The organism is Plantactinospora mayteni (assembly GCF_016862935.1).
Lineage (GTDB): Bacteria > Actinomycetota > Actinomycetes > Mycobacteriales > Micromonosporaceae > Plantactinospora > Plantactinospora mayteni.
Map to the genome: position 1 here is coordinate 57,522 of NZ_BONX01000049.1, position 55,760 is coordinate 113,281.

54 protein-coding genes and 1 riboswitch (2 of these 55 cut by a window edge) are annotated in these 55,760 nt (G+C 71.7%); of the genes, 9 read left to right on the top strand and 45 right to left on the bottom strand.

Annotated features, from left to right (window positions below):
- Positions 1–156, bottom strand: partial view of a helix-turn-helix transcriptional regulator gene (locus Pma05_RS32550; protein ID WP_107271281.1) — the 5' portion only. Its footprint begins 75 nt before the window's first position; the window shows 156 of its 231 coding nt (coding positions 1–156); its start codon is at positions 154–156; its stop codon lies off the left edge, out of view.
- 234 nt (positions 157–390) lie between these two features.
- Here Pma05_RS32550 and Pma05_RS32555 point away from each other — a divergent pair, with 234 nt between their 5' ends.
- Positions 391–672: a hypothetical protein gene (locus Pma05_RS32555; protein ID WP_203861332.1), complete on the top strand. Its 282-nt coding sequence runs from the start codon at positions 391–393 to the stop codon at positions 670–672.
- Positions 673–758: 86 nt separating this feature from the next.
- On the opposite strand, the gene Pma05_RS32560 is transcribed toward Pma05_RS32555, so the two are convergent.
- The 10 genes from Pma05_RS32560 to Pma05_RS32605 form a co-directional block, all read right to left on the bottom strand.
- Positions 759–1,172 carry an SMI1/KNR4 family protein gene (locus tag Pma05_RS32560; protein WP_203861333.1) on the bottom strand — a complete coding sequence of 138 codons (414 nt, stop codon included), beginning with the start codon at positions 1,170–1,172 and terminating at the stop codon, positions 759–761.
- Positions 1,173–1,303: 131 nt separating this feature from the next.
- Positions 1,304–2,284: a phosphotriesterase family protein gene (locus tag Pma05_RS32565; protein WP_203861334.1), complete on the bottom strand. Its 981-nt coding sequence runs from the start codon at positions 2,282–2,284 to the stop codon at positions 1,304–1,306.
- A gap of 13 nt (positions 2,285–2,297) precedes the next feature.
- The gene (locus tag Pma05_RS32570) at positions 2,298–3,269 is read right to left on the bottom strand and encodes a shikimate dehydrogenase family protein (protein WP_203861335.1); all 972 of its coding nucleotides are present in this window, start codon (positions 3,267–3,269) and stop codon (positions 2,298–2,300) included.
- A 62-nt stretch (positions 3,270–3,331) separates the two neighbouring features.
- Positions 3,332–4,312 carry a phosphoglycerate dehydrogenase gene (locus tag Pma05_RS32575; protein WP_203861336.1) on the bottom strand — a complete coding sequence of 327 codons (981 nt, stop codon included), beginning with the start codon at positions 4,310–4,312 and terminating at the stop codon, positions 3,332–3,334.
- Positions 4,309–5,904 carry a xylulokinase gene (gene xylB, locus Pma05_RS32580; RefSeq protein WP_203861337.1) on the bottom strand — a complete coding sequence of 532 codons (1,596 nt, stop codon included), beginning with the start codon at positions 5,902–5,904 and terminating at the stop codon, positions 4,309–4,311. Before xylB ends, Pma05_RS32575 begins: the two co-directional genes overlap by 4 nt.
- A 7-nt stretch (positions 5,905–5,911) precedes the next feature.
- Positions 5,912–6,958, bottom strand: a complete 1,047-nt coding sequence (locus tag Pma05_RS32585; protein ID WP_203861338.1) for an ABC transporter permease — start codon at positions 6,956–6,958, stop codon at positions 5,912–5,914.
- Positions 6,958–8,526, bottom strand: a complete 1,569-nt coding sequence (locus Pma05_RS32590; RefSeq protein ID WP_203861339.1) for a sugar ABC transporter ATP-binding protein — start codon at positions 8,524–8,526, stop codon at positions 6,958–6,960. The genes Pma05_RS32585 and Pma05_RS32590 overlap by 1 nt, the downstream gene beginning before the upstream one ends.
- A 22-nt stretch (positions 8,527–8,548) precedes the next feature.
- Positions 8,549–9,586, bottom strand: a complete 1,038-nt coding sequence (locus Pma05_RS32595) for an ABC transporter substrate-binding protein (protein WP_203861340.1) — start codon at positions 9,584–9,586, stop codon at positions 8,549–8,551.
- 63 nt (positions 9,587–9,649) lie between these two features.
- Positions 9,650–10,297: a glucose-6-phosphate isomerase family protein gene (locus tag Pma05_RS32600; protein WP_203861341.1), complete on the bottom strand. Its 648-nt coding sequence runs from the start codon at positions 10,295–10,297 to the stop codon at positions 9,650–9,652.
- A 245-nt stretch (positions 10,298–10,542) separates the two neighbouring features.
- Positions 10,543–11,334, bottom strand: coding sequence for a GntR family transcriptional regulator (locus tag Pma05_RS32605; protein ID WP_203861342.1), 792 nt, complete (start codon positions 11,332–11,334; stop codon positions 10,543–10,545).
- A gap of 100 nt (positions 11,335–11,434) precedes the next feature.
- On the opposite strand from Pma05_RS32605, the gene Pma05_RS32610 reads away from it, so the two are divergent.
- Positions 11,435–11,806, top strand: coding sequence for a VOC family protein (locus Pma05_RS32610; protein ID WP_203861343.1), 372 nt, complete (start codon positions 11,435–11,437; stop codon positions 11,804–11,806).
- 46 nt (positions 11,807–11,852) lie between these two features.
- Here Pma05_RS32610 and Pma05_RS32615 read toward each other — a convergent pair whose 3' ends face one another.
- The 17 genes from Pma05_RS32615 to Pma05_RS32695 all read right to left on the bottom strand — a co-directional run bounded on the left by Pma05_RS32615 (position 11,853) and on the right by Pma05_RS32695 (position 31,687).
- Positions 11,853–14,102 (bottom strand): glycoside hydrolase family 127 protein, encoded by a 2,250-nt coding sequence (locus tag Pma05_RS32615; RefSeq protein WP_203861344.1) that lies wholly within the window; start codon positions 14,100–14,102, stop codon positions 11,853–11,855.
- Positions 14,103–14,655: 553 nt separating this feature from the next.
- The gene (locus Pma05_RS32620; protein ID WP_203861345.1) at positions 14,656–15,399 is read right to left on the bottom strand and encodes a mycothiol-dependent nitroreductase Rv2466c family protein; all 744 of its coding nucleotides are present in this window, start codon (positions 15,397–15,399) and stop codon (positions 14,656–14,658) included.
- Positions 15,400–15,463: 64 nt separating this feature from the next.
- Complete coding sequence (locus Pma05_RS32625) at positions 15,464–17,017, bottom strand: ABC transporter substrate-binding protein (protein WP_203861346.1); 1,554 nt, start codon at positions 17,015–17,017, stop codon at positions 15,464–15,466.
- Between the two features lie 9 nt (positions 17,018–17,026).
- Positions 17,027–17,893, bottom strand: coding sequence for an enoyl-CoA hydratase/isomerase family protein (locus Pma05_RS32630; RefSeq protein WP_203861347.1), 867 nt, complete (start codon positions 17,891–17,893; stop codon positions 17,027–17,029).
- Entirely contained in the window at positions 17,886–18,677 is a 792-nt protein-coding gene (locus Pma05_RS32635) for an SDR family NAD(P)-dependent oxidoreductase (RefSeq protein WP_203861348.1), read from the bottom strand. Before Pma05_RS32635 ends, Pma05_RS32630 begins: the two co-directional genes overlap by 8 nt.
- 283 nt (positions 18,678–18,960) lie before the next feature.
- On the bottom strand, positions 18,961–19,761 hold the full coding sequence (locus tag Pma05_RS32640) for an SDR family NAD(P)-dependent oxidoreductase (protein WP_203861349.1): 801 nt from the start codon (positions 19,759–19,761) through the stop codon (positions 18,961–18,963).
- The gene (locus Pma05_RS32645) at positions 19,758–21,254 is read right to left on the bottom strand and encodes an NAD-dependent succinate-semialdehyde dehydrogenase (protein ID WP_275414788.1); all 1,497 of its coding nucleotides are present in this window, start codon (positions 21,252–21,254) and stop codon (positions 19,758–19,760) included. Before Pma05_RS32645 ends, Pma05_RS32640 begins: the two co-directional genes overlap by 4 nt.
- Before the next feature lie 28 nt (positions 21,255–21,282).
- The gene (locus tag Pma05_RS32650; RefSeq protein ID WP_203861350.1) at positions 21,283–22,779 is read right to left on the bottom strand and encodes a CoA-binding protein; all 1,497 of its coding nucleotides are present in this window, start codon (positions 22,777–22,779) and stop codon (positions 21,283–21,285) included.
- Positions 22,776–23,660: a fumarylacetoacetate hydrolase family protein gene (locus tag Pma05_RS32655; protein WP_203861351.1), complete on the bottom strand. Its 885-nt coding sequence runs from the start codon at positions 23,658–23,660 to the stop codon at positions 22,776–22,778. Before Pma05_RS32655 ends, Pma05_RS32650 begins: the two co-directional genes overlap by 4 nt.
- The gene (locus Pma05_RS32660) at positions 23,657–24,868 is read right to left on the bottom strand and encodes a cupin domain-containing protein (RefSeq protein ID WP_203861352.1); all 1,212 of its coding nucleotides are present in this window, start codon (positions 24,866–24,868) and stop codon (positions 23,657–23,659) included. The genes Pma05_RS32655 and Pma05_RS32660 overlap by 4 nt, the downstream gene beginning before the upstream one ends.
- 67 nt (positions 24,869–24,935) lie before the next feature.
- Entirely contained in the window at positions 24,936–26,282 is a 1,347-nt protein-coding gene (locus Pma05_RS32665) for an FAD-dependent monooxygenase (protein ID WP_203861353.1), read from the bottom strand.
- Positions 26,283–26,455: 173 nt separating this feature from the next.
- Positions 26,456–27,214, bottom strand: coding sequence for a 4-carboxy-4-hydroxy-2-oxoadipate aldolase/oxaloacetate decarboxylase (locus tag Pma05_RS32670; RefSeq protein ID WP_239313585.1), 759 nt, complete (start codon positions 27,212–27,214; stop codon positions 26,456–26,458).
- On the bottom strand, positions 27,214–27,903 hold the full coding sequence (locus Pma05_RS32675) for an RraA family protein (RefSeq protein ID WP_239313588.1): 690 nt from the start codon (positions 27,901–27,903) through the stop codon (positions 27,214–27,216). Before Pma05_RS32675 ends, Pma05_RS32670 begins: the two co-directional genes overlap by 1 nt.
- A gap of 2 nt (positions 27,904–27,905) precedes the next feature.
- Entirely contained in the window at positions 27,906–28,610 is a 705-nt protein-coding gene (locus Pma05_RS32680) for an RraA family protein (RefSeq protein WP_239313591.1), read from the bottom strand.
- The gene (locus tag Pma05_RS32685) at positions 28,607–29,638 is read right to left on the bottom strand and encodes a DODA-type extradiol aromatic ring-opening family dioxygenase (RefSeq protein ID WP_203861354.1); all 1,032 of its coding nucleotides are present in this window, start codon (positions 29,636–29,638) and stop codon (positions 28,607–28,609) included. The genes Pma05_RS32680 and Pma05_RS32685 overlap by 4 nt, the downstream gene beginning before the upstream one ends.
- A 30-nt stretch (positions 29,639–29,668) precedes the next feature.
- Positions 29,669–30,670 carry an amidohydrolase family protein gene (locus tag Pma05_RS32690; RefSeq protein WP_203861355.1) on the bottom strand — a complete coding sequence of 334 codons (1,002 nt, stop codon included), beginning with the start codon at positions 30,668–30,670 and terminating at the stop codon, positions 29,669–29,671.
- Between the two features lie 243 nt (positions 30,671–30,913).
- Positions 30,914–31,687: an IclR family transcriptional regulator gene (locus Pma05_RS32695; RefSeq protein ID WP_203861356.1), complete on the bottom strand. Its 774-nt coding sequence runs from the start codon at positions 31,685–31,687 to the stop codon at positions 30,914–30,916.
- 191 nt (positions 31,688–31,878) lie between these two features.
- Between Pma05_RS32695 and Pma05_RS32700 the strand changes: the two genes are divergently transcribed.
- The 4 genes from Pma05_RS32700 to Pma05_RS43610 all read left to right on the top strand — a co-directional run bounded on the left by Pma05_RS32700 (position 31,879) and on the right by Pma05_RS43610 (position 35,665).
- The gene (locus Pma05_RS32700) at positions 31,879–33,090 is read left to right on the top strand and encodes a cytochrome P450 (RefSeq protein WP_203861357.1); all 1,212 of its coding nucleotides are present in this window, start codon (positions 31,879–31,881) and stop codon (positions 33,088–33,090) included.
- Entirely contained in the window at positions 33,087–33,284 is a 198-nt protein-coding gene (locus Pma05_RS32705; protein ID WP_203861358.1) for a ferredoxin, read from the top strand. Before Pma05_RS32700 ends, Pma05_RS32705 begins: the two co-directional genes overlap by 4 nt.
- Positions 33,281–34,561, top strand: a complete 1,281-nt coding sequence (locus Pma05_RS32710; protein WP_203861359.1) for an NAD(P)/FAD-dependent oxidoreductase — start codon at positions 33,281–33,283, stop codon at positions 34,559–34,561. Before Pma05_RS32705 ends, Pma05_RS32710 begins: the two co-directional genes overlap by 4 nt.
- Before the next feature lie 93 nt (positions 34,562–34,654).
- Positions 34,655–35,665: a M20/M25/M40 family metallo-hydrolase gene (locus tag Pma05_RS43610; RefSeq protein ID WP_203861360.1), complete on the top strand. Its 1,011-nt coding sequence runs from the start codon at positions 34,655–34,657 to the stop codon at positions 35,663–35,665.
- Here Pma05_RS43610 and Pma05_RS32720 read toward each other — a convergent pair.
- A complete protein-coding gene (locus Pma05_RS32720; RefSeq protein ID WP_203861361.1) occupies positions 35,658–36,473 on the bottom strand; it encodes a hypothetical protein in 816 nt (271 codons plus the stop codon). The genes Pma05_RS43610 and Pma05_RS32720 overlap by 8 nt on opposite strands.
- Before the next feature lie 114 nt (positions 36,474–36,587).
- Between Pma05_RS32720 and Pma05_RS32725 the strand changes: the two genes are divergently transcribed.
- Both Pma05_RS32725 and Pma05_RS32730 read left to right on the top strand, forming a co-directional pair.
- Positions 36,588–37,319, top strand: coding sequence for an ImmA/IrrE family metallo-endopeptidase (locus tag Pma05_RS32725; RefSeq protein ID WP_203861362.1), 732 nt, complete (start codon positions 36,588–36,590; stop codon positions 37,317–37,319).
- Positions 37,312–38,364, top strand: coding sequence for a TrmH family RNA methyltransferase (locus Pma05_RS32730; protein ID WP_203861363.1), 1,053 nt, complete (start codon positions 37,312–37,314; stop codon positions 38,362–38,364). Before Pma05_RS32725 ends, Pma05_RS32730 begins: the two co-directional genes overlap by 8 nt.
- A gap of 3 nt (positions 38,365–38,367) precedes the next feature.
- Here the strand turns inward: Pma05_RS32730 and Pma05_RS32735 are convergent, their stop codons facing one another.
- The 14 genes from Pma05_RS32735 to Pma05_RS32800 all read right to left on the bottom strand — a co-directional run bounded on the left by Pma05_RS32735 (position 38,368) and on the right by Pma05_RS32800 (position 53,376).
- Positions 38,368–39,141 (bottom strand): mycothiol-dependent nitroreductase Rv2466c family protein, encoded by a 774-nt coding sequence (locus Pma05_RS32735; RefSeq protein ID WP_203861364.1) that lies wholly within the window; start codon positions 39,139–39,141, stop codon positions 38,368–38,370.
- Between the two features lie 17 nt (positions 39,142–39,158).
- Entirely contained in the window at positions 39,159–40,208 is a 1,050-nt protein-coding gene (locus Pma05_RS32740) for an ABC transporter ATP-binding protein (protein ID WP_203861365.1), read from the bottom strand.
- Entirely contained in the window at positions 40,205–41,248 is a 1,044-nt protein-coding gene (locus Pma05_RS32745; protein WP_203861366.1) for an ABC transporter ATP-binding protein, read from the bottom strand. The genes Pma05_RS32740 and Pma05_RS32745 overlap by 4 nt, the downstream gene beginning before the upstream one ends.
- Complete coding sequence (locus Pma05_RS32750; protein ID WP_203861367.1) at positions 41,245–42,156, bottom strand: ABC transporter permease; 912 nt, start codon at positions 42,154–42,156, stop codon at positions 41,245–41,247. The genes Pma05_RS32745 and Pma05_RS32750 overlap by 4 nt, the downstream gene beginning before the upstream one ends.
- The gene (locus Pma05_RS43615; protein ID WP_203861368.1) at positions 42,137–43,207 is read right to left on the bottom strand and encodes an ABC transporter permease; all 1,071 of its coding nucleotides are present in this window, start codon (positions 43,205–43,207) and stop codon (positions 42,137–42,139) included. Before Pma05_RS43615 ends, Pma05_RS32750 begins: the two co-directional genes overlap by 20 nt.
- Positions 43,208–43,337: 130 nt before the next feature.
- Positions 43,338–43,886, bottom strand: a complete 549-nt coding sequence (locus tag Pma05_RS32760; RefSeq protein ID WP_203861369.1) for a TIGR03086 family metal-binding protein — start codon at positions 43,884–43,886, stop codon at positions 43,338–43,340.
- Between the two features lie 45 nt (positions 43,887–43,931).
- On the bottom strand, positions 43,932–45,506 hold the full coding sequence (locus Pma05_RS32765; RefSeq protein WP_203861370.1) for an ABC transporter substrate-binding protein: 1,575 nt from the start codon (positions 45,504–45,506) through the stop codon (positions 43,932–43,934).
- The gene (locus Pma05_RS32770; protein ID WP_203861371.1) at positions 45,503–46,327 is read right to left on the bottom strand and encodes a mycothiol-dependent nitroreductase Rv2466c family protein; all 825 of its coding nucleotides are present in this window, start codon (positions 46,325–46,327) and stop codon (positions 45,503–45,505) included. The genes Pma05_RS32765 and Pma05_RS32770 overlap by 4 nt, the downstream gene beginning before the upstream one ends.
- Positions 46,328–46,332: 5 nt before the next feature.
- Positions 46,333–47,472, bottom strand: coding sequence for an oligopeptide/dipeptide ABC transporter ATP-binding protein (locus Pma05_RS32775; protein ID WP_203861372.1), 1,140 nt, complete (start codon positions 47,470–47,472; stop codon positions 46,333–46,335).
- Entirely contained in the window at positions 47,469–48,560 is a 1,092-nt protein-coding gene (locus Pma05_RS32780) for an ABC transporter ATP-binding protein (RefSeq protein WP_203861373.1), read from the bottom strand. The genes Pma05_RS32775 and Pma05_RS32780 overlap by 4 nt, the downstream gene beginning before the upstream one ends.
- On the bottom strand, positions 48,560–49,507 hold the full coding sequence (locus Pma05_RS32785) for an ABC transporter permease (RefSeq protein WP_203861374.1): 948 nt from the start codon (positions 49,505–49,507) through the stop codon (positions 48,560–48,562). Before Pma05_RS32785 ends, Pma05_RS32780 begins: the two co-directional genes overlap by 1 nt.
- 89 nt (positions 49,508–49,596) lie before the next feature.
- Positions 49,597–50,565 (bottom strand): ABC transporter permease, encoded by a 969-nt coding sequence (locus Pma05_RS32790; RefSeq protein ID WP_203861375.1) that lies wholly within the window; start codon positions 50,563–50,565, stop codon positions 49,597–49,599.
- A gap of 368 nt (positions 50,566–50,933) precedes the next feature.
- Positions 50,934–51,956, bottom strand: coding sequence for a coiled-coil domain-containing protein (locus Pma05_RS32795; RefSeq protein ID WP_203861376.1), 1,023 nt, complete (start codon positions 51,954–51,956; stop codon positions 50,934–50,936).
- A gap of 3 nt (positions 51,957–51,959) precedes the next feature.
- Positions 51,960–52,093: riboswitch (cyclic di-AMP (ydaO/yuaA leader) on the bottom strand.
- 254 nt (positions 52,094–52,347) lie between these two features.
- A complete protein-coding gene (locus Pma05_RS32800) occupies positions 52,348–53,376 on the bottom strand; it encodes an SDR family oxidoreductase (RefSeq protein WP_203861377.1) in 1,029 nt (342 codons plus the stop codon).
- A 305-nt stretch (positions 53,377–53,681) separates the two neighbouring features.
- Here Pma05_RS32800 and Pma05_RS32805 point away from each other — a divergent pair, with 305 nt between their 5' ends.
- Positions 53,682–54,392, top strand: a complete 711-nt coding sequence (locus tag Pma05_RS32805) for a polysaccharide deacetylase family protein (protein WP_203861378.1) — start codon at positions 53,682–53,684, stop codon at positions 54,390–54,392.
- A 45-nt stretch (positions 54,393–54,437) separates the two neighbouring features.
- On the opposite strand, the gene Pma05_RS32810 is transcribed toward Pma05_RS32805, so the two are convergent.
- Together Pma05_RS32810 and Pma05_RS32815 are read right to left on the bottom strand one after the other, a co-directional pair.
- Entirely contained in the window at positions 54,438–55,556 is a 1,119-nt protein-coding gene (locus Pma05_RS32810) for a glycosyltransferase family 2 protein (RefSeq protein WP_203861379.1), read from the bottom strand.
- A 193-nt stretch (positions 55,557–55,749) separates the two neighbouring features.
- Positions 55,750–55,760, bottom strand: partial view of a hypothetical protein gene (locus Pma05_RS32815; RefSeq protein ID WP_203861380.1) — the 3' portion only. It continues 535 nt past the right edge of the window; the window shows 11 of its 546 coding nt (coding positions 536–546); its start codon lies off the right edge, out of view; the stop codon is at positions 55,750–55,752.

The window sequence follows — 55,760 nt, forward strand, 5'->3', positions numbered from 1 at the left end:
GCTACGCAGCCACACCGAGCCAGCGATCAGGGTCTGGAACGGCGCCGGGAACCGGCGATCGGCGGTGATCTGCCGCAACCGCGAGCGGCCGACGCCAAGCATTTGAAGAATCTCGGCCGGTCCGACCAGAGGTCCCGGAGGAGGGTCCTGTCCCATCCACACGACGGTAGGCACACACTGGTCTACCCATCTTTGCGCGCATGATGTAGCGCGCATATGTTGACAGGGCAGCAGAGACCAGGAGAGGATCCGGCCAAGCCCTTGTCCGGGTGGCCATCGCAGGCGGTCGGGCAGGGTGCTGAACACGGGGGCTGCCGCCGGTCCTCTTCTCAAGTCCTCCGGCGCCCGACGGCAGCCCCCACTCGCCTACCTGCCGAGGAGGGCAAGCCCGTGCGAGGGGACGCGTACAGCTCCGACCCGCCACCACGTATGACCCTGGAACAACAGAACGAGCGACTGAAAGCCGAACTCGCCTCCTGCCAGCAGGCCCTGTGCCACCTTCAGTCCCGGCTGACCGAGGCCAAGGTCCGGCTCGGCATGATCAGCCGGATCGTCCGAGACGTCGAACGAACCAGACGCGCGCCCGGCGTGTCCTTCGCTGCCGTCCGGGCAGCGCTGTACGTCCAGCCGGATCGACTCCGCGATCTCGGAGCCGACCTACCCATCTTGTAGGTCAGGCAAGGTTATGAGCCGGATCAGGGCCCCGCCTCCTCGCTGTTCGCCTACGAGTCCCCAGCCTCCGGCTACGGAGGTGTGTGCTACAGCCCGAGCTCAGCGATAAGCGCCTCGATGGTTGGTGCGACTTCGACCCACCGCATCTTGCTGTCGAGGTACACCACCGACGGCGCGTCCATCGAACGGCGGAAGTCCAGCGCGAACGGCTGGTCCGCACCGAGGTCACCGAGCAGCAGCGACATTTGTGGATCGATGTCACCTGGTGGGTTGGCGGGATCTGGTGTGCCGATATAGAGCTGCCGGAACTCGTCGTCGTAGTCGATGTCGTCGATCCACCGGGCGTTCCGCCTCATCTGTTCGACAGCCAGGAAGACGGGTCCGTATGCGGGCTCGCCGAACATCCTGACGTAGATGTCGCTGCCGGCAGGCGCGGTCCATCTGCCCTGTTGCGCCACATCGACCAGCGCGGGCGGGAGGGGGAGGCCGTCGGCGTGCACCGGCCAATGCTAGTAACCGAGGCAGGCCGTGACGATTGCTCGGGTGGTTCCCACGTCGCGGAACTGAGCCCGTTCCGGCTGCCGTTTCGCGGAGCTTGACCCGATTGACCGTAGCCCGGCGTGTGGACGAGTCAGCCGATGATGCTCCAGGCGAGTACCCGGGCTGGCGCGCCGACCATGATCTGGCGTACGACATCCGAGCCGAGTCGCGTACGCAGCCGGGGTAGGAAGCGGTTCGGCAGGTACGCCAGTCCTGGCATGCCGCCGTACGCGACGTAGCGGGTGCGGCGGGCGACGTCGCCGCCGAGTAGCAGGTGTCCGGCCATTCCCTCCCCGCACACCGCCTCGATCAACTCGATCAGGGCGCTGTCCGGCCGGTACCGGTGTCGGGCCATTCCGTCGTAGCCGAGGTACGCGCCCCGCTGGGCGAGTTCCACGTGCAGCCCCGGGTCCGGGTTACGGTCCGCGTGCGCCAACACCACCCGCCCCGGCTCGACGCCATCGACCCCCAGCAGGTCGAGCACCTCGTGACCAGCACTCCCGTGCTCCAAGTGAACCATCACCGCAGCACCGGTCGAGCGGTGCGCAGCAGCCACCGCCCCGAGCACCCGCCGCTCGAACGGACTGATCGACCAGTACCCGATCCCCGCCTTGAGCAGCCCGGCCCGCACCGGCCGCCCGTCCGGAGCGAGCGCGACCGCCGTACCGCCAGGGGTTTCCGGGGTTGATCCGGCGTCGCGGGCCGGGCAGCCATCCACGAGGTCGGCGTGGAACCGGGCGGCGAGGTCCGCCTCGGTGGCGGTGACCAGCGGATGGTCCGGACCATAGTGCGCCTCCCGGTGCGCGCCCGTCGTCGCCACCACCCGCATCCCGGTGGCGGCGCTGATCCTGGCGACCGCCGCCGGATCGCGGCCCAGCCCGACCGGGGTCGCCTCGACCATCGCGGTGATGCCGGCGGCGAACAGCAGCCCGGCCTCAGTGTGGCTGGCCGGCTCGTCGTCCAGTTCGTCGCCGGGCAGCAGCGGAGTGACCTGGAACAGGTGCTCGTGGTAGTCGGTCGGGCCGAGCAGCTCCGGCGGCACGTCGCCGAGCACGGTCCGGACGAAGCTCACGAGCTAACCCCGCTCACCGCACCGCCTCGGCCGCCGCCGAGAGCCGCCGCACCGTCGGCGGATCCACGGGTACGTCGAATATCTCGGCGATCGCCTGGCTCCAGCCGTGGATGAAGTATCGCCAACCGTCGACCACGGTCAGCCCGCGCTCGTCCTGCTGCTCCCGAGCCTGGTGCAGGAACTCCAGGCTGCCCCGGTAGTTGAAGTCCCAGGCGTAGCCGTCCCGGGGCAGCCGGACCCCGGACGGCAGCGGCGTCCCAGGCCGATCTTTGCCGAGGCCGGTCGCGTTGACCACCAGGCTGCCGTCCGGGAGCGCGTCGAGCAGCGCCACGATCTCGGCGGGATCGGTGACCGGCAGGTATCGGACGAGGTCGGCCGGCAGGCCACCCCGCTCCACGACGCCGCGCAGGTGGGCCAGCCGGCTCGGGTCGGTGTCGGTGCAGACGATCCGGCGCGGCCGGTCGGCCCGCTGGCCGAGGTACCAGACCAGCGCCGTCCCGGCGCCGCCCGCGCCCAGGCAAACCACCTCGGCACCGATCGCCCCAAAATGATTGTCCGGCAGAAAGTCCCGCACGGCGAGGCCAGCGGTCAGCGGGTCCTTGGCACCCCCGACCAGCCGGCCGTCCCGCTTCGCGATGCTGGAGATCTCGCCGCAGAGCTGGGCGAACTCGTCCACCTCGTCGAAGAGGTCGTGCGCCGCCTGATAGAGCCGGAGCTTGTGGGTGGTCACCAGCGCGCCCCGGTGCGCCGGGTCGTCCCGGATCCGCTTGACGAGGTCCCGATATTGCGCGTCGTCGGCGTCCAGCGGCAGGTCGTAGCCGACCAACCGGTCGATCGGCAGGCCGAGGATCTCCGCCCACCTCGGAAAGACCCGGTTGATCGACGAGCCGCCGGTGGTCACCCCGACGAAACCCATGTAGCCGGCGCCGTCCGACCCCCCGCCGACCGATCCGGTACGGCCACTTTCGCCAATCCGCGCGTCCACCGCTGATCCCCCTCGTGCCCTTGCTGTCCTCGCCCGCGCCCGGTCACCGCCGCGCCGGCCGCTCACCCCGTACCCGGCCCGCCGGTAGTCCGGACGGGATGCTTTGGTACGCCACCGCCGAGCACCGCCAACAGATCGGCCACGGCGAGCGAGCCCATCCGGTCGATCGCCTCCACGGTCTGCGCCCCGACGTGCGGAGTCAGTACAACCCGGTCAGCCAAAGCGTCGGCGAGCAGCGGCGAACCGGCACCGGTCGACTCCGTGGCCAGCGTATCGGCGGCGTACCCGGCGACCCGGCCGGTACGCAGCGCTGCGGCGAGGGCCGGCTCGTCGACCAGGTCGGCGCGGGCGCTGTTGACCAGGATCAGCCCGTCCCGGGCCCCGGCCAGCCACTCGGCGTCGACCAGTGGCCGGCCGCCGCCGGGGGCGTGCAGCGAGACCACGGTACAGCGGCTGGGCAGTTCGGCCAGGTCCGCCGGTTCGGCACCCGCCGCCCGGATCGCCTCCGCGTCCAACATCGGGTCGTACGCGAGCAGCGTGGCACCGAACCCGCGCAGCCGCTCCCCCACCGCCCGGCCGATCCGGCCATACCCGACGATCCCTACCGTCAGCGAGCCGAGTTCCCGGCCCCGGGACACGCTCCACTCGCCGGCCCGGACCCGGCGGTCCCCGGTCGGGATGCCGCGCAGCACGGCGAGCAGCAGTCCGACGGTCAGGTCGGCGACCGCCTCGGTGTTCGCCCCCGGAGTATTGGTCACCACGACGCCGTGCGCCGCCGCCGAGGTCAGGTCCACCGCGTCGACCCCGACGCCGTACCGGGCAAGTATCGCCAGGCGGGGGGCGGCGGCGAGGTGTTCCTCGGTCACCGGCGCGGTGCCGGCGATCCAGCCGACGGCTCCGACCAGCAGTGGACGCAGCGCGTCGAGCCGATGGTCGGCGGGGCCGCGTACCACCATCAGGCCGGCGGCGCGCAGCTCACCGAGCAGGTCCCGGGAGCCGGACGAGAACGACCGGGAGGTGACCAGCACACTCCGCTCGCTCATGCCGACCCGCCGCCCGCCGACCCGCCGCCCGCCGACCCGCCGCCCGCCGACCCGCCGCCTGTCGACCCGCTGCCTGTCGACCCGCTGCCTGTCGGCTCACCGCCCCGGGCCGCGTTCCACGGCTCCAACCGCCGGTACGCGTCGAGGAAGATCGCGTGCCGCCGCCGGTAGTCGGCGTGCCGAGCCGGATCGGGGCTGAACTCGGCGGTGACCTCGGAGAGTTTCCGGGCGGCGCCGAAGTCGTCGACCAGCCCGAGCCCGACCGCCGCCGTCACCGCCGCACCCAGGCTGTTCGCCTCCTCCACTATGGAACGTCGCCGGACCGTGGCGCCCCAGACGTCGGCGAGGATCCGCAGCCAGGCGTCACTGGCCGCACCGCCGCCGATCGCGTCCACCCGGTCCACCGGCAACCCGTGCTCGCGGAACGCGTCGACGCAGGTGAGCAGGTTGAACGCCACCCCTTCCAGTACCGCCCGGACCAGGTGCGCCCGGTCGTGGTGCCGGCGGAGCCCGACGAACGCCCCGGCCGCCTCCGGATCCCAGTACGGCGAGCGTTCGCCGAGCAGGTGTGGCAGGAAGTAGAGCCCGTCTCCGGCCGCCGTAGCCGTCTCGGCCGCCTCGACCAGCCGGTCGAACCGATCCCGGTCACCGGCCGGCTCCAGCACGTCGGCGATCCACTCCAACGATGCCCCGCCGGCCTGCATGGTGGCGGTCGGCACGTAGTGCCCGGGTACCACGTGGTCGAAGGTCATCGTCCGCATCGCCGGGTCGTGCAGCGGGCGCGGCGCGGCCAGCGACACCCAGGACGACGAGCCGAGATAGCAGTACGCGCCGTCGGCCGGCGAGACGACTCCGGCACCGACCGCCGCCAGTGGCCCATCCCCGCCGCCCATCAGCACCGGAGTGCCGACCCGCAGCCCGGTCGCCTCGGCCGCTTCCGAGGTCACCGTGCCGACCACGGCGGTGGCGGGGACGATCTCCGGCAGCAGCGCCGGATCGAGCCCGGCCGCGCCGAGCACCACGTCCGACCAGGTCCCCCGCTCCTGGTCGTACGCGTTCGTGGACGACGCGTCGGACGGGTCGGTGGCGAGCCGCCCGGTCAGCCGGTATACGGCGTAGTCCTTGGCGAGGCAGACGTGCCGCACCCGCCCGAACACCTCCGGCTCGTGGTCACGTACCCACATCACCTTGGTTATCGAATACGTCGGGTTCAGCCGGTGCCCCAGCAGCTTGTACGCCCGCTCCGCCCCGATCCGCTCCACCAGTTCGGCACACTGCGCCCCGCTGCGGGTGTCCGCCCAGATGATCGACGGCCGGACCGGCTCGTACGCCGCGTCCAGCAGCACCGCGCCCATCATCTGCCCGGAGATCGCCAGCCCCCGGACCTCGGCGGGGTGCACGTCGTGCCGGGCCATCAGTTGCCGGGTGGCGTCGGCGAGCGCCGTCCACCAGTGCGCCGGGTCCTGTTCGGCGATCCCGCCGGGGGCGTACCGGGTCGGATAGGTCACGGTGACCGCGCCGACCAGGGCGCCGGTGTCGGTGTGCAGCGATGCCTTGTCGCCGGTCGTGCCGAGATCGTGTGCGATCAGCATCGCTCGCTCACGCCCCCCGCCGGACGCGCCGACGCCCCTGCAACTGGTCGACCCCCACCGCTACCAGGATCAACGCTCCGATCGCCACCTGCAACCAGAACGGGTCGATCCCGAGCAGCGTGCCACCGTTGTTGAGCAGCCCGACGATCAGCGCCCCGACCAGGGCACCGAGCGCGGAACCCCGGGCACCGAACAGGCTCGCCCCGCCGATCACGCATGCGGCGATGGCCTGGAGTTCATAGCCGGTGCCGGCGGTCGGCACCCCGTTGCCGAGCCGGGAGGCGAGCAGGATGCCGCCGAGCGCGGCCAGCGTACCGGCCAGTGCATAGACGCTGAGCAGCACCGACCGGACCGGTACCCCGGTCAGCCGGGCCGACTCCGGGTTGGAGCCGACCGCGTAGACGTAGCGGCCCCAGACGGTACGCCGCAGCCCGAAGCCGACCAGCAGCGCGATGAGTACGGTCAGCCAGATCAGGTTGGCGATGCCGAGGAACTCGCCCCCGGCGATCGAGGTGAACGACCTCGGCAGCGGCTGGATGGTCCGGCCGTCGGTGTAGAGCAGGGTGAGCCCCCGGGCCATGCCCAGGGTGCCGAGCGTGACGATGAACGGCGGCATCTTCAGGATCGCCACCAGTACGCCGTTGACCAGCCCGATCGCCGCCCCGGCGAGCAGCGCCAGCAGCACGGCGAGCAGCACCGATCCGCTGCCGGCGGTGTCGAAGACCGCCTTCGCGGCGATCACTCCGGAGAGCCCCACCACCGAGCCGACCGAGAGGTCGATCCCGGCGGTGAGGATCACCAGGAGCTGCCCGATCGCGATGATCGCGTAGATCGAGACCTGGCGTCCGAGGTTGTCCAGGTTGGTGCCGGTCAGGAAGGTGTCGGTGGCCAGGCTCAACCCCAGCACCAGGAGTACGAGTACCGGCAGCCCGCCGAAGCCCCGGCCGAGCAGGCTACCCAGCCCGAGTACCTCCGGCTCGGCCGTCTTGCCCTGCCCGGTCGGGGACTCCGGTCCGACGGCAGCCTCGGTCACTTCTCTGTCGCGGGTCGTCATCAGGACTCCAGAGGGGCTTGCGGGGTCATCGGGGCCGTCGAAGCCTTCGGGGCCGACAGGTCGGCTGCGGAGGTGGCCGGGCTGGTGAGCCGGAGGATGCCCTCCTCGGTCGCCTCGGCCGCCGGCAGCTCGCCGACGATCCGGCGCTCGCGTACCACGACGATGCGGTCGCAGAGCCCGAGCAGCTCCGGAAGGTACGACGAGACCACCAGTACGGCGATGCCGTCCCGGGCCATCTCAGCGATCGCCTGGTAGATGTCGGCCTTGGCGCCGACGTCGACGCCCTTGGTCGGCTCGTCCAGCAGCAGCACCTTGGCACCGGTGGCGAGCCAGCGGGCCAGCAGTACCTTCTGCTGGTTGCCGCCGGAGAGCGAGGTGACCGGGTCGTCGAAGGAGCCGTACTTGACCCGCAGCCCCTCGACGGCCTGCCGGACGTGCCGGCGCTCCCGGCCACCACGCAGTACCGGCCCGCTGGCGACCCGGCCGAGGCTGGCGATCGACACGTTCGCCTCGATGGAGAGTTCCAGCAGCAGCCCGGACTCCTTGCGGTCCTCGGTGAGCAGTGCGACGCCGTGCCGGGCCGCCGCCCGGGGCGAGCCGGCCGGGATCGGTGTCCCGTCGACCCGGACCTGCCCGCCGTGCACGGGATCGGCGCCGAAGACCGCCCGGACGATCTCGGATCGGCCGGCGCCGAGCAGCCCGGCCAGCCCGACGATCTCGCCCCGGTGCACGGTCAGCTCGACGGGTGCGGCGAAGCCGGGGATCCGCAGCCCGCGTACCTCCAGTCGGGGCGGCCCGATCCCGTGCCGCTCACCGGGATAGAGGTTCTGCACCGGGCGGCCGACCATCGCCTGGATCAGCGAGTCGTGGTCGTACTCCCCGATCGGCCGGGTCGCCACCAGCCGGCCGTCGCGCAGCACGGTGACCCTGTCCCCGACCTCGAACATCTCTTCCAGGCGGTGGGTCACGTAGAGCACGGTCTGCCCGGCGTCGCGCAGCGCGGCGACCCGCTCCAGCAGCGCCGCCGCCTCCCGTTCCGAGAGTGCGGTGGTCGGCTCGTCGAAGATCACCAGCTTGGCCCGGGTACCGAGCACCCGGGCGATCTCGACGAGCTGACGGGTGGCGGTCGGCAGGGCGCGTACCGGCTGGTCGAGATCGAGATCGGCCAGGCCGACCCGGTCCAGGTGGGCCAGCGCGGTACGCCGCTGCGCGGCCCGGTCCACGATGCCGAAGAACCGGCGCGGAAAGCGGCCCATGGTCAGGTTGTCCAGCACGCTGAGGTCGGGCAGCAGGCTCAGCTCCTGGTAGACCACCCCGATCCCGGCGTCCCGGGTCTCCACCGGGGACGGGCGCGGCCCGAGCGGCACCCCGGCGACCGAATAGTCGCCCCGATCTCGGGCAACCGCGCCGGTCAGCACCTTGATCAGGGTGGACTTGCCGGCCCCGTTCTCCCCGGCGAGGCAGTGCACCTCGCCGGGGAGCAGGTCCAGGTCGACGTCGCCGAGCGCCGTCACCGGCCCGTACGTCTTGGTGACCCCGCGCAGCCGTACCACCGGCTCGTCGCTCATCACACCCCCTCCGGGTCAGCCCTCAGCCCTTGGTCTTGGGCGGGTTCAGCAGGGACCGGAGTTCCTCGGCGTCCACGTTGGACTTGTCCACGAGTACGGCGCCCGGGTCCAGCCGCTGCGGCGCGTTGCTCCCGGCGACCGCCATCGCCGCCTCCACCACACCCTGATACCCGAAGAAGAACGGATTCTGTACGACGATCGCGTCGATCCCGCCGGACCGTACCGCCTCCACCTCGGCCGGGTCGGAGTCGAACGCCACCACCGCGACCCGGTCGGCGGCACCCTTCTCCTGCACCGCCTTGGCCGTACCGACCCCCGAGGTGTTGTTGTCGGCGAAGATCCCGGCCAGGTCCGGTACCCGGGTCAACGCGTCGTTGACCTGCCCGACCGCCTTGTTCAGGTCGTTGTCGTTGACCAGGGTCTGCACGATCGTCGCCTGCGGGCACTTCTCCGCCAGCCCCTGCTTGAAGCCCTCGAACCGGTCGATCAGCACCTGGATGCCGGAGACCGCGGACTCGTGCAACACCTTGCCGTTCGGCTTGCCGGCCTGGGTGATCAGCTCACAGAGCCGCTGCCCAGCCTGGGCGCCCGCCTTCACGTTGTCGGTACCGATGAAGCCGTCGCTCTTGGTCCGCACGGCGTTGTCGACGACGATCACCTTGATCCCGCCGGACCGGGCCCGGTCGATCACCCCGTTCAGCGCGGTGGAGGAGTTCGGCGCCAGCACGATCGCCTTGGCGCCGCGCGAGATGGCATCCTCGACCAGGCGTACCTGCGGTTCGATGTCCGCCTCCGAGGTGGGGCCGAACAGGTCGAGTTCGACCCCGAGGTCGGTACCGGCCTTCTTGGCGCCGGCCAGCATCGACTGCCAGAACTCGGACTCGGTGGCCTTGACGATGACGTCGATCTTCGTACCGGCGATCGCCGCCGTACCGGCGTTCCCGCCGCCGCCGTCGTCGTCCGAGCCGCCGCCGAAGGCCCGGCCGGCGACGACGCCGACGGCCAGGGTGACGACCGCGGCGAGCCCGGCCGCGCCGAGTGAGACGCTCTTCGTTGCCATGGGGTCTCCTATCCGTGTGAGCTGGCGGTGGTTCAGGACTTGCCGGTCCAGGGCTTTGCCTGTTCAGGGCTTGCCGGTTCGGGGCTTGCCGGTTCGGGGCTCGCCGGTCGGGGCGCCGAACGGGACGAGGTCGACGTGGGTGGTGTCCCCGTTTCCGGTTCGCGGCGCCGAGGCCCGGCGGGCGCGCAGGCCCATGCCGTGCGCGACCACCCAGCCGTAGTCGTGGCCGGCGCTGCCCGGATAGACGGCGAGGAACCGGTACGGCTCGTCGCCGACGTTGATGCTGCGGTGCGCCCAGCTCGGCGGGATGTAGCCGATGGTCCCCGGCCGCATCTCCAGCCACTCGGCCCGCTCGCCGTCGAAGAGCAGCAGGCCACCGTGACCGTCCAGGCCGAGGTAGATCTCGCCCTGTGGGTCGGGGTGCTGGTGTCCCTTGGTCATCCAGAACTCGCCACCGGTCTCGCCGGGATAGATCGTCGTGATCGACTGCGGCAGTTCCCGGGGCACCTCGGGCACGGGTGAGGAGACGACCGTGTAGACCACCGGATCGCCGTCGGCGACCGCCCGCGCCCAGGCATCGCCGTCGGCGAAGAGCCCTTCGAGGTCGGACATCCGCCGGGTCAGGACCTGGCCCTGCGGTTCCAACGTGGCGTTGTCGGCACCGAAGCTGATCGAGAAGGGCTGGATCGGCGGGGTGGCGCTGGTATTCACGTCGTCTCCCGTTTCGGTCGCGTTTCGGGATACTGTCGTCCTGTCATTACAGGATGTCAAGGGCTCCGACAAAACCGCTCCCGCCTTCACCCACCCCCACCGCCCGCCACCACCCGCCACCACCACCGCCGCCGGTGGCGTCGGTGGGGTCCAAGATTCTTGGCGAATAAGGGCGTCGGGCGAACCAAAATTCGCCAAGGATCTTGCAATTCCGAAACGCGCCGACTCTGCGGAGCGGGGATGCGTCAGGGCTTGACGAGTACCAGTGGGGTGCCGGCCCGGCCACTGGCCGCGCCCCGGGTCAGCTCGACCTGGAATCGGCTGCGATCTCCCCGGTGCAGTGCGAGGAAGCTCTCCACCGGGCGGCCGGACTCGCCGAGGCTGATGCTGCGCAGTGCGAGCACGGGATCACCGCGCCGGATGCCGAGCAGTCTCGCCTGGGCAGCGCTGGCCACCGCCGCCTCGACCGAGCGCACCCCTCGGACCAGCCGCACCCCGTACGACGCTTCGAGCACCTGATAGAGGGAGCGGTCGGTGAGGTCCTCGTCGACGAGTCCCGGGGCGAGACCGGCCGGCAGGTGGGTGACGGTCCAGACCCACGGCTCGTCGTCGACGAAGCGCAGCCGTTCCAGGTGGATCACGGGCTCGCCCGGGTCGATCTCCAGGTCGGCGGCGACGGCGGCGTCCGCCGGCAGCACCTCGGCCCGGCGTACCTCGCTGCGCAGGTGGCCGCCCCGGGCGGCGACGTCCTCGAAGAGCCCGGTGAGCGACTGCACCAGACCCTCGGCGGTCTTGGCGTGCGCGACGAAGGTGCCCCGGCCCTTCACCCGCTCGATGACGCCCTCGTTCTCCAGGTCGGTCAGCGCCTGCCGTACGACCGTACGGGAGACGTCGTATTTGTTGCACAGCTCGTGGTCGCCGAGCAGGCGGTCGCCCGGTTGGCGACGACTGCGCTCGATGTCCTGGACGATCAGCTGCTTGAGCTGGTAATACATCGGCAGCGGCGAGCCGCGGTCGATCCGGTCCCCTGCCTGCATGTCATGAGAGGATAACAGGCAACGGCAGACGGCAATGCCGCCCGGAGGCGCAACCGCGAACGGCACGGGAGATGTCGGACCCGCGCTCTACGCTGGCACGATGGATTGGAAGATCGAACTTATCCCCGTCCCGGTGACCCACGTCGACCGGGCGAAGACCTTCTACGAGAAGGTGGGGTTCAACGCCGACCACGACCACAGAGTGCACGAGGGCCTGCGGTTCGTACAGTTGACCCCGCCCGGCTCGGCCTGCTCGATCGTGATCGGCGACGGCATCACCGACAAGACTCCCGGCACCCAGGAGATCCAGGTCGTGGTGGCCGACGCCGAGGCGGCGCGCCGGCAGTTGCGCGAGGCGGGCGTCGAGGCGAGCGAGGTCGACGCCCAACCGTGGGGCAACTTCGTCTACTTCCGCGATCCCGACGGCAACCGCTGGTCGTTGCAGGCGATCGAGTCGCGCCCGAACGGCTAGACCTGGCGCCACGCCTCCGGCATGGCGCCAGGTCGTCGGAAACCGGTCAGGACTCCAGTTCCTCCTCCGCGTTGCCGGCGGCGGTGATGATGTCCCAGCGCTCGTCCCGGGTGAGCAGGCCGGCCTGCACCCACTCGTTCGAGGTCCGGGAGACCTTCGTCATGAACTGGCTGTGGTTCTTGAACGGTGCCGCCGCCCAGACCTCATCGAGGAACGAGGTGCCGTCCGGCCGCTCCCGGTTCGGCACCCCGGAGTCGTGCGAGCCGAACACGATCGCCGGTTCGCTGCGCCGGAAGTAGACGTGGTGCGCCTGGGTGTCGCCGACGTAGAGCGGCCGTAGCGTGTGCTCGTTGGTGGTGAAGGTGCCGTTGTCGGCCGGTACGACCGCTCGGGACAGGTCACCGGCGAGGGTGTAGTGCCGGTAGAACGAGAACTGCCGGAAGGCGTTTCCGGTGCCGAGCGCGGGCAGCAGCACCGGGCCGTTGAAGATCGCCTGTACGTCCGGGTCGTCGAGCGCCTTCTCCAGCCGGAGTACGAACGGGATCGTCACCTCGATGGTGTCGCCGGGCTTCCAGTTCCGCTGGATGCTCAGGTAGCTGCCCGGGGTGACCTTGCCCTTCCGGGCCACTCCATTGATCTTGACCGAGAAGTCCTTCGCCCAGCCCGGCACCCGGAGCCGGATGTCGAGCCGGCCCCGGCCCTGCACCATCAGCTTGCTCTGCTCGCTACGCGGGTAGTCGGTCTCCTGCCGGATGATGAACCCGTTCGCCTCCCAGGTCAGCACGGACGCGACGTAGAGGTTGACATACAGCGTGGAGTTGTCGGCCGACCGGAAGTAGACGGACTCCTGGTATTTGGTGTGGTTCTCCAGGCCGGAGCCGCCGCAGCAGGTGCCGGTGTTGCCGTAGCCCCGGGTGCTGCCCGGGGTCAGCGGCAGGAAGTAGGTGACGTTCGGGGTGCTGGTGGACTCGTTGTCCCGCTTGGAGCCGAGGATGTGGTTGAGCAGGGTCCGCTCGTAGTACTCCATGTAGACCGGGTCCGGGTCGTGGAAGAACAGGTTCCGGGCCACCTTGAGCAGGTTGTACGACGTACACGTCTCGGCGCCGTTCCCGGCGATCGAGTTGGCGATGTTCCCGCGCGGCTGGAACAGTTCGGCGTTGGTGTTCGCCGGCAGGTCCGGGGTCGCCGGCCAGGTGCCGCTGGTGCCACCGTGCGCGTACATCCGGTGCGGCACCACCATGTGCCAGAAGTTCTCCGTCGCCGCGTGGTACGTCTCCTCCGCCCCCTGGTCGAAGACCCGCAGGTAGCCGACGAACTGCGGTACGTGGGTGTTGGCGTGCAGCCGGGTGATGATGTCCCGGTCCTCGACGGTCGCGTCGAAGAGCGACTGCCGGTTGTCGAAGCACTTCGCCGTGGCGAGATACTTCGGATCGCCGGTGAGAGCGTGCAGGTCGGCCATCACCTCGTTCATCCCGCCGTACTCGCCGGCGATGTAGATCGCCCACATCCGGTTCAGGGTCTCCCGGGGCAGTACCGAGAGCCGACTGTGCACCCAGTCGCCCATCGCGGTGACCACGGTCAGCGCCTGCGCGTTGCCGGCCAGCAGGTACGCGTCGAGCAACCCCCGCATGATCTTGTGACAGGTGTAGTACGGCGCCCAGATCGTCGGGTACGTGGCGAAGGACTCCAGCCGGACGAACTGGTCCTCCGGATAGGCGGCCAGGAAGCCGGGGTGGCTGAACCGGCCGCTCGCCGCCATCGCCGCCTGGCAGGCTGCCAACTCGGCGACGATGTAGTCCACCTTGTCCCCGTACACCGAGTCGTCGGTGGAGGCGTACGCCTGGGCGAAGGCGGTGATCAGGTGTCCGCTGTAGTGGCCGCGCAGGTTGCCGGTGGCGTCGTCCCAGCCACCGGGCGGGCTGGAGCCCTCCGGCAGCGGCAGCCCGGCGGTGACCCGGAAGTTGTGCAGCACCCGATCGGCCGGGTACGCGGCGAGCAGGTTCAGCACCCGGTCCCGCTTCTCGGCGAAGAGCGTACCGTCGAGCAACTCGACCTGGTCCAGCCCGAACGGCTTCACCACCCAGCGCGGGTTGCGGTCGTAGAAGTTTCCCTGGGAGAGCGTCGCGGCGGTCACCGCGGCCCCGTCCGGTACGGCGGCGCGGGCCGGCGCCGCTTCGACGGGCGCGGCCGACGCCGCTCCGACGGGCAGTTGGGTAGCGGCGACGGTGCCGGCGGTCACCGCGCCGACGGTCCGCAGGAAACGGCGACGGTCAAGTGCGTGCTGGTCTGCGACCACTGTCAACCTCCTCGGTGGTGGCTCTGGTGTCTCGGGCACCCGCTGACGCCGATCGCGCGCGGCAGGCACCGACGTGCTGGCTGACTTTCGATCCGTTGCGGCAGCTGACTTCCCGGGGCGCTCGGCGACGCCTCGTCACCCCTCGGCAGGTCGGTGCCGATGTGATCGCTAACATTCAACCAGAGACATGGCCAACCATGATTGCGACAGTTGTCGAAATTCCCAGCCCGATCAACCGCCGACAGTTCGGCGATGATCAGGACCGGCAGAGCGCCCGCTCCGCCGCCAGGCCGGCCTGACCCCTGGCCCCGGCATCGACCTGGGCCAGCACGATGCCAAGCCGAGGGGCCAGCACAATGCCAGGTCGGGGGGCCAACACGATGCAAGCCGAGGGGCCAGCACACCGTGCCGAGCCGAGGTCGGTCAGGGCTTGCGGGCCATCAGGAATGCCTGCGGGGTGCCCTCCCGCGCGTCGGCCGCCCGGACCAGCCGGGCCACCTCCACCAAGCCGGCCCGGCCGCGACCCCGGAGGCCGAGCGGGCCGGGCGGGTGGTCAGAGCGGCGTCGCGGAGCCCGACGGAGCCGGGGCCGGCGCCGGCTCGGCCGACGGTGCCGGCCGATCGGGTACGGGTGGCAGCCACGGCCGCGACCCGAAGGTGAGTTTGGACGGCTGTACCCGCCAGCCCGGCAGGTTCGGCTGTTCGGTGCGGTGCCGCTTCAACTCGAAGAAGTTGTCGTACCGGGCGAGCCACGACAGGTGTCGCCAGATCTTGACCGCGTCCTCGTCGTTCGGGAGTTGACTGAGTACCGGTCCGAAGATGGCCGGTCCGGCGCCGCCGTCCAGTACCAGGGTGGGCAGGCCGATCCCGCCCTTCTCGGTGACCAGGTGCCGGTGCTGGTCGAGTACGTCCCGCCAGGTCTCCGGGTCGGCGAGCGCCTCGGCGAAGAGCGACCGGTCGAAGCCGGCCTCCTCGACCGACTCGGCCACCGCGAGGTCCCGGTCCTTCGCCGGCTCGCCTGTCTCCCAGACCCGGTTGCCGAGCGCCTGGTAGAACCGCCCGATCGCCCTGGAGTTCTCCTTCCGGCCGATCGCGGCGGCGGCCCGCAGCGCGGTCGCGGACCGAGCGGTCTCGCCCAGCGGCACCGGGTCGGCGCCCTCGGCGAGGTTCGCCACCTCCAGGCAGTACAGCGCCCAGTCGAGTTCGATCTCGCCGAGCGCTTCCAGCCGGCGGGCCCACCGGCTGGCCTGGTAGCACCAGGGGCAGCGCGGGTCGAAGTAGAACGTGACCTTCTCCATCTGGCTTCTTCTCCTCCGTCGACGGTCGCGCCGGACCTGGTCGGTCCGGCGCGACCGCGCGCCGCTAGCTGCTGCGGGAGACCTTCTCCCAGGCCACCCAGGGCACGCCCTGGTCGAGCCCCTGGACCGTCTTCGCCGCCACGTTGAACGTCTGCCGGGTGAAGAGGATCTTGTTGTACGCCTTGTCGTTAATGATCTTGAATGCTTCCTGGTACGCCGTGGCGCGCGCCGCCTCGTCCTTCCCCTGCCGGCCCCGCTCCAGTACGGCGTCCAGCGCCGGGTCCTTCACCCCGGTGTTCAGCCCGTCCGACCCGAAGTACCGGTCGATGCTCAGCCCCAGCGCCGGGTCGTAGTTGCCGACGAAGGCGAAGTCCAGTACCCAGTTGTTCGAGGCGAAGTTGTCGTTGCGGGTCTGCAACGGCTCCTGGTTGATCGCCTTCACGGTGATCCCCGCCTCGCCCCACATCGTCTTGATCGCCTCGGCGACCTGCATCTCCTCCTGGGCACCGCCGAGCATGATCTCGACTTCCAGGCCGCCGAGCTGCTGCACCAGCTCCTTCGCCTTGGCCTGGTCGTAGCCCCGGTAGCCGTCGATGCTGGCCTGGTAGAAGAGCCCACCCGGTGCAGTCGGCGTCTCCGCCTTCTCGTTCAACCCGCCGAACAGCACCTTGTTGATGGTGTCGGCGTCGGTCGCGTACGACAGCGCCTCCCGGGCCCGCTGGTCGTTCAGCGGCGCCTTCAGGGTGTTGTACTGCAACTGCCACACCGAGACCGCCGCCACCGGGGCCAGGGTGAACTGCTGCTTCGCCTGGGTCAGCAGCGGGACGGTGGTGATCCCCTCCAGCACGTCCGCCGAGCCGGACTGCAACGCCGCGTACGCCGTCTGGTCCGAGCCGATGGTCTTGAAGGTCAGCTTGTCGAGGTACGGCGCTGAGGTGTCGTAGTAGTTCTCGTTGCGCTTGAGCACGAGTTCCTGGTTGGCCACGTTGCTGACCACCGCGAACGGCCCGGCACCGACCGGCTTCTGCCCGAACGCGTCCGCGCCCATCGACTGCAACGCGGCCGGCGAGGGTACCCAGTTCGGGGCCTCGTTCACGAACGAGGCGATCACCAGCGGGAACGGCCGGGAGAACGTGAGGACGACCTTGGTGTCGCCATCGGTCTCCACCGAGGTGACCGGCTTGAACAGCGGTACGCAGCGGCAGGCGTTCTTCGGGTCGAGCGAGCGGTCCAGGTTGGCCTTCACGGCGGCGGCGTTGAACGGCGTACCGTCGGAGAACTTGACGCCCTCGCGGAGGGTGATGGTCACCGAGAGCTGGTCGGAGGCGAAGGTGTAACCGGTGGCCAGGGACGGTTCGATCTTGTTGTCCGGCCCCTGCGTGAAGAGCTGGCCGAAGATCGCGTTCCGGTATTCGTGGTTGGCGACACCGGAGGCGACCGGGTCGAGCGTCGGCCAGCGGGCGAGCCCGCCCTCCGACACCAGGACGGTCAGCTCGCCGCCCCGCTTCGGTGCGCCGGTCGCGGCGGCGCCGGGCGCGTCGCCCGAGCCACAGGCGGCCGACGCCAGCGCCAACGTGGCGACGAGCGCGGCGACGACGCCTTTCCTACGCCTATTCATGGTGGTTCCTCATTCTCTGGGTGGTACTGGCGGTGGATCTGTCGAGCCCGTCCGGGCCCCGCCGGCAGCCGCTCCGCCCCGCTGGTCGAGGAAGGAGCGCACAGAGTTCCGATGTTCATCCGTGGTGTAACAGATGGCCTGGGCCTGGCTGCCGAGGCTGGCGATCTGGTCGAGCGAGGACTCGAAGCTGCGGTTGATGATCGACTTGGCCAGCATCAGGGCCGGTCGGGAGCGGCCGGTGAACCGGGCCGCGTACGCGACGGCGTGCCCGAGCACGGCACCCGGCGCGGCGAGCAGGTCCACCAGGCCGATCTCCAGCGCCTCGGCGGCCTGCACCCGGCGGCCGGAGAGCAGCAGTTCCTTTGCCCGCTGCGGGCCGACCCGGCGGGGCAGGTGGTACATGCTGCCGCCGTCCGGGATCAGGCCGCGCAGCACGAAGCTGGCCACGAAGGACGCCGCCGGGTCGGCGACGATGAAGTCGCAGGCCAGCGCGAGGTCCATGCCGAGCCCGGCGGCCGGCCCGTTCACCGCCGCGATGGTCACCTGGTCCAGCCGGTGCAGCCCGGCGGTCAGCGCGTACGTGCCGTGCTGGCGCTGCCAGCCCCGGATCGCCACCTCGCCGGGCGGGGCGGCCAGCCGCTGTTCCATCGCCCGGATGTCGCCACCGGCGCAGAACGCCGTACCGGCACCGGTCAGGATCACCACCCGGACCTCGGTGTCCCGGCCGACCTCGGCCAGCGCCTCGATCAGGGCGGCCCGGGTGGCGTCGTCGATCGCGTTGCGTACCGCCGGGCGGTTGAGCGTGACCGTGGCGATCGGCCCGTCGATCGCCACCAGTACCGGAGCGGCCGGGGCAGGGGTTTGCGGGTCAGCCATGGACGGCTCGATCCACGCCGCCGGTCAGCGCGACCACCTCGCCGGTCATCGCCACCGAGAGCGGCGAGGCGAGGAAGGCGACGAACGCGGCGATCTCCTCGGCGGTGACCAGCCGGCCCAGCGAGGTACGCCCGGCGACGTGCGCCAGGTGCTCGTCCAGGGTCACCCCGCGCCGCTTCGCCACCTCCGCCATCCGGGACTCCAGCGTCTCGGTGACCGTGGTGAACGGGTGTACGGCGTTGACCGTGATGCCGTCCCGGCCCAACTCCAGGGCGAGCGAGCGGGTCAGGTGCACGATCGCGGCGTTGCGGGCGCCGGCCGAGATGGCGCCGCCCTCCCGCGCCTTGTGCCCGGCGATGTTGATGATCCGGCCGAAGCCCCGGGCCCGCATCCCCGGCACCACCGCCCGGCAGCAGCGCATCGTGCCGAGGAACTTCTCCTCGAACGAGGTCAGGATCAGTTCGTCGCTGACGTGGTCGAAGTCCTCGGCCTGGTTGCCGCTGACCACCGCGCCGTTGTTGACCAGGATGTCGACCCCGCCGAACTCCTCGGTGACCTGCTCGACCATGGCCTCGACCGAGTCGGCGTCCCGGAGTTCGGCCCGTACCGGCAGGGCCCGGCCGGGGCCGGACAGTTCGGCCGTGGCGGCGCGGGCCCGGTCGAGGCTGCGGCTGGAGACGGCGCAGTGCACGCCCTCGGCCACCAGTGCCCGGGCGATCGCCTTGCCGATGCCCGCACTGCCGCCGGTGACGATGGCTCTCTTGTCCGCCAGGCCCAGATCCATGAGTTCGGTCTTCTTTCCTGTTCCATCGGTGGTCCACCGCCGCCGTCGCAGCGGGCGGCCGGGTTGGCCAAGCCATCTAGCTGCGGAAACGTTGCGTCCGGTGCCGGGTCATAGGATGGGTTCCGGGAGAGGATCTTTCCCTCTCAGTTGCTCGTACATTACGAACGGATTTCTCGTGGCGCTAGATCTGCTCGTCTAGTTCTGTATTGCAGAACGATTGCGGGTTCTGCTGGTGCCCGGATCGGCCCGGACCCTGGGATTCGATGCGGCCCGGACCCCGGGTTCAGTGGAAGAAAGCGCCGCCGTCGACCACGACGGTCTGGCCGGTGACGAAGCTCGACATCGGGCCGGCCAGGAACCGCACCGCCCCGACCACGTCCCGGGGGCGCTGCTCGCGGGCCAGTACCCGCTTGCCCGGCGCGGCCCGGCGCAACCCGGCCAGCTCGGCGCCGCCGTCCAGGATGCCGTCGCTGACCGTGAAACCGGGCGCCACGGCGTTGACCAGGATGTTGTCCGCACCCAGTTCCCGGGCGGTGGCCCGGGTCATCGCGATCACCGCACCCTTGCTGGCGACGTAGTGCAGCAGGTGCGAGACGCCCTTGAACGCGGTGGTGGAGGCGATGTTGACGATCCGGCCGCCGCCGCGGTCCCGCATCGGCCCGACCACAGCCCGGATGCAGAGGTACGACCCCAGCACGTTGACGTCCATCACCCGCTGCCACTCGGCGACGTCGATCTCCTCCAGTGGCCCCGGCCGGAGCGTGGTGAAGATGCCGGCGTTGTTGACCAGTATGTCGATCCCGCCGTACGCGCTGACCACCTTGGCGGCCAGTTCCCGGGTCGCCGACTCCGACGAGACGTCCACCGGCACCCCGAGCGCGTCGAGTCCGGCGTCCCGCAGTTCGGCGGCGGTCTCCGCCGCGCCGGCCCGGTCGGCGACCACCACTCGGGCACCGGCACAGCCGAGGTCCTCGGCGATGGCCCGGCCGATCCCGATCGCCCCGCCGGTGACGATCGCGACCTGACCGGTCAGCTCGGTCGCCCCGGCCAGCAGGTTCACCGGCCGGTCCCGGGCGGTACTCATCGGTCCAGCCCGGCCAGGTTGACGTACTTGAGTTCCAGCCACTCGTCGAGGCCGTACTTCGAGCCCTCCCGGCCGATGCCGGACTGCTTGATCCCGCCGAACGGCGCCTGCTCGCCGGAGACCCGTCCGGTGTTGACCGCCACCATGCCGGTCTCGATCGCCTCCGCCGTCCGCCAGATCTGCCCGAGGTTGTGCCCGTAGAGATAGGCGACCAACCCGTACTCGGAGTCGTTGGCCAGCGCGACCGCCTCCTCCTCGGTGCCGAAGCTCCGGATCGCCGCCACCGGGCCGAAGGTCTCCTCCCGCCAGGCCAGCGACTCCGCGGAGAGCCCGTTGACCACGGTCGGCTGGAAGAAGGTGCCACCCAGCTCGTGCGGAGCACCGCCGGTCAGTACCCGGCCGCCCCGGTCGACCAGGTCTGCGACGTGCCGGCGTACCTTCGCCAGGCCCTGCGCGTCGATCAGCGGGCCCATCTCGACGCCCTCGGTGAAGCCGGTGCCGACCCGCACCGCCTCGGTACGCCGCAGCAGCGCCTCGGTGAACCGCTCCCGGATCCCCTCCTGCACCAGGATCCGGTTGGCCGCCGTGCAGATCTGCCCGGCGTTGCGATATTTGGCGGAGAAGATCCCCTCGACCGCCAGCTCCGGGTCGGCGTCGTCGAAGACCACGAACGCGGCGTTGCCGCCGAGTTCCAGGGAGACCTTCTTGATCCCGTCCGCGCACTGCCGCATCAGCAGCCGGCCCACCTCGGTCGAGCCGGTGAAGCTGAGCTTGCGGACCACCGGGTTGCCGGTCAGCTCGCGGCCGATCTCCGGCGCATCCTGCGCCGACCCGGTGACGATGTTCAGTACCCCCGGCGGCACCCCGGCCCGCCGGCCCAGCTCGGCCAGGGCGAGTGCGGTCAGCGGGGTCTGCTCGGCCGGTTTCAGCACCAGCGCGCAGCCGGCGGCCAGCGCGGGCGCCGCCTTCCGGGTGATCATCGCGGCCGGCAGGTTCCACGGGGTGATCCCGGCGACCACCCCGACCGACTGCTTCCACACCAGGATCCGTTCGGTCGGCGAGTGCGACGGGATCACGTCGCCGTAGACCCGCCGCCCCTCCTCGGCGAACCAGTCCAGGAACGCGGCACTGTAGAGCACCTCGCCGCGCGCCTCCGGGAACGGTTTGCCCTGCTCGGCGGTGAGCACCGTGGCGACATCGTCCACATGGGAGCGGATCAGCTCGGCCCAGCGGCGCAGGATCCCCGACCGGTCGATCGCGGTACGCCGCCGCCAGTCCGGCAGCGCCCGCCGAGCCGCCTCGATCGCCCGGGCCGTCTCCGCCCGGCCGAACCGGGGTACCTCGGCGAGCAGTTCGCCGGTCCCCGGATCATGCACCGGGAACCGGGCACCGTTCTCCGCGCCGACCCACTCGCCGTCGACGTACGCGTCGGTGCGCAGCAGGGTGCGGTCGGCGATCCTGGAGGTGATCACATCACCGATTGCCGTGGTCAACGTTCCTCCCGCCGGATGTGCATCGGCGTCACTCCGGACGTCGAGTCCGTGTCCCGACCGGGGTGGCCGGGGTTGGGGCGACGGCGGCGAGGCCCCGGGCCACCCCCGTCGAGCTGGTGTACCAGGCCAGGCCGAGCCCTTCGAGGATGCGTACACAGGACTCGGCCGGGTGGGTGTAGGTGTAGACGACCAGCGGTGGCAGGTCGCGGCGGAGCAGTTCGGCCAGCGCCTCCCGGTCCTGCTCCAGCCGGCCCGCCGAGGCGAGCGAGGTGGCCAGTACCACCGCGTCGACCTCGCCGGAACCGGCCAGCGCCTCGATCGCCGGCGCGAACGAGCCGGCGGCGATGAACTGCGCGGTCAGGTCGACCGGGTTGACCGGTGAGCCGTACTCCGGCATGAAGCCGGCGAGCCGTTGTCGCAGCTCCGGCGAGAGTTCCGGTACCTCAAGTCCGGCGTCCCGGCAGGCGTCGGCCAGCCACACCCCGGCCCCGCCGGAGGTGGCCAGAATGCCGACCCGGCGCCCGCCCAATGTCGGCACCTTGTCCAACGCCTGGAGTACGTCGATCAGCTCCCGCTCGCCGCCGGCCTGGGTGATCCCCTCGGTGGCGCAGAGCGCGGTCAGCCCGTCCAGGCTGGTCGCGTCGTGCCGGGTGTGTGCCAGGCTGCCCCGGGCACCCGCATCGGAGCGCCCGAGCCGGGCCACCAGCAGCCGCTTGCCGAGCTGCCGGGCCTGCCGGGCCAGCGCGGCTAGCCGCTCCGGCTCGGCCACCCCCTCCAGCACCAGTACCGCCAGGGTGGTGTCGGTCTCGACCAGCAGCCGGTCGGCCAGCTCCAGTACGTCGAGGTCGCCCTCGTTGCCGGTGCTGATCAGGTAGTTGAAGCCGATCCCGGCCCGGGAGCCCCACTGCGCCACCGCGAAGCCGAGCCCGCCACTGTGCGACAGCACCGCCACCCGGCCGGGCAACACCACCTGGCCGGTACGGGCCGCGTCGAGCACCGGGCTGAAGGTGAGCGGTGCCGAGGCCGGCAGGCTGGCCAGGCCCTCGCAGTTCGGGCCGAGGATCCGCATCGAGGTGGTCGGCACGATCGCGGCGATCTCGTCGCGCAGTTCGGCACCGTGCCCCATGCCCTCGCCGAAACCGGAGCTGAGCACGATGGCGACCCGTACCCCGGCCGCCGCGCAGTCCCGCAGCACCGCCGGGACCAGCTTGGCCTTGACCATCACCATCGCCACCTCGACCGGCTCGGGCAGCTCCCGCACCGACGGGTACGCCGGGTGGCCCTGCACGGTGGCCCGGGTCGGGTTGACCGGATAGACCCGGCCGGCGTAGCCGGCGGCGGCGAGCAGGCCGAGCGGCCGGCCGCCCAGGCTCACCGGATTGTCCGAGGCCCCGATGATCGCCAGGCTCTCCGGATGCAGCAGTACGTCCAGCAGCGAACGCTCCCCGACCGGTGAACGCTCCCCGACCGGCGCTGTCCCCAGCCCGTCCACCCCCGGCCCGACCACGCGATCGACGCTGGTCATCGGGGCTCGCTTCCGGCGGTCACGCTGGTCCGCAGGTCGCCGAGACCGCTGATCGTGGCCACCAGTTCGTCGCCGGGCTCGATCGGCCCAACTCCCGGCGGTGCACCGGTGAAGATCAGGTCACCGGGCCGGAGCGTCATCACCCGGGAGGCGTACGCGACGATCTCCGGCACCGCCACCAGCATGTCGGCGGTGTTCACCCGCTGCCGCCGCTCGCCACCGACCAGCAGCTCGATCTCGAACTCGCCGGGCGGGCCAGCCTCGTCGGCGGTGGTCAGCCACGGGCCGAGCGGGCTGAACGTGTCGTAGCTCTTGCGCCGCGACCGGTCACCCGGGCTGCGTACCGTGATGTCCAGCCCGATGCTGTAGCCGACGACGTGCTCCAGTGCCCGGTCGGCCGGGATGTCCCGACCGCCCCGGCCGAGCACCACCACCAGCTCCGACTCGTGGTGCACCTCGTGTCCGGCGGCGAGGATCTCGGCCGGCAGCACGATCGGCTCCCCGGGACCGGCCAGCGAGGAGGGTGCCTTGAGGAAGACATCGAACGACATCATCCACTCCTCGACCTTGCCGAGGGTGCGCTCCTGCACCGCGTGCATCTCGTGCACGTGCTCGGCATAGTTGCTGGCCGCAGCGATGATCTTCGAGGGGTTCAGCGCGGGCGCACGCAGCCGTACCTGGTCCAGCGGGACGACCGGGCCGGTGGCGGCGGCCTTGGTCAGCCGGTCCGCCAGCTCGGCGTAGTCCCGGCAGAGCCGGCGCCAGCCGCCCGCCGTCTCCGGGTCGGGATCGTGTGGCCAGGGCAGCGCGCCGGTCAGGTCGACCACGCCACCGTCGAGGACCGCACCGATCCGGTAGTCGTCGAAGATGCAGAGTTTCACAGCGACTCCCCCGAGGCGGAGGCGGAGGCGGAGGCGGTGGCGGAGGCGGTGGCGGAGGCGGTGGCGGAGGCGGAGGCGGTCGCGGGGATCGGGGCGGACTCGACGGTTCGGGCGGTGAAGGTGGTGGTGACCGGCTGCGGGTCGTCGAGCGCGCGTTCCCGGTAGATGCCGAGCGCCCGCAACACCGGGGCGTCGGTCAGCCGGAACAGGTCGGCCGGGGTGGCCGCGTGGTGCTCGACCGGTATCCAGGACGGCACCACGAACATGTCGCCGGGCGCCCAGTCGAAACGCTGGCCGCCGATCACGCTGTGCCCCTCGCCCCGGAAGACCACCCAGATCGCGTTGCCGGTCTGCTGCCGGGCCTCGGTCGGCCGGCCCGCCGGCAGCCGGTGCATGCTGCAACTCAGCGTCGGCAGCACGCTCGCCCCCGACTCCGGGTTGGTGAATTCGAGGCTCACCGGCGCCTGGTCGGCCTCGGCGGCCAGCCGGGTCAACTCGGCGTCGGTCTCCGTCCAGCGGTAGACCAGCAGCCGGGACGACCGGGGGTCCAGCTCGTCGGTGACCGCGCCGGCCCGGAACCGGCCCGGATGCCCGGCGTGGTCGACCTCGGAGACGTTGCGGGTCGCCGGCTGCGGCTGGGCGAACTCCGGGTACTCCTCGAAGAACACCCCGTCCAGCGCCTCGATCATCGGCAGGTCGAGTCCGTCGAACCAGACCATCGACTCGGTACCGCCGTTGGTGTGGTCGTGCCAGTGCATGCTCGGGGTCAGGATCAGGTCGCCGGGGTGCATGTCGCAGGCGTCGCCGTCCACTGTGGTCCACACTCCGCTGCCGGCGAGTACGAACCGGATCGCGCCGGGCGAGTGCCGGTGCGCGGGTGCGGTCTCGTGCGGGCCGAGGCACTGGATCGCCCCCCAGAGGGTGCCGACCGCGTACGGCCGGCCGGCCAGGCCCGGGTTGCCGAGGCTGAGTACCCGGCGCTCGCCGCCGCGCTCGACCGGTACGAGGTCGATCGCCCGCTCGCCGAGCGCCCGGAGCTGGGCGCCGTTCCAGAGCCACGGTACCGCCTTCGGGCGCGGCGTCTCGGTCAGCAGCTCGCCGGTGATGTTCCAGAGTGGATGCAGGTCGAGCGCGTCGAGGTCGCGGTAGAGCCGCTCCAGCTCCTCGCCGGTGGCGTCCTGCACGCCAGCGGAGTTGTCAGAGATCATGATGGCCCCCTCGTCCCCTTCCCCGGGGACTTCCGAACGGCACCGGGGTCGGTGTGGTCGATGTGCGTCATGCGGCGCCGGCCGGCGCGGGACGGTCGGACGCGGCGCCGCCCGTGGAGCCGGTCGCATCCGGAGAACCGGTCGCCTCGGGGGAACCGGTCGCATCCGGGGAACCGGCGGTCGCGGTCGGCTCCGGGAGGCGGGCGATGCCGAACCGCCGTACGCTCTCCAGCAGCGACGCCCGGCGTACCCAGTTCCGGTGCCGGTCCGGGTCGGCGGTGATGGCCCGCAACTCGTCCTGGTTGGCCCGGCGACGGGCCGGATCGGTCTCCTTGAGCCGCTCGGTGTTGCGGTGCGTGTCCGCCTGGACGTAGTCGAGCGCGACCCTGCGGCGTAGCGTCGCGAACGCGGTCAGTTCGGCCTCGGCGTCCGCGCCGGCCCGGATCCGGACCAGCCGGCGCACCACGTCCATCGCGTCGTGGATGCCGCTGTTCAGGCCGACCCCGCCGACCGGGCTGTTGATGTGCGCGGCGTCCCCGACGATCACCACGTTGCCCAGCCGGAACGTGCTGGCCACCCGCTGGTGCACGTTGTAGATCTGCCGGTCGACGATCGGATAGTCCTCGGACCGGGGCGCGATCTTCTGGAGCTGCGTCTGGAGGGTGGCCGGGTCGAGCGCCACCTCGCGCGGCTGGTCGACCGGTACCGGATAGACGGCTCGCCAGGATTCCCTGGTGTGCAACAGGAACAGCCACTCCCGGGGATCGGCCACGTAGTTCACGTCGGCCAGCCCGGGGATCAGCTCCCGCAGGTCGACCGAGGTGCTGACGATCAGGAACCGCTCCGGATAGGTGTGCCCCGCGAAGCCGATGCCGAGGGTCTGCCGGACGGTGCTGTTCGCGCCGTCCGCGCCGATCAGGTGTGATCCGTGGATCTCGGTCTCGCCGTCGCCGGTCCGGACCGTGACCGCCACCCCGCCGTCGACCTCGCGTACCCCGAGCACCCGGGCGCCGAAGACGAGCCGGGCCGATTCCGCCGCGCGCAGCCGCTCAACCAGCATCCGGACCAGGTGCTGCTGGTTGAGCTGCAACCGGTACGGATAGGCGGTCTCGTCGCGGAGCAGCCCGAAGTCGAACTCGGCGACCAGCCCGGCGTCCCGGTCCCGGTGCTGGAACCGGGGCACCACCAGGCCCTCGGCGATCATCTGGTCGGCGATGCCGAGTTCGCCGAGGAGTTCGAGGGTCGGCGGGTGGAAGGTCGAGGCCCGCCAGTCGGTCTTCGGCTCGGGTTCGGCCTCGATCAGCACGACCGGCACACCGTGGCGGACCAACTCCGCGGCGGCGGTCACGCCGACCGGACCGGCCCCGACGACGAGCACCGGCGCCGTGACGTCGGTCGGAATCGTCATGGACATGCTTTTCATCGTAGCCACGATTCCAATTACCGGAAGAGATGGATCAGAGATTCTGCAACCCGGAACACTTGCCCTACCAGGGGTCGGCGACCACTGGCCACTGTGCTCGGTCCGGCTGAACCGGCACCGCCCGGACGACCGATGGTCGACCGGGTGGGGCGCGCGGGTACGGGTCAGCCGGCGGCGTACCGGTCGCGCAGCCGGTAGATGTCGAGGGTCAGTTCGCCGTGACGGATCCGGTCGAGATAGCGCCGCTCGTCGGCCTGGCGCTGCCGGGCGGCGGCGAGTACCGCGTCGACCCGGTCGGCCGGCAGCACGAGTACGCCGTCCTCGTCGGCGAGTACCAGGTCGCCGTCGTGCACGGTGACCCCGCCGAGCACGATCGGGGCGCCGACCGTACCCGGATCGCTCTTGATGGTGCCGCGGACCGCGACCGAACTGCTGAAGGTCGGGAAGTCGCGGGCGGCGAGCGCGGCGGTGTCCCGGACCCCGCCGTCGATCACGAGCCCTCCGATGCCGCGCTGCTGGGCGGCGACGGTGAGCACCTCGCCCCAGTAGCCGCACGGTTCGCCCTGCGCGGCCACCACCAGCACCTGGCCGGACCGGGCCGCCTCGACGGCGATGTGCAGCGGCAGGTTGTCGGCCGGCGCGGTCCGCACCGGCAGGGCCGGACCGGCCAGCCGGGCTCCGGGCCAGGCCGGCCGCAGGGTGTACGGCAGGAAGCACTCCTGCCGGGACGCCTCGTAGACGGTGGCGGTGCCGAGCCCGAGCAGTTCCGCCGCCACCTCGTCGAAGGCGGCATACCCGGTGCCTGTCATCGGCTCGACCGGCCTCGGCTGCTCGGCTGGCGCCAGCGGCGTGCCCAGCGTCGGCGGCGTGCCGGGGTCGGGAGCGGGCCGCCCGGCGGCACCCACCGGCTCGACCGGCGGCATCAGGCTTCCGCTCGGCGTTGTAGCTGGTGGTAGCCGTGCCGGCGGCGGGCCTCGGCGAGGCTGCTCCCGGCCAGGATCTCGGCCACGATCGCCTCCTCGCTGGCGTGGATCCGGCCGGCCAGCGCCAGCACCTCGTCCTCGACGTCCGGCGGCACCGCCAGTACGCCGTCGGCGTCGCCGAGCAGCAGTTGCCCGGCGGCCACCTGGACCCCGCCGACCGTCACCGGCCGGCCGACGTCGGAGACCTCGACCCGGTCCTTGCCGGTACGCATGAACCGGCCCCGGGAGTAGAGCGGATAGCCCAGGTCCAGCGCCCGGGCGACATCCCGGCAGACCCCGTCGATGACCGTGCCGGCCACGCCCCGGTGGTGCGCCATGGCGGTGAGGATGTCGCCCCAGACGGTGCAGTCGGTACGCCCGGCGTTGTCCAGTACCACCACCTGGCCGGGCGGCACGTCGTCGAGATAGTCGCCGACGCTGCCGGCCGGATGACCGGCGGTGACGTAGCGGACCGTGAAGGCGCGCCCGCAGAGCCGGGCACCGTCGGCGAGCGGTGCGATCCCGAGCAGGCTGCCGGGGCGGCCCAGCCGGTCGAGTGCGTCGGAGACGGTCGCGGTCGAGTACGCCGCCAGCGGGTGGCTCATGCCGGAGTCGGCTACCGCCCGCCCGAGCCGATCTGTGCTGCCCACCATCACTCCTCCACCGAGGGGAACTTGCTGTCGTGCATCACCTGGTCGACCGGCTGACCGGAGCGGACCGCCTCGGCCATGCCCTCCTCGCGCCGGACGATGCGCTCGGCGAGCCCGACGACCCGCTCCGCCTCGGCGGCGGGGACGAAGACCACCCCGTTGCGGTCCGCGACGACCCAGTCCCCGGTCTGCACCGGTACGCCCGCCACCTCGATCCGCTCGTCCATCCCGAGCTGCACGATCCGGCCCCGGGCGCTGACCGGCACCACCGCCCGGCCGAAGACCGGGAAGTCGAGTTCCTCGCTCTCGGCGATGTCCCGGCAGGCCCCGTCGATCACCACGCCGCCGATGCCGCGCCGGGTGGCGGCCAGTGCCAGGATGCCGCCCCAGCAGGAGACGTCGAGCCGGCCGTCGTTGGCGATCACGAGTACCTGGCCGGGGCCGGCGGAGTCGACCGCCGCCGCCGCGATGTGCGCCGCCGGCTGCCCGTGCTGGCGGGGTCCGGCCCGTACGGTGCGGACCGTACCCACCACCGCCTCCCCGACCGGCCAGAGTGGACGGATCCCGGTGGTCGCCCCGGCCAGCCCGAGGGTGTCCAGCGCGTCGGAGAGCGCGCAGGTGTCCAACCGCGCGATCCGGTCCCGCAGCGGCACCCCGTCCGGTCCGGTCCTGCCCGCGCCGGTCGTACCCACGGTGGCGCCGGTCATGCCGCACCGGCCGGGGCGGCGGACTCCCAGGCCACGAAGCCCATCGCGTTGCCGGTACCGGCCGACGAGCGGTAACAGGGCTGGTAGTCGACCACCCGAGGGGTCAGCCCGCTGCCCCGCAGCGCTCCGGCGACCACGATCCAGTTGCGCAGCTCGGAGGTGCCGGACCGGAGCAGCGACGCCGGCAGCGCGCCGAGATATTCGCCGTCGTCCCGGAGCAGCGCGTCCAGGAAGGCCCGGTCCAGCTCCTCGTCCACCACGAAGTGGCTCAGCCCGCCGGAGGCGGCCAGCCCGACCCGGAGGTCGCCGGGGAAGGACGCGATGGCCCGGCCCAGCGCCAGGCCGAACTGCCAGCACCGGGCCGCGCTCGGCGGGTTCGGCTCCCAGAACGTGTTGACGAAGAGCGGTACGAACGGGATGTCGCCGGAGCCGCCGAGGATGTTCTGGTAGACGAAACCCCAGCCGTGCGGGATGCCATGGTCGCCGTACTTGCCGGCCGGCAGTTCCTTGGAGGCGCTCGGGTCGAAGCCCTGCTCGCTGGTGGACCGGATCAGGTGCAGGGCCAGCTCGGGGTGGCAGCGCCGGATGGTGCTCTCGGCCGGTACGTTCGCCACCTCGGCGATGGCCAGGCCGGGCGGCATCGCGGCCAGGTGCTCCGGGGTGAACGGCTCGTGCCGCATCGTGGCGCCGTGGTAGAAGGCGAACTGCGGCAACAGCTCGTCGGTGAAGGTCTCCTTGTGGTCGCTGCTGACCACCACCAGTACGTCCGGCTCGGCGGCCCGGACCACGTCGCCGAGCGCGTCGATCGCCTCCCGGCAGCGCTTGTGCCGCTGCCGGCGTTCCTTCGGGGTGTTCTCGGCGGTGAAGTCCTCGCGCAGCTCGGCGAGCTGCTCGAAGGTGTGGTCCGAACCCCGGAAGGCCAGCGCCGGGTTGCGCCGGTCGGCGGCGGCCCGCTGCCCCCACTGGTCCGGCGGGGTGTTCAGCAGTGGCCCGTGCGAGGTGCCGATCCCCACCACGATCTCTGCCATGGCTGCTCCTCTCCGTGCGCCCGTCCGGACCTAGAGCCGGAACAGTTCGCGGGCGTTGGTCTCGAAGAGCTGGGTCCGCTGCTTGTCGTCCAGCCACTCGATGTCGTTGATCAGCAGGTGGATGTCGTCGATCCAGCGTCCGGTCTCCGGGTCGCGCATCGAACCGGTGCCCGGCTTCTCGGTACCGAACAGGCACCTGTCCACCCCGACCGCCTTGAGCAGCAGCTCGATCGAGTCGCGGGTGTAGAGGCAGGTGTCGTACCAGAGCTTGCGCAGGTTGTCCTCGAAGCGCTGGCCCTTGCGCAGCGCGCCCGGGGCGAACCGGCCCCGCTGGTAGGGGATGGCCCCGCCGCCGTGCGAGACGATGATCTTCAGGTCGGGGAAGTCGGTGAGCACGTTGGACTGCAGCAGGCCGATGACGGCGAGCGTCTCCTCCTGGATGAAGTGCAGCGAGTAGCTCTCCCGGGCCGGGGCGCGGCAGCCGGCCGAGTGGATCAGCGCCGGCACGTCGAGTTCGCAGAGCGCCTCCCAGACCGGGTACCAGAACCGGTCGCCGAGCCCGGGCGGCTGGCGGGTCCCCTCGTACGGGTCGGGGTTGAGCATCGCGCCGACGAAGCCGAGTTCCTGGACGCAGCGGCGCAGCTCGCGGGTCCAGGCGGCGGGGTCGGTCTCCATGCTCTGCGGCAGCCCGGCGACGCCCCGGAACAGCCCGGGTTCCAGTTCGCAGACCCGGTGGATGACGTCGTTGGTCTCGGCGGTGAACCAGTCGACCAGGAAGGCCGGCGACTCGCTGTGCATCGACTGGTACGGCCGGGGCGAGATGAGCTGGAGGTCGATCCCGGCCGCGGCCAGGTGGGCGAGGTGCGACTCGCCGCCGAAGCTCGGGTTCGGCTCGTGCAGCGCGGCGCGGAGCCGGTTGTCGCTGATCCCCGCACCGCCCCGGCCGTGCGCGCCGCGGTGCGACAGCAGGCCGGCCTTGTACGCGTACAGCTCGCTCGGCGCGCTGACGTGGCCGTGGACGTCGATGAACATGTGCCTCTCCCCGGGGTGGTGGGAACCACGGTGGCCTGCCGGTACGCCTCCGGTGTCGTCGGCAGCGCGCCCGGGTGCCGGCCCGGGCACGGCGGCGACGACGCCGGGTGCGACCACGCAGTGCCCACACGCTAGCCCCGATGCATCGCCCTAGGGAATAGCAGGCAAAGTTATTCTGATCAGCGGAACAGCCTTGGCTCGGTTGGCAGAACAGCCTTGGCTCGGTCGACGCAACAGCCCTGGTCAGCGGTAGAGGCTCTCGCTCAGCTCCTTCGCCGCCTCCCGGAGCGCCTCGACGGCCCGGTTCACCCCTTCCGGCCCCATCCGGGCGGTCGGACCGGCGATGGTCAGCGAGGCGACCGGGATGCCGGTGCGATCCGGCAACGGTACGCCCACCGCCACCAGCCCCGGCTCGCTCTCGCCGTGGTTGACCGAGTAGCCCAGTGCCCTGGCCTCAGCCAACTCCTCGAACAGCGTGGACCGGTCGGTGTTGGTCGCCTCGGTCACCTGCTCCAGCTTCTCGTGCGGATAGAGCCGCTGCACCGCCTCCAGCGACATCCCGGCGAGCAGCACCTTGCCGCCGGACGAGGCGTGCGCCGGCAGGCTGACCCCGGCCCGGGAGGCGACCCGGACGGCGTTCGCCGACTCGACCGAGTCCACGAAACGTACGTGGTTGCCCTCCAGGATCTGGAGGCTGGCGGTCTCGCCGGTCGTCGCCACCAGGCGCTCCAGGTACGGCCGGGCCTTCCGCCGGACGTCGAGCTTGGACAGCGCGCCCATCCCGACCTCGATCAGTACCGGCCCCGGGTGGTATGCCCGGGTGGTCGGATTCTGCGCCGCGAAACCGCGGTAGACGAGCATGGCCAGCAGCCGGTGCGCGGTCGAGCGCGCGACGTCCAGCTCGTCGGCCGCCTCGGCGACCCGGATGCTCGGCTTGGTCTTCAGCAGCAGCAGGAGCCGCAGCGCGTGGTCGACCGAAGCGATGTGATACGGCGGAACGGCCGGCTCATTCTTCATGGCGGAATCATAGCCAGGGTCTTGCTACTGTGCAGACTCGCGACGTAGGTTTCTGCCGGAGAGCACCGGCCACCCGCGCTACCCCACGACCGGGCGTCGCGACGCGTTCGAGCGCCAGCACCGGGGGTGCTCCGCAACTCCGGCGCGGATTCCGTGAAGCATCGCGCCGTTGGTCGATGGGAGATTGTTCCATGTCACTGGCCGACCTGGTAGGACTCGCCCCGGACGCACTCCGCGACCCGGGTTCCGTCTACGACGAGCTACGGGCGAAAGGCGTGCACTTCGCCCCCGAGGTGAACGCGTACGTGGTCGCCGGCCACGACGACGTCAGCCGGGTACTCCGGGACGCGAAGCGGTTCTCCTCGACCATCACTGTCGGGAATCCGCCACCGTCGGCGACCGACGACCCCAACCGGCTCCGCCCGCTGCTGCTGCTCTCCGACGACCCGGTACACGCCACCCGGCGCTCCATCGTCAACCGCGCCTTCACCCCGTCCCAGGTACGGAGCTGGGAGCCGGTGGTCCGGCGGATCGCCGAACAGCACGTCGACGCGCTACGCGACGCCGACACCGTCGACCTGGTCGAACGGATCGCCGCCCCGCTGCCGGTACGGGTGATCAGCGCCCTGCTCGGGGTACCCGCCGACGACGTGGACAAGTTCCGGGCCTGGTCCGAGGAGATCACCGGGTCGCTCGGCGGGCACGCCGCCGACCCGGAGAAGCGGGACCGGGTGCAGCGGGAGTTCACCGGGTACATGGACGAGCTGATGAACCGGCACGACGGCCGGGCCGGCGACGACGTCCTCTCCACCATCGTCGCGGCGGACCGGGCCGGCGAACTGACCCGGCGCGAGGCGGTCAGCTTCACCATCGAGCTGCTGATCGCCGGCAACATCACCACCACCCACCACCTGGCCAGCAGCATGAAGCTGCTCGCCGAGACCGACGGGCTCGCCGACCGGCTCCGGGCCGAACCGGCGCTGATCCCCCGGTTCGTCGAGGAGTCGCTGCGACTCGAATCGCCGATCCAGGGCTTCTACCGGCTCGCGCTGGAAGATTCGGTGGTCGGCGGCACCGAGATCCCGGCCGGCTCCCGGCTGCTGGTGCTCTACCAGGCCGCCAACCGCGACCCCGCTGCCTGGGAACAGTGCCCGCACCTCAAGCTCGACCGCCCCAACGCCTCGGCGCACCTGGCCTTCGGCAAGGGTCCGCACGCCTGCATCGGCTCCTCGTTGGCCCGGCTGGAGGGCGTCGTGGTGGTCGAGACGCTGCTCGACCGGGTCGCCGAGATCACCCTGCTCACCCCGCCGGACGAGGTGCCGTACCTGGCCAGCTTCATCAACCACGGCCCGACCTCGCTGCCGGCCCGGCTGGCGTTCCGGCCCACCGGGGAGGCGTCGTGAGCCTGCGGGTGCACGTCGACCGGACGCACTGCGAGCTGCACGGCCAGTGCGTCGAACGGGTCCCCTCGGTGTTCCGGTTCACCGACGGCGGCGACCTCGACCACCTGGCCGAGGCCGGCGACGACCTCGCCGACGACCTGGCGGACGCCCAGTTCCTCTGCCCGGCCCAGGCCATCGAGGTCGGCCCGGCGTGACCGCCGGACCGGCCGACAGCCAGGCACACCGGCCGCCGGACCGGGTCGTCGTGGTCGGTGCCTCGCTGGCCGGGGTACGGACCGCGCTGGGACTGCGCCGGGCCGGGTTCACCGGCGGCGTCACCCTGGTCGGTGCCGAGCCCTGGCTGCCGTACGACCGGCCGCCGCTCTCCAAGCAGGTGCTGCTCGGCGAGTGGACCCCGGACCGGACCCGGCTGGCCAGTGCCGAACAGCTCGCCGAGCAGGGCATCGAGGTACTGCTCGGCGACCCGGCCGTGGCCCTCGACGAGGACGGCCGGAGGGTGCTGCTCGACTCCGGCGCCCGGATCGGCTTCGACGCCCTGGTGGTGGCGACCGGAGCGGCACCCCGGCCGTGGCCGTTCCCGACCCCGGCCAGCGGCGTGCACGACCTGCGCCGGCTCGACGACGCGGTGGCGATCCGGGACGCCTTCGACACCGCACCCCGGGTCGTGGTGGTCGGGGCGGGTTTCGTCGGCACCGAACTCGCCTCGGCCGCCGCCCGGCGCGGGCTGCCGGTCACCGTCGTCGAACCGCGCCCCGACCCGCTCGCCGCCCAACTCGGTACGCTCGCCGGCACCGCCCTGCTCGACCTGCACCGCCGGCACGGCGTCCGGTTCCACACCGGACACGCCGTCCGCGCCGTGCACGGGGGCGACCGGGTCAGCTCCGTCGAACTCGACGACGGCACGCTGCTCGACGCCGATCTGGTGGTGGTCGGGATCGGCGTACTGCCGAACACCGGCTGGCTGCGCGGCAGTTCGCTGGAGCTGACCGACGGGATCCGCTGCGACGGTACCGGCGTCGCCACCACCAACCCGGCGATCTGGGCGGTCGGCGACGTGGCCCGGTGGCCGGTCGCCGGGCACACCGAGCCGCGCCGGGTCGAGCACTGGACCAGCGCGGTCGAGCAGGCCGGGATCGTGGCGTACAACCTGGTCCGGCCGGCCGCCGAGCGCCGGGTCACCGCCGCGACCCCGTACGTCTGGACCGACCACTACGGGCTGAAGGTGCAGCTCGTCGGGCTGGCCGGCGCCGACGACGAGAGTACGGTGCTGCACCGGTCCCCGGACGGTGAACGGTTCGTCGCCGTACGCCATGCCGGCGGTCGGCTCAGCGCCGCGCTCGCCTTCGGGATGCCGGAGACCCTGCCGAAACTACGTACGGCCGTCCGCTCCGGCGCCTCCCTCACCGAGGCGACGACCCTGTTCGGCCCAGCGACCACCGACACCGACCGGTACGTCGTCCCGCGCCGCTGACCTGCGCTGCCACGGCGGCATCGATCGGCGGGTTGCGGAGGGCAGCCATGATCGCAGGGGACGGTACCGGCGACGTTGCCCACGGAGGCATGGATGGTCCTCACCGCCCAGCCACGACTGCGTCCCCTGCCGCCCGCGACGGCCGAGCGGTTGGCCAAGGTACGGGCCGGCGTCGACGAGGGGCGGCTGCGCCAGCACGTGGAGCGGCTGGACGTGCCACGTGGTCGCTACCACGCGGCACCGGCGATGACCAGGGCCGAGTCGTACGTGGCCGGCGAGCTGGAGCGGGTCGGCTGGCGGGTCAACCGGCGGGAGTTCACCGTGCCGGGCGACTCGGTCTCCGGGGTCAACCTGCTCGCCGACCCACCGGTCGAGGAGGGCACCGACCCGCGCCGGTCCGGGCCGACGGTGCTGATCGGCGCGCACCTGGACACCGTGCCGGGCAGTCCCGGTGCCGACGACAACGCCTCCGGGGTGGCCTGCCTGCTGGAACTCGCCCGGGTCCTGCCGGAGTTCGGGCTGGCCCGACACGTCCGGCTGGCCGTCTTCGACGAGGAGGAGACCGGGCTGCACGGCTCGCGGGCACTGGCCGGCGAGCTGAGCACCGCCGACCGGCCCGCCGCGGTCGTGGTCTTCGAGTGCATCGGGTTCTACTCGGCTCTGCCCGGCACCCAGGTACTACCGCCGGGTGCCGGGCTGGTCTACCCGGCACAGCGCCGCCGGATCCGGCAGCGCGGCTGGCGCGGCGACTGGACGCTGGTGGCGTACCGGCAGTCGGCGGGTCGGCTGGCCCGGCTGTTCGGCGAGTGCCTGACCCACCTGGCCGGGCCCGGTACCGCGCTGCTGGCCCGGGACGCGCTCGACCTCCGGCTCGCCGGCCCGCTGCTCCGCCGGTACGTGCCGACCACCGAGCACTTCGCCCGCAGCGACCACCAGCCGTTCTGGGACATCGGCGTGCCGGCGATCCAGATCACCGACACCGCCGACTTCCGCAACCCGTACTACCACCAGCCCAGCGACACCCCGGAGACCCTCGACTACCACCGGATCGCCGACATCGCCGCCGCCACCGCCGTGAGCCTGGTCGGTTTCGGCATCAGGTGAGCCCGCCGGGCGACGTGCCACTCACCCTGAACTGGCCGTCGGGTCGGGTCGGGAGATCGGCGTGCAGCCGGGTCAACTCGGTCGCGGTACCGATCCCGGCGCGGAGCGACGGGTGTGCGACGTACTCCCGGATCGCCGCCGCGAGGAAGTCGGGCTGCACGTTCAACAGCCCGACCGGCAGTTCTTCGGTACGCGCTGGGTGGTGGCCCGACCACGGATGCCAGCCCCGGCGGTAGAGGGTGATGCGGGGGCTGACCGGCGCCGGTGGCGGTGGCCCGCCGGGCGCCAGATCGTCCCAGTCGATGGTGATCTTGCCCCGGGGCCCGTGCACGGAGACCCCAGCCGGTTCCAGCACGAAGCTCGCCTGCTGGAGGAACGGCGCGGTCAGCGCGAATCCGACGACGACGGCGAACAGCGCACCGTGGTACGTCTCGGACGGCCAGTCGTTGAAGCCGAGCACATCCCGCTCCGGTCCACGCTCGACCACGACGAGCCCGGCGGCAGCCCAGAGAAACACGATCGTCAGGCCCCCCTGGAAGCGGGGGAACGCCCCGACGACGAACCGGCGGGCTGCGGCGTCGACCCGGAACGTGGCGGGACGCCGCCGCGGCGGCACGACGACCCGGGTGAAGACCACCAGCGGCGCCACGACGGTGACGACCAGCGCCAGCAGGTGGAGCGGCAGACCCAGGCCAGCGGGCTCGATCCGGTCGGTCACCGGTGCCAACCACCAGGTCACCGCGAACCGGCTCAGGAAGGCAACGATGCCGAGCGCCAGGGCGGCGGCCCGGAGCACGCCGAGTGACATGACCGAAGGGTAGCGAGGCTGGTCAATGTCGCCGGAGCCTCGGGAAAACCGGTGGAGCCGCCCGCCCGGAGCCTGCTACCAAGAGCCGATGCCAACACCGAGATCCCGTACCGCGTGAGTCGTAGCCTGCACACCGACCCGTACCCGATCCGCGCCGCCCGGCGACTCGGCGCGCCCCGGGGCCGGCGCGCGGCCGAGCCGACGGTGCTGCGCCGCCGCGCCCGCCAGCCAGAACCCGAATTGGGTACCCGCCCCGCGCCCGCCCCGGTCGACGACCCGCAGCCTCGGGTTCCGATCCGGGAGTCCCCGTTCCCGGTCCGGGAGTCTCCGGCCCGGCCGGGGTTCCTGCATCCGGCGAGCGTCGGCGACATCGCCCGCCTGCTGGACTTCTTCGGCCCAGAGCTGCGGTACGGGCTACGCGCCGTCGAGCTGCGGCAGGCCGTCGGTGCCGACCGGCCCGGACCGCTGCTCGCGAGGCTGCTGGTGCCGGGCGTGGTGATCCTGCACGAGCAGCCGCGACCGCCCTGGATCGTCCCCGGCCGACTGTTGCCGGGTTCGCGGTCCCGGCTGCTCCGGGCCGGTGCCCGGGTCGAGTCCACCGCTATGTCGACCCGGATCGACTGGCCCGGTACGACGCTGCGGGACTTCATGCTCTTCGACGGCCTGCTGCACGAGATCGGCCACCACCTGGTGCAGCACGGCACCGGCAAGCGGACCGCCCGGGTACGCCGGACCGCCGACCACGAGCGGTACGCGGACGAGTTCGCCGCCCGCTGCCGGCAACGGTGGGCAGCCGCCGCCACGACCGGAGCGGCTCGGAACCCGACCGGAGTCGCTCGTGGATAGCCGGGCCCGGCTGGTCGGTGACGGGCTGGAGAACCCGGCGAACGCGTACGCGCTGCGGGACGCCGCCGCCATGTTCGGGGTGCCGTGCCTGTTCCGGGACGGCCGAGGGCTGGCCGGACGATGGTCCGCCGAACGGGCCGGCGGGCCGCTGGACATGATCGACAACACCGAACTGCTGGACCCGTCGACCCCGCTCGTCGCGGTCGAGAACGCACCCGGCGCCACCTCCGTGTTCGGCACCGCCCTCCCGGCGGGACGGCCGTCCGTCGTGGTCGGCAACGAACGTCTCGGCGTACGGCCGGATGTGTTGCGCTCGGCAGCCCGGTGCGTACAGATCCCGATGGCGGGGCGCGGGGTGAACACCCTGAACGTCGCGTCGGCCGCCGCGGTGGCGCTGCACTACCTGGTGGCGGCGTCCGGTCGGCGTACCGTCCGGGGTGCCCGTCCCGAGTCACGGCGGCCGGCGGTACTGCTGCTCGGGCCCGGTGACCACGTCGAGGCGGGCAGCACGCTGCGCTCGGCCGCCGCCTTCGGCTGGCAGACGGTGGGGCTGGACGACCGGGCGAAGGTGTGGTGGGGCACGCCCCGGCCGGTACGCACCGAGGCCCGGGCCGCCGCGCGCAGCTCCCGCAATCCGCTCCGGGTGGTGCCGATGCCGGCGGAGCGGCCGGTCCCAGCCCGGCGGGTGGTGGTCGCCGGGCTGCGCGTCGCCGGTCCGCCGCTGCACCGGGTGGACCTGACCGGCGGCCCGGAGACCCTGCTGGTGATCCCGGACGAGGAGGCGACCGGGCCGGCCGAGGAGTGGCGCCGGCTCGGTTCACCTGTGGAGTTCGCCCGGCTGGAGTTGCCGGCGGCGGACGTGCCGTACCGCTACCGGCTGGTCGCGGCGATCGTGCTGGCCGAGGTCGCCCGGCAGCTCGGTAGCCGCAGCCCCGGCCGCCCCGCCCCGGCACCCCGGCACCGTCCCCGGTACGACAGTGCGCTCGCCCTGGTCGACTCCCCGGACGCGGAACTGGTCAGCGTGGCGGAACTGGAGTCGTACTGAGGGTCAGGGAGTGTCGGACTGGCGGAGGCCGGCCATCGCCCACTCCAGGCTCGCCCCCTCGTACGGGCCACCCGGCCGTTGCGCCTCCCGGGCGGCGCGCATCGCCTGGACCCGCAGGTCGGCCCGCCACACCGCAGCCGGCAACTCGGCCCGCAGGGTCAGCTCCTTGCGGCGCTTCACCTCGAAGAGGTAGTCGTAGCGGGCCAGTCCGGAGAAGTGCCGCCACAGCGCGACACAGGTCTCGTCGTCCGGCAGTTCCCGGATGACCGGCCCGAAGACCGCCGGACCGGCACCGCCGTCGAAGACCAGCGTCGGCACGCCGAACGCGCGTACCCGGTCGATCCAGTCCCGGTGCTCGGCGAGTACCGCGGTCCAGGTCGCCGGGTCGGCGGTGGCCGCGTCCACCAGGCTCGGGTCGTGGCCGAGCGCGGTCAGTGCCGCCCGGGAAGTCTCCGCGCTGGACGGTGCCGGGGCCGGTCCGTCCGGGCCGGCGGCCGGCGGCTGCTGCTCCCACATCAGCGCGCCGAGCGCGGCGTAGAACCGCCCCAGCTCCGCCCGGCCGTGCCGGTCCCGGACCAGGATCGCGGTACGCAGCGCGGCCCCGTACTCGGCGTCGAGCACGGCCGGGTCCTCGTCGGCGGCCAGGTTGACGACCTCCAGGGAAAACAGCCCCCAGTCGAGTTCGATCTCCCCGAGCGCCTCCAGCCGCCGCGCCCAGCGGGAGGTCTGGTAGCACCACGGGCTGCGCGGGTCGAACAGAAAGGTGATCTTTTCCATCTACGGTTACCTCGTTCCTATTCGGCCGCGCTGTCGCCGCTTTGCTCCACAGGGGAGACCGGCGCGGCCGGGGAGAGCGGGAAGTGGCAGGCCACGGTGTGGTCCGGTCGGGCCGCCCGGACCGGTGGCGCCTCGACGGCGCAGATCTCGGCCGCCCGGGGGCAGCGGGTCCGGAACCGGCAGCCGCTCGGCGGGTCGAGCGGGGACGGCGGTTCACCGGCGAGTTCGTCCGGCACCCTCGGCCGGGGCCGCTCCGGGTCCGGGCTGGGAATCGAGTCGAGCAACGCCTTCGTGTACGGGTGCAGCGGGTTGCGGTACAACTCCTCGGCGGGGCCGACCTCGCAGAGCGTGCCGAGATACATCACCGCGACCCGGTCGCTGACCTGCTTGACCAGGGCCAGGTCGTGCGCGATGAAGAGGTAGGAGAGCCCGAGTTCGGCGCGCAGTCGCTCGAAGAGGTTGAGCACCTGGGCCTGGCTCAGCACGTCCAGCGAGGAGACCGCCTCGTCGCAGACGATCAGCGCCGGGGCGAGGGTCAGCGCCCGGGCGATCGCCACCCGCTGGCACTGGCCGCCGGAGAGCTGCCCCGGCTTGCGGTCGCCGAAGACCGACGGGTCCAGCCCGACCAGGTCGAGCACCTCCTCGACCCGGGCCCGCCGCTGCCGCCGGTCCCCTGTCCGGTACGCGGCCAGCGGCTCCTCCACGATCGAGAAGACCGTCCACTTCGGATCGAGGGAGCCGTACGGGTCCTGGAAGACCGCCTGCATCTGCCGGCGGGCCGCCACCAGGTCCCGCCGCTTGCGCGCGCCGGCCAGGTCGACACCCTGGAACCACACCTCGCCGGACTTCGGCGGCGGTGCCTGGAGTACCGAGCGGACCATCGTCGACTTGCCGGAGCCGGTCTCGCCGACGACACCCAGGGTCTCCCCGGCGCGTACCTCGAAGGAGACGTCCGAGACGGCGTGCACCACGCCGCCGCGTACTCCACCGTGGGCGCGTACCACGAACTCCTGGACCAGGTTGCGGACCTCCAGCAGTGGCCGTCCGGTCCCGTTTCCCGCCGTCATCTCTCGTCCTCACCGGGTAGGGAGTCGTCCGCGCAGGGGAAGAAACAGGCCCACTCGTGCCGGGGTTCCCGCTCGGTCAGCTCCGGCCGCTCGTGCTGGCAGCGATCCTGCGAACGCGAGCAGCGCGGGGCGAACGCGCAGCCGGGGTCGAGGACCCGCAGGTCCGGCGGGCGGCCGGAGATCACCGGCAGCGGGGCGTGCGGCGGACGTTCCAGCCTCGGGGTCGCGTCCAGCAGGGCCCGGGTGTACGGCATCCGGACGTGCGCGATCATCCGGCGGGTCGGGGCGCGTTCGACGACCCGGCCGGCGTACATCACCGCGACCTGGTCGGCGTAGGAGGCGGCCAGCCCCATGTCGTGGCTGATCAGTACGAGCCCCATCGCGAACCGCTGTTGCAGGTCGAGCAGCAGGTCCATGATCTGCGCCTGGGTGGTGACGTCCAGCGCGGTGGTCGCCTCGTCGGCGATCAGCAGCCCCGGCTGGCAGGCCAGCGCGATGGCGATCATCACCCGCTGGCGCATCCCGCCGGAGAGCTGGTGCGGGTACTCGTGGAAGCGCCGGGCCGGCGCGGGCAGCCGTACCATCGCCAGCAGCTCGACCGCGCGCTCCCGGGCCTGGCGGCGGCTCATCGGCAGGTGCACCCGGATCGCCTCGGTGAGCTGGTTGCCGATCCGCATCGTCGGGTTCAGCGAGCGGGCCGGGTCCTGGAAGATCATCCCGACCTCCCGGCCCAGGCAGCGCCGCAGCTCCTTCTCGCCGAGCCCGACCATCTGGCGCTCGCCGAGCCGGATCGAGCCACGCACCGTGGCGGTCCGGGGCAGCAGCCCCATCACGGCCCGGGAGGTGACGGTCTTGCCGGAGCCGGACTCGCCGATCACCGCCAGGGTCTGGCCGGCGTGCACGGTGAGGTCGACCCCGCGTACGGCGTGCACCAGGGCGTCCCGGGTCCGGAAGGTGACCTCCAGGTTCTCGATGGTCAGCAGCGGCGCGTCCGGGTCGGCGGTCCGGGTCGCGGTGTCCGGCTGGATCTGGGTCGTCATGGCGCACCGGTCCGGGCTCGCAGGGCGTCGCCGAGGGTGTTGAGGCAGACGATGGTGAGGAAGAGGCAGGCGCTCGGGATCAGCACCAGTTCCGGATTGCTGGAGATGTACGCCTGACCGCGCGAGATCATCATCCCCCAGCTCGGCTCCGACGCCGGTACCCCGAAGCCGAGGAAGCTCAGTGACGCCTCGATGGCGATCGCGGCGGCGACCCAGAGCAGGCTGTAGGTGAGCAGTTGCGGCAGCACGTTCGGGGCGATGTGCCGGAGCAGGATGGCACCGTCCCGCTGGCCGGCGAGCCGGGCGGCGACGACGTACACCTGTTCGCGGAGCCGGAGGGTGGCGGCCCGGGCCAGCCGGGCGAAGGTCGGGATGGAGAAGAACGAGATCGCCCAGATCACGTTCAACTTGCTCGGCGTGAGGTAGGTCGAGACGACCAGCACCAGCACCAGGGACGGGAACGCGATCAGCATGTCCAGCAGCCGCATGGTGACCGTCTCCAGCCAGCCGCCCCGGAACGCGGCGAACATCCCGAGCGAGCCGCCGAGCAGCAGCCCGATCGCGTTGGAGGTGAGCCCCACCTCCAACGACACCCGCCCACCGTGCAGCAGCCGGGAGACGATGTCGTTGCCGAGCGGATCGGTGCCGAGCAGGTGTCCGGGCGAGAACGGCGGCAGGTTGGCCGCGAGCAGCGAGCCGGCCGTCGGGGACGGCAGGTCCCGGTAGACCAGCGGCCAGGCGAAGCAGGCCAGCACGATCAGCCCGAGGATGGTGCCGGGAATCCAGAGGCCCTTGCCGGTACCCCGGCGCCGGCTCGCCCGGGCCGGGCCGGTCGCGGTGGCGTCGAGCGGGTCGGCGGCCGGGTCGGCACCCCGGGCGGTGGCGAGGTCAGGCGGCTGGACGGCCATGGCGGATCCTTGGGTCGAGGACGGCGTAGAGCAGGTCGGTGACGAGGTTGGCGCCGACCACGAAGCAGGCCATCACCACCACGTACGCCTGGACGACCGGAATGTCCCGGCTGTTGATCGCCTGGAGCAGCCCCTGCCCCATGCCGGGCAGCCCGAACATCTGCTCGATGATCACGGTGCTGCCGATCAGCGCCCCGAACTGGAGCCCGACGATGGTCAGCAGGCTGAACACCGAGTTGCGCAGCGCGTGCCGGATCAGCACCTGCCAACTGCCGACCCCCTTGGCCCGGGCGGTGGTGATGTAGTCCTCCCGGAGCATCTGGTCGACGATGTCGGCCCGGAGTACCCGGGTGTACTCGCAGAAGAGCGCGAACGCGATCGCGGTGGCCGGCAGTACCATCGCCCGCAGGTTCGGGCCGATGCCCTGGGCGATCGGGACGTACCCGACGGCGGGCAGCACCCGCAGGCCGACCGCGAAGATCAGCACCAGTACCAGGGCGAAGACGAAGTTCGGCACCGAGAGCCCGAACATGCTGACCTGCATCCCGATCCGGTCGGCGAACCCGCCCGGCCGCTTCGCCGCGACCACCGCGGTCGGCACCGCGACCAGCAGGGCCAGCGCGAAGGCCAGTACCACCAGTTCGAGCGAGACCGGCAGGGCCCGGCCCAGGATCGCGGTGACCGGCTCGTTGTTCTGCAACGAGTTGCCGAGGTCGCCGGTGAGCGCGTTGCCGAGCCACTGGAGATAGCGGATCAGGAACGGCTCGTCCAGGTTGAGCCGGGCCGAGAGCGCGGCCACCTGCTCCGGGGTGGCGTCGTCGCCGAGCAGCGCGACGGCGGCGTTGCCGGGCAGCAGGTTCATCAGGCAGAACGTGATGAAGGTGGCGCCCCAGACCACCGGGACGGCCTGGAGCACCCGCGTGATCGCGACGCGTACCGCGGGCGAGCGGCCGAGCAGCCGGGCCGGCCGGTCGAGCAGGCCGGCCAGCCGGTTCGGACGCGACTGCGACCGGGGCGGCCGGCCGGGTGACCGGGTGAGGGTGTCAGACATCGATCACCGCACATTCCGGGCGCGATCGGGGCATCGGCACCGATCGCTCCGGCCCGAGTTTTGGAGAGCAGAAACGAGACCTACCCACGTTTCGTCCACGAGAATTCCTAACACATCCGGGTTGGTGGTGTCACGGGTTGCGTCCGCAGGCCAGCAGCAGCCGGGTCAGCAGGTCAGCCTCGGGTTCGGCCGCCGGCAGCGGCGCCCCGAACCGGTCCGCCGGCAGGCTCCCCTCAGCCGCCGCCGGGGCGAAGAACCCGTACGCGAGCCGGACCAGGCCCTCGTCCATCGCCTCGGCGGCCCCGATCGCCCGGGCCAGGTCCCAACTGTGTACGACCAGCCCGCTGACCCGCATGACCAGGAACTCCTCGCCGCTGACCGTGCGCTTCGGCAGCCGTACCTCGGCGGTCATCGCACCCGGCTCACGGAACGCGGACCGGATCACCTCGACGCTGGCCGACCACGCCTCGGCCAGGTCACCGGTGACCGGGCTCCGGTCCACCTCCTCACCGCGCAGCAGTTGCCCGCAGTGCGCGTTCCCCTCGACGACGTGCCGGACCAGCGCCGACACGTCCCACTCGGTGCACGGGGTACCGGCCGTCCACTGGTCCGGGCCGACCGCCGCCAGCCGCTTCCCGAACGTCTCCAGAGCCCTGTCCAGCTCGTCGAGCAGTGCCATCACGCAGTCTCCTCACAGGTCCGCAGTCTCACGGGTCCGCGTCTCCTAGCAGGTCAGCCGGGCGCTCTTGAACTGCGCGCCGACCGCCGCGAAATCCACGTCGGCCAGGCACTTGTTCTGGAAGGTGTAGTTCGGCCCGCTGATGATCGGGATGTCCACCGCCAGGTCGTTCATCGAGGTCCAGACCTTGCGCCAGGTGGTCCTCCGGACCTCCGGGTCGACGGTCCGGTTCGCCGACTGGATCAGCTCGGGGACCTCGGGGTGCTCCCGGGCGAAGCCGTGCTTGCCCTGGGGGGTGTTCGGCGACTGGAACGAGGTGTAGAACTGCGGGTCGTCGATGCCGCCGCTGAAGGCGTACGCCATCTGGTAGGTGCCGTCCGAGTACGCCTCGCTGAGCTGCGGGCCCTGCACCGCCTTGACCTGCGCCTTGATCCCGCACTGCTGCCACTGCTGGGCCAGCGCGTTCGAGATCACCTGCGAGTGGCCGCCGATGTTGAGCAGGTCGAACTCCAGCCCGCCGAGCTGGTCGACCAGCGCCTTGCCCTTGACCGGGTCGAACGGGTACGGGAACTGCGCCTTCGCGCCGTCCACCCCGCCATCCGGGTAGTAGAGGCTGTCCGCGCCGGCCAGCACGTACGCCGGAGTGACCCAGCCGCGCTGCACGTTTGTGGCGATCGAGTCCCGGTCGGTGCAGTAGTTGATCGCCTGCCGCGCCTCAGGCCGGTTGAACGGCGGCTTGAAGGTGTTGATCGGCAGGAAGGCGTAGAGGGTGTTCTCGCCCGCGATGGTGGCGATCTTCTGGTTCGCCTTGGCGTCGTCCAGCACGTTCGGCGGGGTGGAGACCCCGCTGACCTGCACGCTGTCGATCGAGCCGGAGGCGACGTGCTGGTAGGAGACCTGCGCCTCCGGGCTGGTGTTGATGAACTTGACCTCGGCCAGGTGCACGTTGGCCCGGTCCCAGTACTTCTCGAACGGCTTGAGTACCAGCTCCTCGCCGGGCTTGTGGCTGACGATCTCGAACGGCCCGGCCCCGACCGGCTTCAGCCCGAACTGCTGCTGCCCCGCCTTCTTGTGCGCGGTCGGCGAGCCGATCAGCGTCGCCGGGGTGTACGTCAGGAAGGCGACCATCGTGGCGGTCGGCTCGGTGAAGGTCATCGTGACCTGGTGCTCGCCGCTCGCGGTGACCGAGGACATTTGCCTGAAGTACTGCGCGTTCGGCGACTCCGCCTGCTTGTACCGCTCGAAGTTGTAGACCACCGCCTCGGCGTCGAACGGCGTACCGTCGGAGAACGTCACCCCCTGGCGCAACTCGATGGTGAGCGTCTTCAGGTCGTCGCTGTACTTGTAGCCGGTGGCCAGGTCGGGCACGAAGTCGCCGCCCTTGGCCGTCGGCGGGTCGAAGAGCGAGCCGTAGACGTCCAGCGAGATCGGCACCGACTTGCTGATGTAACCGGTGCCGCCCGGGTCCAGGGTCTTGTAGTTGTAGCCGCCGACCGTGATCCGGCCGTTCGCCCCGGCACCACCGGCGCCATCGCCGCCACCGGAGTCGCCGCAGGCCGACGCAGCCAGGCCGACGCTCGCGACCAGGGCCAGTCGGAGGAGTACGTTCCGCCGTCTCATCTTCCCGCTCCGTTCTGTTCGGTCCCCGTCGCTGTTGCCGTCGTCCCCGTTGTGGTTGCCGTCGTCCCCGTTGTGGTTGCCGTCGTCTCCGTTGTGGTTGCCGTCGTGGTTTCCGGCTGCTGCTTTCCCGGCTCCGGGGCGGGTTCGGGGGCGGCCCAGGGGCGCTGGCCCCACGGCCACCACGGGGTCCGGGCGCCGTCGTCGAAGAAGACCGCCGGCAGCGTGGGCGGGCCGAGCCGGCCGCGCTTGAGTTCGGAGAAGTTGTCGTACCGCACCAGCCAGGAGACGTGCCGCCAGAGTTCGACCGCCTCCTCGTCGCTCGGCATCCGGTTGAGTACCGGGCCGAAGATCATCGGTCCGTCGCCGCCGTCCAGCGCGATGGTGGGTACCCCGATGCTGCGGGCCCGGTCGATCAGCGCCTGGTGTTCCGCGACCACCGCCGCCCAGGTCTGCGGGTCGGCCAGCGCGGCGTCGAAGAGTTCGGCGTCGAAGCCGGCCTCGACCACCGACTCCCGGACCGCCACCACCAGGTCCGGCGCGGGCGGCCGGGATTCCCAGGTACGCCGGGCCAGCGCGCGGTAGAACGGACCGATCGCCTTCGAGCCGGCCTTCTCCCGGATCGCCACCGCACAGCGCAGCGCCGGACCGGAGATCGCCTCCAGTTCGAGCGGGTCGGCGCCCTCGGGGAGATTCAGGATCTCCAGGCAGAACAGGCCCCAGTCCAGCTCGACCTCACCCAGCTCGGCCAGTCGCCAGGCCCACTTGCTGGTGAGATAGCACCACGGACACCGGGGGTCGAAATATATCTTCACGGATTCCACAGAGATCACCCTTGTTCTCCGGCAGCGGTTCGATGAGTGGGTACGGCGCCCTGACCAGCGGCGACCGCCGCTGCGGAACCGGCCGCCGACGCGGAACCGGCCGACGGGTCGGAGCCGGCCGACGGGTCAGAGCCGGCTGAGACGGCGGCGGCCGGTGGGGCGCCGGTGAGGGGGAAGTGACAGGCGACCCGGTGTCCCGGGGCGATCTCGCGCAGCTCCGGCACCGACTCGGCGCAGGTCGGCCGGGCGTAGACGCAGCGGGTGCGGAACCGGCAGCCGGAGGGTGGCCGCAGCGGCGAGGGCTGCTCGCCGACCACCGGGATCCGCTCCCGGACCGTCTCGGCGTCCAGCGCCGGCGGGATCGCCGACAGCAGCGCGGCAGTGTACGGGTGGGCCGGGTGGGCGAACAGCTCGTCCGTCGGCGCCGTCTCGCAGAGCCGGCCGAGATACATGATCCCGGTCCGGTCCGCGAGGGTACGCACCACGGCGAGGTCGTGCGCGATCAGCAGGCAGGTCAGCGACAGCCGGCGCTTCAGCTCGAAGAGCAGGTTGAGCACCTGGGCCTGCACCGACACGTCGAGCGCGGTCACCGGCTCGTCCAGGATCACCAGGTCCGGCCGGGAGACCAGGGCCCGGGCGATGGCCACTCGCTGGGCCTGGCCGCCGGAGAGTTCCCGGGGTCGCCGGCCGGCGAACCGGCTGGCGCTCAGGCCGACCAGGTGCAGGATCTCGGCAACCCGGCGACGCCGCTCCGACACCGAGCGGACCCCGGCGGTGACCAGCGGCTCGGTCACGCTCCGCTCCACCGTCCAGCGTGGATCGAGCGCCGAGAACGGGTCCTGGAAGACCATCTGCACGCCGCCGGTACGCCGCCCGCCCCGCTCCGGCCGACGCCGCCGGCCCACCGTACGGCCGCTGACGGTGACCCGGCCGCTGACCGGGCCGGGTGCGCCGATCACCGTACGAGCCAGTGTGGACTTGCCGGAGCCGGTCTCGCCGACCAGGGCGAAGGTCTCGCCCCGGGCGATCGTGAAGCTCACCCCGGCGACCGCCGACACGGTGGCCCGACGGAACGGCCGCCGCCCCTTCACCCTGAACTCCTGCACCACGTCGACGCAGTCCAGCACGGTCGGCTCGATGGTCATCTGGTCACCTCCGGTTGCCGGGTCGACGCCGGGTCCGCCGCCGCAGGCTCCTGCCCGGTCACCGCCACCGGGTGCCAGCAGCGGACGGAGTGACCGGTCGACAGTTCGACCAGGGGCGGGCGCCGCTCGGCACAGTCGTCCCGTACGTGCCCGCACCGGGGCGCGAAGGCGCAGCCCGGCGGTGGCGTACGCGGATCCGGCGGCAGTCCCTCGATCGGCCGGGGCGGGCGGCCCGGGGTACCGACGTCCGGCACCGCCCGGACCAGCGCCTGGGTGTACGGCATCAGGGACGCCCGCGCGATGCCCTTGGCCGGCAGGGTCTCGACGGCCTGCCCGCCGTACATCACCAGTACCTGTTCGGCCCGGGAGGCGGCGAGCGCGAGATCGTGGGTGACCACGACCGTGCCGATCGACCGGGATTCGCGCAGCCCGTCCAGCAGGTCCATGATGGCCGCCTGGGTGGTCACGTCCAGCGAGGACGTGGGCTCGTCACAGAAGATCACCTTCGGTCGGCAGGCCAGCGCGATGGCGATGACGATCCGCTGCCGCATCCCGCCGGAGAGTTCGTGCGGATAGCCGAAGTAGCGCTCCTCCGGTGCGGCGATCCCGACGTCCCGCATCAGCTCCACGCTGCGGCGGCGTGCCTCCGCCCGGCCCAGCGGCGGCTCACCGGCCGCCTCGTCCGGCCGGCCCGACCCGGCGAGCATCGCCTCGGCGATCTGCGGCCCGACCCGCATCGTCGGGTTCAGCGACCGGGTCGGGTCCTGGAACACCAGCGACGCGACGCCGGTCACGAAGCCGCGCCGCCGCGCCTTCGGCAGGGTGGCCAGGTCGACGCCGTCCAGGCGTACGGTGCCGGTGACCTCGAAGCGGCGCGGGTCGAGCAGCCCGAGTACCGCCCGGATGCCGATCGACTTGCCCGCGCCGGACTCGCCGACGATCGCCAGTGACCGGGCCGGAGCCACCCGATAGGAGAGCCCGTCGACCAGGGTCAGCAGGGTCGAGCCGCGCCGCACCCGTACGGTCAGGTCGTCGACCTCGACCACCGGGGTGGCCGCCGGGGCCCGGACGGTGCCGTTCTCCGTCATCAGCGCTCCTCGGTCAGCCGACCGCGGAGCCCGTCCGCGACCAGGTTCAGGGACAGGACGGTGACGAAGAGCGCCATGCTGGGCAGCACGACCAGCCGGGGATCACTGCTCAGGTACGCGTCGCCGGAGGCGATCAGGTTGCCCCAGGTGGGTTCCGGCTCCGGTACGCCGAGCCCGAGATAGCTCAGCCCGGCCTCGATCATCATCGCGGTGCCGATGGTGAAGAGGGCGAAGCCCAGCAGCGGGGGCAGCACGTTCGGCAGGATGTGTCCGAAGATCACCCGGTGGGCGGCGGCACCGTCGCTGCGCGGGGCGGTGACGAAGTCCCGGTGCCGCACGGTCAGGGTCTGCGACCAGGCCAGCCGGCCGAACCGGGAGACCCCGAAGAGGCTGATCGCCAGCGTGGTGTTGGTCAGGCTCGGGCCGAGGTAGTCGGCGATCACCAGCGCCAGGATCAGCCCGGGGAAGGCGAGCAGGGTGTCGAAGAGCCGCATCACGAACGTCTCGTAGAAGCCGCCGAAGAAGCCGGCCGTCACCCCGAGCAGCGCGCCCGCGACCAGGCTGATCGCGGTGGCGCCGAGACCGACGACGATCGACACCCGGCCGCCGTGCAGCAGTCGGGAGAGCACGTCGTTGCCGAGTTCGTTGGTGCCGAGCAGGTGCCCGGACGAGCCCATCGGGGCCATCGCGTCGGCCAGGTCGCCGGTGACCGGCGACGGCAGGCCCAGCAGCGCCGGGCCGGCGAAGCAGGCCAGCACCACCAGCAGGAATACCGCCGCCGGGATGCCTACCGCCGGGGCCCGGAGCGCCCGGCCGAGCCGCGCCAGCCGGGCGAGGTGCCGGTCCCGGCGGGGAGCCGCGATCCACGCCTCGTCGACGGCGGGGACCGCGACCGCCGCGTCCGGCGCCGGCCCGGGTGCGGGCCGCTGGGGTACGTCAACAGTCATCGGTTCGCCTCTCCCTCGCCCTCGTCTCCACCTGTTCCACGCGGCCGTGCTGAATGACACCGCCGTGCACCGCTGCTCCGGTCATCGGCTCAGCCGGTCCGGGCACGGCGGCGGGCGCCGGGGCGTACCCGGGGGTCGAGTCGCATCTGGACCAGCTCGCCGACCAGGTTCGCCACCACCACACCGACCGCGATCAGCACGATCGCGCCCTGGAGCAGGGTGGCGTCGCGGTTGTTGATGGCACCGAGCACCAGCCGGCCGATGCCGGGGATCGAGAAGACCTCCTCGACGATGACCACGCCGGAGAGCAGGAACCCGGTGGTGAGCGCGATCAGCGTGATCAGCCCGCCGACCGAGTTGCGGGCCACGTGCAGTACCAGGACCCGGGTCTTCGACAGGCCCTTCATCCGGGCGAGGGTGACGTACTCCTCGTTCTCCAACTGTTCGTAGATCTCGCCGCGCAGCACCCGCATGTACTCGGGGAAGACCGACACCCCCAGCGCGACCGACGGGATGATCATCGCCTTGAGGTTGGCGCCCCAGCCTCCGGTGGCCGGGTCGACCCAGCCGATCGAGCTGACCATCCGCAGACTGGTCGCGAAGACCACGATCAGCATCAGGGCCACCACGAACGCCGGCACCGAATTCCCGATCAGCCCGAGTACGGTGACGAACCGGTCGGCCCAGCGGAACCGCAGCGAGAGCAGGGTGGTGAGCAGGGCCAGCGTGATGCCGACGAGCTGCGCGCCGATCAGCAGCTCGACGGTCGGCGGCAGAGCCAGCCAGATCGCCTCGCTGACCCGCTGGTGGGTGATGACCGAGGTACCGAAGTCGCCCTGCACCGCCGCGGCGAGCCAGTCCAGGTAGCGGACGTAGAGCGGGTCGTCCAGCCGCAACTGCGCGGTGAGTTCGGCGGCGGCCTCCGGGGTGTAGAAGTCGCCGAGGATCGCGTAGACGACGTTGCCCTGGAGGATGTTGACCAGGCCGAAGCCGAGCGCGGTCACGCAGAGGACGACGACCAGCATCTGGAGCAGCCGGGCGCCGATCACCCGGAGCATCGCGGTGTTCCTTCGGACGATCGACGAGGCCGGCTGAGCATCCTGGACTCCCTTGCCCTATGGGGTCGTCACGTGCTCGTCCGACCCGTCCGGGATCCGCCCGTCGGCCGGGAACCCCGGCCCGAGGCTTAGCCGGACGCTACAATTCGATTCCGCTCGTAGCAACGCCCCCCTCTCTTGGTTCTGCATGTCAGAACGTTTCGTGGCCGTTTCGTAACAACATCACAAACGGACCGGGGGTCGCCGGTCCGCCATCTGGTGGTAACGCACTCGTACCCACAGCCACTCAGCCCCGCGGCCGCGCACACAAACGCGACCGCCCCGTCACCCGGGCAGGCGGGTGGCGGGGCGGTCGCGTTCGGCGCGGGCTACAGCATCGAGACGTGCACGTGGTCGGTGTGGTCGCTCGGACCGCTGTAGGAACTCCAGCCCTCGTCCGGGAACCAGATCTCCTTGTACCAGATCACGTAGAGGATGCCGAGCTTGTCCGCGTTGCGGATCAGGAACGCGGCCAGGTCGTTGCCGTACTTCATCTGGTCGTCGTTGGCGGCCCGGCTGAACCCGGAACTGCGCAGCGACCAGTCACAGGCGCGGCCCTTCGGGTGCTCGAACGGCCCACCGGACCGGAAGCAGCCGACGAACCTCTTGAAGCCCGCCCGGCGCACCTCGTTGTACATGTGCAGCGTCCGGGCGGTGATGCAGCCGCCGGTGGTCGGGTCGTTCTTGTTGCACGGCAGCCCGGGGAAGCCGTCCGCCATCCCCGGCCCGGGCCGGGCGACCGGCGAGGTGGCCGCCACCAGGCCCTTGTCCGGACGCGAGTTGCCGCCCACCAGGGCCAGCGCCTTTGCCGCGTCCGACTGCTGCTTCTTGATGATCTTCTCTTGCGCGGCCTGCTTGGCGACCTCCTCGTCGATCGCCTTCTTGGCCGCGCCGACCTCGTCCCGCGCCGCGTTGAGGGCCCGGATCTTGCTGTTGTTGAAGAGGTTCAGCTCGTTGAGCGCCGAGGCCCGATCCATGAACGAACTGGCCGCGGAGTCGGACGAGTTGTTGCTCAGCAGCATCGAGATGGCGCTGAGCTTGCCGCTGCGGTAGGACTCGGCCGCGATCTCGCTCGCCTCCGGGGTGAGCGCCGCCAGCTTGGCCTCCGCCTGCTTCAACTGGTTGCCGAGCTGCTGCTGCCGCCGCTGGGACTTGGTGCGTTCGGCCTTCGCCTCGGCGAGCCGCTTGCCGGCGCTGGCAAGCACGTCCCCGAGTACCGGTGAGTCGGCCTCCTCCTGAGGCGCCGGTTTCGGCGCTGGCGCCGCCGACGCCTCCGACGGGGCCGCGACCACTGCTGCGGCGGTGAGCAGTGCCAGGGCAGTCGCCAGTCTTCGGCGTAGGGGTGCCCTCACATGTATCCCTTCCGTCGGCCGCCGACCGGGTTAGCTGACGGGTTCGGGATGGAAGTGGTCCCTACCGCTCTCGCGGATTCACCCCAGGGGTGCGTGGGTCCCCGGCTCGCCATGCGGCGATTAGGCGGCGATCAGCGCCGGTACCACGCGGTATCCGGCGGCTATGAACGGCAGACAGCATACCCGGTTTCACTTCCGGAATGGCAAGGCCCGCGCATAGGTAAAGGCGTTGCCAGACAACAACAATCAGTAATCACAGCTTGTCGGACGCATCGAAGGGCATGCCTGCCCGCCCATTATCCACTAGCTGCTGTCGGCTATTTACCAAGCGCGTTCCCACCCGCTCGACGTGCGGAAACGTGTCCAGGTTGATCGGTCGGTGATTCTCCGGCTACCGACGGCGCCACGGCTCTGTGCCGAAGAGCACACCGGCGACCGTACCGGCCGAGAGCAGACCGACCGTCACCGCGCCCCGGTACCGGGACAGCCAGAGTTGCGGACTCCTGGTCCGGTACGGCGTGTCGAACGGCCCGCGTACGCCCGGGTCGGCGCCGGTGCCGTCGTCGACCGGGTGCCAGAGGTTGGCCGGTCGACTCCGCTGTGCCGGCCGCTCCGTCTGCTGGCTGGAGTACCCGGTCCGGGCCAGATAGCGGTCGAGCAGCCCGGGCAGGCAGCGGTTGCCGAGGATGGTGCCGACCGTCGAGACACCGACCCAGTACTCCCGCCGACCCGGCCGGTCGGCCGCGTACGCGACGGCCCGGGCCGCCACCTCCGGCTGGTAGATCGGTGGTACCGGTCGGGCGCGGTTGCGCAGCCGGGACAGCACCCAGCCGAACTGCGGGGTGTTCAGCGCCGGCAGGTGCACCATGGTCACCCGGACCGGGCTCCGGTCGTGCAGCAGTTCACAGCGGAGCGCCTCGGTGAAGCCGACGATCGCGTGCTTCGCGCCGCAGTACGCGGACTGGAGCGGGATCGACCGGTACGCCAGCGCCGACCCGACCTGCACGATCGTGCCGGTACCACGCGGGCGCATCCGGTCGAGCGCGGCGCGGGTGCCGTAGACGTACCCGAGATAGCAGACCTCGGTGACCCGCCGGAACTCCTCCGGTCCGATCTCCTCGAAGGGCGCGAACACCGAGGTCATGGCGTTGTTGACCCACAGGTCGATCGGTCCGAGCTCGCTGGTCGCCCGGTCCGCCGCCGCCTCCACCTGGCGGTGGTCCGCCACGTCGGTCTCGATCGGCAGCGCCACGCCCCCGGCGGCGCGGACGTCCTCGGCAGCGCCCCGCAGGCCGGTCCCGCCCCGGGCCAGCAGGGCGAGCCGCATCCCCCGGCGGGCCAGCAGCCGGGCCGTCGCCCGACCCACCCCGGCACTCGCCCCGGTGATCACCGCCACCCGCGCCGCAGGTCGCCCGCGCATCCCGCTCCCTCCCGAACCTCCCCCGGTCGCCGCGCGCCGGCTACCCGGCCGCCGGCACGACAAACTCGGGGACGATCCGGTGCCGGACAGCCGGGCGACGGTCTTCTCACCGACGCGGCACGGAGCGCGGAAGACCCGGAAGACGTCGGAAGAAGACCCGGAAGACCCGGAAGACCCGGAAGACCCGGAAGACCCGGAAGACCCGGAAGACCGGAGCAACCGGCCCGGGCCACCCGTCCGGGTGAGGATGAACGACGGCCGCGCGGGTATCCGCGTCCGCGATGGTGCGGCGGGTGGAGGAACGAATGCGCGGACGCGCGGTACCGGCGACGACCGTCGGTGCCGCGCTGGCCGCCCAGGTGGTGCCGGCCCTGACGGTGCTGCCGGGGGTACGGCTGCGGTTCTTCCCCCGGCTGAGCGGACGCGGCTCCCCGGGACACGTCGCGCTCACCTTCGACGACGGTCCCGACCCGGCCTCCACCCCGCTCTTCGTCGAGACCCTGGCCGCGCACCGGACCCGCGCGACGTTCTTCCTGCTCGGCTCGATGCTGGCCCGCGCACCGGAACTCGGCCTGGACCTCGCCGCCGCCGGGCACGAGGTGGCGGTGCACGGCTGGGCGCACCAGAACCTGCTGCTCCGCGGCCCGCACGCGACCTACCGCGACCTGGCCCGGACCCGCGAGCTGATCGGCGCGGTGACCGGGCGGGTACCCCGGTTCTTCCGGCCGCCGTACGGGGTGTTCAGCGCCGCCGCCCTGATGGCCGCGCGCCGACTGGACCTGACCCCGGTGCTCTGGACCTGCTGGGGGCGGGACTGGACCCGGTCGGCAACCCGCTCCTCGGTACTCGACACGCTGCGCGGCGGGCTGGCCGGCGGCGGCACGGTGCTGCTGCACGACTCCGACTGCACCTCCGCGCCGGGTGCCTGGCGGGCCAGCCTCGCCGCACTGCCGTACCTGCTGGAGGAGTGCCTCCGCCAGGGCTGGCAGGTCGGCCCACTCGGCGAGCACGGCTGATCCGGCGGCGCGCAGGCCGCGATCCCACCCTCCCGGTCGGCGGGCTCAGCCCAAGCGGTCGGTCAACTCGCCGGGTACCGCCTCGGTGCGGCTGCCGGGTACGACCGGCGCTGTCGAGGCGGTACCGGCCGCCGGCCACGCGCCGGAGCGCGGGTGCCGGACCCGGGTCACCACGCCGACGTGCGCCCGCCGAGCGGCCTGGAGCGCGGTGAACAGCCCGTACGCTCCGCGACCGACCAGCCGGTGCTTGAGCCCGGCCGCGCCGCCCGGTGGCTGGTAGCCGGCCGGCGGCAGGTGTGCCCGATACCTGGTGACGATCTCGGCGAAGAATTCGCGGCGGCGGCCCGGCGGCACCCGTCGGGGATGGCCGAGCACCTGCAACAGGTGCCAGATCATCCGCTGGAAGATCCGGTGACGCAGCTCGGCCGGCACCGCCGGGTCGGCGTCCAGCCCAGCCAGGACCAGGTCCCAGTGCGCGAAGACCTCGAAGTGCCGCTCGCTCGTCGTGGCGGTGATCGCCCCCTCCGGGCGCTGCCGGTACGCGTAACAGCACCGGTCCAGCAGGGTGATCCGCTCGGCGGCGAGCATCAGCGGGAAGCTGAACGAGACGTCCTCGTACCAGCCGGGGCCGAAGGTGAGGCCGAGGTCGAGCAGGAACCGGCGCCGGATCACCTTGTTGCAGGTGATGTGCAGCACCGACAGCAGGGCCGGCCGCTCCTTCAGGGTGAACGTCTCCGGCACCGGGCTCCCGGCACCGACCTGGGAGAGCGCCAGGTGCCGGGTCCCACCGTTGGGGTAGTACCGGGTGTACGCGGTGACCAGCAGGTCCGGCCGGGTCCGGGTCAGCCGCTCGGCGACGGCGGTGAGGGTCCCCTCGGGCAGCCAGTCGTCGCCGTCGACGAACCAGACGTACTCGCCGGTGGCCCGGGACAGGCCGGTGTTGCGGGCCGCCCCGAGCCCCTGGTTGTGGTCGAGGGTGACCACCACCAGCCGGGAGTCGCGTTCGGCGTACTCGGCCAGGATCGCCGCGCTGCCGTCGCTGGAACCGTCGTCCACCGCCAGCAGTTCGAGGTCGCGGAAGGACGTGTCGAGAATGGAGTCCAGGCAGTCCGCCAGGTACGCCCGCACCTGGTAGACCGGGACTATCACGCTGAGCAGGGTCACCGTGGACAACCTCCGGTGGAGGACGGAGACCGAATAGTAGCGCCGAGTAATCGGGCGCCACGCGCTCAGTAACTATCGAGTGACCAAATTGTGATTTGTCGGTTCGATCAACACCTGTCCGGATCGACCGCCCGTCCCGACCGCCCGTCCCGACCGGCCGACCCCGGCCCGTCCGACCGGGTACGCGGCCCGCTCAGAGCCCTG

What these genes read in the sequence shown, in the direction of transcription:
- Pma05_RS32575 (WP_203861336.1), bottom strand. Translation starts at nt 4,312, where the DNA reads ATGAGCGAGCGGAGTGTGCTGGTCACCTCCCGGTCGTTCTCGTCCGGC.
- xylB (WP_203861337.1), bottom strand. Translation starts at nt 5,904, where the DNA reads ATGCTGATCGCACACGATCTCGGCACGACCGGCGACAAGGCATCGCTG.
- Pma05_RS32585 (WP_203861338.1), bottom strand. Translation starts at nt 6,958, where the DNA reads ATGACGACCCGCGACAGAGAAGTGACCGAGGCTGCCGTCGGACCGGAG.
- Pma05_RS32590 (WP_203861339.1), bottom strand. Translation starts at nt 8,526, where the DNA reads ATGAGCGACGAGCCGGTGGTACGGCTGCGCGGGGTCACCAAGACGTAC.
- Pma05_RS32595 (WP_203861340.1), bottom strand. Translation starts at nt 9,586, where the DNA reads ATGGCAACGAAGAGCGTCTCACTCGGCGCGGCCGGGCTCGCCGCGGTC.
- Pma05_RS32605 (WP_203861342.1), bottom strand. Translation starts at nt 11,334, where the DNA reads ATGCAGGCAGGGGACCGGATCGACCGCGGCTCGCCGCTGCCGATGTAT.
- Pma05_RS32610 (WP_203861343.1), top strand. Translation starts at nt 11,435, where the DNA reads ATGGATTGGAAGATCGAACTTATCCCCGTCCCGGTGACCCACGTCGAC.
- Pma05_RS32620 (WP_203861345.1), bottom strand. Translation starts at nt 15,399, where the DNA reads ATGGAGAAGGTCACGTTCTACTTCGACCCGCGCTGCCCCTGGTGCTAC.
- Pma05_RS32625 (WP_203861346.1), bottom strand. Translation starts at nt 17,017, where the DNA reads ATGAATAGGCGTAGGAAAGGCGTCGTCGCCGCGCTCGTCGCCACGTTG.
- Pma05_RS32630 (WP_203861347.1), bottom strand. Translation starts at nt 17,893, where the DNA reads ATGGCTGACCCGCAAACCCCTGCCCCGGCCGCTCCGGTACTGGTGGCG.
- Pma05_RS32635 (WP_203861348.1), bottom strand. Translation starts at nt 18,677, where the DNA reads ATGGATCTGGGCCTGGCGGACAAGAGAGCCATCGTCACCGGCGGCAGT.
- Pma05_RS32640 (WP_203861349.1), bottom strand. Translation starts at nt 19,761, where the DNA reads ATGAGTACCGCCCGGGACCGGCCGGTGAACCTGCTGGCCGGGGCGACC.
- Pma05_RS32650 (WP_203861350.1), bottom strand. Translation starts at nt 22,779, where the DNA reads ATGACCAGCGTCGATCGCGTGGTCGGGCCGGGGGTGGACGGGCTGGGG.
- Pma05_RS32660 (WP_203861352.1), bottom strand. Translation starts at nt 24,868, where the DNA reads ATGATCTCTGACAACTCCGCTGGCGTGCAGGACGCCACCGGCGAGGAG.
- Pma05_RS32665 (WP_203861353.1), bottom strand. Translation starts at nt 26,282, where the DNA reads ATGTCCATGACGATTCCGACCGACGTCACGGCGCCGGTGCTCGTCGTC.
- Pma05_RS32670 (WP_239313585.1), bottom strand. Translation starts at nt 27,214, where the DNA reads ATGCCGCCGGTCGAGCCGGTGGGTGCCGCCGGGCGGCCCGCTCCCGAC.
- Pma05_RS32680 (WP_239313591.1), bottom strand. Translation starts at nt 28,610, where the DNA reads ATGACCGGCGCCACCGTGGGTACGACCGGCGCGGGCAGGACCGGACCG.
- Pma05_RS32685 (WP_203861354.1), bottom strand. Translation starts at nt 29,638, where the DNA reads ATGGCAGAGATCGTGGTGGGGATCGGCACCTCGCACGGGCCACTGCTG.
- Pma05_RS32690 (WP_203861355.1), bottom strand. Translation starts at nt 30,670, where the DNA reads ATGTTCATCGACGTCCACGGCCACGTCAGCGCGCCGAGCGAGCTGTAC.
- Pma05_RS32695 (WP_203861356.1), bottom strand. Translation starts at nt 31,687, where the DNA reads ATGAAGAATGAGCCGGCCGTTCCGCCGTATCACATCGCTTCGGTCGAC.
- Pma05_RS32700 (WP_203861357.1), top strand. Translation starts at nt 31,879, where the DNA reads ATGTCACTGGCCGACCTGGTAGGACTCGCCCCGGACGCACTCCGCGAC.
- Pma05_RS43610 (WP_203861360.1), top strand. Translation starts at nt 34,655, where the DNA reads ATGGTCCTCACCGCCCAGCCACGACTGCGTCCCCTGCCGCCCGCGACG.
- Pma05_RS32720 (WP_203861361.1), bottom strand. Translation starts at nt 36,473, where the DNA reads ATGTCACTCGGCGTGCTCCGGGCCGCCGCCCTGGCGCTCGGCATCGTT.
- Pma05_RS32735 (WP_203861364.1), bottom strand. Translation starts at nt 39,141, where the DNA reads ATGGAAAAGATCACCTTTCTGTTCGACCCGCGCAGCCCGTGGTGCTAC.
- Pma05_RS32740 (WP_203861365.1), bottom strand. Translation starts at nt 40,208, where the DNA reads ATGACGGCGGGAAACGGGACCGGACGGCCACTGCTGGAGGTCCGCAAC.
- Pma05_RS32745 (WP_203861366.1), bottom strand. Translation starts at nt 41,248, where the DNA reads ATGACGACCCAGATCCAGCCGGACACCGCGACCCGGACCGCCGACCCG.
- Pma05_RS32750 (WP_203861367.1), bottom strand. Translation starts at nt 42,156, where the DNA reads ATGGCCGTCCAGCCGCCTGACCTCGCCACCGCCCGGGGTGCCGACCCG.
- Pma05_RS43615 (WP_203861368.1), bottom strand. Translation starts at nt 43,207, where the DNA reads ATGTCTGACACCCTCACCCGGTCACCCGGCCGGCCGCCCCGGTCGCAG.
- Pma05_RS32760 (WP_203861369.1), bottom strand. Translation starts at nt 43,886, where the DNA reads ATGGCACTGCTCGACGAGCTGGACAGGGCTCTGGAGACGTTCGGGAAG.
- Pma05_RS32765 (WP_203861370.1), bottom strand. Translation starts at nt 45,506, where the DNA reads ATGAGACGGCGGAACGTACTCCTCCGACTGGCCCTGGTCGCGAGCGTC.
- Pma05_RS32775 (WP_203861372.1), bottom strand. Translation starts at nt 47,472, where the DNA reads ATGACCATCGAGCCGACCGTGCTGGACTGCGTCGACGTGGTGCAGGAG.
- Pma05_RS32780 (WP_203861373.1), bottom strand. Translation starts at nt 48,560, where the DNA reads ATGACGGAGAACGGCACCGTCCGGGCCCCGGCGGCCACCCCGGTGGTC.
- Pma05_RS32785 (WP_203861374.1), bottom strand. Translation starts at nt 49,507, where the DNA reads ATGACTGTTGACGTACCCCAGCGGCCCGCACCCGGGCCGGCGCCGGAC.
- Pma05_RS32790 (WP_203861375.1), bottom strand. Translation starts at nt 50,565, where the DNA reads ATGCTCCGGGTGATCGGCGCCCGGCTGCTCCAGATGCTGGTCGTCGTC.
- Pma05_RS32800 (WP_203861377.1), bottom strand. Translation starts at nt 53,376, where the DNA reads ATGCGCGGGCGACCTGCGGCGCGGGTGGCGGTGATCACCGGGGCGAGT.
- Pma05_RS32805 (WP_203861378.1), top strand. Translation starts at nt 53,682, where the DNA reads ATGCGCGGACGCGCGGTACCGGCGACGACCGTCGGTGCCGCGCTGGCC.